The sequence below is a fragment of the Xanthomonas sp. LMG 12460 genome, assembly GCF_009192895.1.
GTDB lineage: Bacteria > Pseudomonadota > Gammaproteobacteria > Xanthomonadales > Xanthomonadaceae > Xanthomonas_A > Xanthomonas_A sontii.
Genome location: NZ_NKUH01000056.1, coordinates 1 through 46,550, shown reverse-complemented (window position 1 = coordinate 46,550; position 46,550 = coordinate 1). Strand labels below are relative to the sequence as shown.

Below are 46,550 nucleotides of genomic sequence, written 5' to 3'. Positions count from 1 at the left end.
ACGCCGTGCCGGCGAGCGCCTAGCGGGATGTGGGATGACTGGAGGTTGGATATGCCGTGCGGGCGGACCCTCACCCCAACCCCTCTCCCGACGGGAGATGGGCTTGCAGCCTTTCCTTCTCCCGCTGGGAGAAGGTGCCCCGAAGGGGCGGATGAGGGTGCGGGCGCAGCCTCGTGCGTCCTGACACTGCGAGACGCTTCGCGCCGGACCCTCACCCCAACCCCTCTCCCGGGGGGAGAGGGGCTTTTCGGGCTCTCGCGATACCTGGCGTGCACTGGATGCTCACCTCGCGGACTTTCCAATGAAGCCTGCGACTTCTACGCTCTTGCCCATGCCTTCCTTGCGTTTCGACAATCGCTTCGTCGCCGAGCTGCCTGGCGACCCGGAAACCGGTCCGCGGCGCCGCGAGGTGCTGGGCGCGCTGTGGTCGCCGGTCGAGCCGACGCCGGTCGCGGCGCCGCGGCTGCTGGCGTATTCGCCGGAGGTGGCCGCCTTGCTCGGGCTGTCCGAGCAGGAGGTGCGGGCGCCGGAGTTCGCCGCAGTGTTCGCCGGCAATGCGCGCTATCCGGGCATGCAGCCCTATGCGGCGAACTATGGGGGGCATCAGTTCGGGCATTGGGCCGGGCAACTCGGCGACGGCCGCGCGATCTCGCTGGGCGAGGCGCTGGGTATGGACGGGCGGCGCTGGGAGCTGCAGCTCAAGGGCGCCGGGCCCACGCCGTATTCGCGCGGTGCCGATGGGCGAGCGGTACTGCGTTCGTCGATCCGCGAGTTCCTGTGCAGCGAGGCCATGCATCACCTGGGCGTGCCGACCACACGTGCGCTGAGCCTGGTCGGCACCGGCGAGACGGTGGTGCGCGACATGTTCTACGACGGCCACCCGCGCGCCGAACCGGGCGCGGTGGTGTGCCGGGTGGCGCCCTCGTTCGTGCGCTTCGGCAGTTTCGAACTGCCGGCCGCGCGCGGCGACACCGCCTTGCTGCGGCGCCTGGCCGATCTGGTGATCGCACGCGATTTCCCGGCGCTGTCCGGCACCGGTGTCGCACGCGATGCGGCCTGGTTCGCCGAGATCTGTGCGCGCACCGCACGCATGGTGGCGCACTGGATGCGGGTCGGCTTCGTGCACGGGGTGATGAATACCGACAACATGTCGATCCTGGGCCTGACCATCGACTACGGCCCGTATGGCTGGGTCGACGACTACGACCCGGACTGGACGCCCAACACCACCGATGCGCAGGGGCGCCGCTACCGGTTCGGCACGCAGCCGCAGGTCGCGTACTGGAACCTGGGTCGGCTGGCGCATGCGCTGGCGCCGGCGTTCGACGACGTGGCGCCGCTGCACGACGGCCTTGAACGGTTCCGCGCCGAGTATGCGCAGGCCGAGCGCGACAACATCGCGGCCAAACTCGGCCTGCAACAGTGCGGTGATGACGATGTGGCGCTGATGCGCGACGTGCTGGATCTGCTGCAGCAGGGCGAGGTCGACATGACCCTGTGGTTCCGCGGCTTGAGCGCATTGCCGCTGCAGCCGTGGACGCCGGCGCAGGCCCTGGCGGCACTGGCCGACGCGTTCTACGACCCTGCCAAGCTGGCGGCGCAGGCGCCGGCGTTCGAGGCCTGGCTGGCCCGCTATGCGCAGCGCCTGCAGCAGGATCCGCTGCCCGCCGCCGTGCGTGCGGAGCGGATGCGCGCGGCCAACCCGCGCTACGTGCTGCGCAACTACCTGGCGCAGCAGGCGATCGACCGCGCCGAGCAGGGCGACACCGGCGGCATCGACGAGCTGCTGGAGGTGATGCGGCGTCCCTACGACGAGCAGTCCGGGCGCGAGGCCTTCGCGGCGAAGCGTCCGGACTGGGCGCGCAGCCGGGCTGGTTGTTCGATGCTGTCGTGCAGTTCCTGAGCGGGGCCGGCGCGTGCGCTCAGGGCGCGGTTGCGCCGCGATAGCGCCAGGCGGCCAGGAAGGTCGCCACCACTTCCTCCGCCAGCGCGTGCTGCGCGGCCGCGTCCGGCGCCTGTCCGTTGAGCATCGCGCCGGGATAGGCATAGCCGAAGGTGGCGCCGATGAACGCGGTGGCGGCGAGGGTGGGGCGTGCGACCTGCACATCGCCGCGCGCGTGCAGGGTCTGCAGCAAGGCGCTCAGGCGCTCGCGCAGGCGGCCGGCGCGGCGCTGGTGCAGCGACTGCAGCAGGTCCGGCATCTGCGCGCTGGCCTGCACCAGCAGGCGATGCAGGCGCAAGGCGTCGGGCGCGTACAGGTGCGCCGGCACGGTCAGCGCGATCTGCCGCAGGGTTGCGGGCAGGTCCTGCGCGGTGGCGCTGCCGATGTTCTCCAGCCGGGTCTGCAGCTCCTCGCCCAGGGCCTCGAACACCTGCATCAGCAGCTCGGCCTTGCTGGAAAAATGATTGTACAGGCTCTGCCGGGTGAGCCCGGCCTGGCTGGCGATCTGTTCCAGCGACACGTCCAGCCCGTGTTCCAGCAGCAGGGTGCGTGCCGCCGCCAGCAGGCGTGGCCGCGCCAGTGCCGGCCGTCCACGCGGGCGCGCGGGCACGACAGTTGTCGCCGGCTCGGCCGTCGCCGTCGCAGTTTGCGCATCCTGGCGGCGAAGGGTTGTGCTTCCCTTCATGATTGTTTTTTTGTCTTTGAGTAAATTAAATGATCCTCCCCGCCGCCCCCAGGATCAAGCGCATGCCCGCGCCTTTAGTCCAGCGCCGCCGCGCGCTGCCGTTGCTGCTGTCCGTCGTCGTGCTCGCGTTCGCCGGCTGCAAGGGGGGAGGCAAGGCCCCGGCGCCGGCAGCGAAGACGGTGGAGGTGGTGACCCTGCAGCCGCAGAGCGTGCCGCTGAGCGTGGAATTGGCCGGGCGTACCGTGGCCTCGGAAGAATCGGAGGTGCGGCCGCAGGTCAGCGGCATCCTGCGCCAGCGGCTGTTCGAGGAGGGCGCCACGGTGCGGGCCGGGCAGCCGCTGTTCCAGATCGAGCCGACGCTGTACCAGGCCGCGGCCAACCAGGCGCAGGCCAACCTGGCCACCGCCGAGGCCACGCTCGCCGCCGCCACGCTGCGCGCCGAGCGTTACCGCACCCTGGGCAAGACCCGGCTGGCCGCGCAGCAGGACGTGGACGATGCGCAGGCCGCCTACAAGCAGGCGCTGGCCAGCCGCGACGCGCAACGCGCGGCGCTGGACACCGCGCGTACGCAGCTGCGCTTCGCCACGGTGCTGGCGCCGATCGGCGGGCGCATCGGCCGCGCGCGGGTGACCCCCGGCGCGCTGGTCACCGCCAATCAGACCGATGCCATCGCCAAGATCCAGCAACTGGATCCGATGAACGTGGACATCACCCAGTCCGGCAATCAGTTCCTGGCGCTGCGCCGGGCGATCGCCGCCGGTGGCGTGCAGCCGGCCAGCACGCAGGTGCGGCTGACCCTGTCCGACGGTACCGCGTATCCGCTGCCGGGAACGCTGGAGTTCGCCGACCTCAATGTGGAGGAGACCACCGGTGCGGTGACCCTGCGCGCGCGCTTCCCCAATCCCGATGCGCAACTGCTGCCGGGCATGTACGTGCGCGCGCTAGTCGGGCAGGGTGTGCGCCAGCAGGCCTTGCTGGTGCCGCAGGCGGCGGTGGACCGAACCCCGCGCGGCGAGGCGGTGGCCTGGGTGGTGGGCGCCGACGACGTGGTGCGCCAGCGCGAGTTCACCACGCTGCGTGCGGTCGGCGACCGCTGGCTGGTCGGCGATGGCCTCAAGCCCGGCGAGCGGGTGGTGGTGGCGGGCCGGCAGGGCCTCAGCGACGGCGCCAAGGTGACGGTGAAGACCGCCGCCGCCACGGCCGCGCCTGCCGCCAGCCAGGGCTGAGCCGGCATGCTGCCGCGTTTCTTCATCCACCGCCCGATCTTCGCCTGGGTCCTGGCGATCTGCATCATGGCCGCCGGCGCCATCGCCGTGTTCACCCTGCCGATCGAGCAGTACCCGGACATCGCGCCGCCCTCGGTCAACGTCACCGCCACCTACAACGGCGCCTCGGCGCAGACCGTGGAGGACAGCGTCACCCAGGTGATCGAACAGCAGATCAAGGGCATCGACCACCTGCTGTACTTCTCCTCGACCAGTTCCTCGTCGGGGCAGGCGCGGATCAGCATCACCTTCGACCAGGCGGCCAACCCGGACATCGCCCAGGTGCAGGTGCAGAACGCGGTCAACCAGGCGCTCAACCGGCTGCCGCAGGAAGTGCAGAAGCAGGGCGTGACCGTGGCCAAGTCGCAGGGCGACAGCCTGATGGCGGTGGCGATCTACGACCGCACCGACCGCATGGACAACGTCGACATCTCCGACTACTTGGTCAGCACCCTGCAGGACCCGATCAGCCGCATCAACGGCGTCGGAGAGATCAACGTGTTCGGCGCGCAGTACGCGATGCGGGTATGGCTGGACCCGCACAAGCTCAACGCCTACCAACTGATGCCCGGCGACGTGCGCAGCGCGATCCTGGCGCAGAACACCCAGGTCACCGCCGGCGAACTCGGCGCGCTGCCCACCGGCGCCGAGCAGGAACTCAACGCCACGGTCACCGCGCAGTCGCGGCTGCAGACGCCCGAGCAGTTCCGGCAGATCATCCTGGCCACGCGCGCGGACGGTTCCAGCGTGCGTCTGGGCGATGTGGCGCGGGTGGAGATCGGCGCGGAGAACTACCAGAACAACGCCACGCTCAACGGCCACCCGGCGTCCGGCTTCTCGGTGACGCTGTCCGCCGGCGCCAATGCGATCGCCACCTCCGATGCGATCCACGCCACCATCGAACGGCTCAAGCCGACCTTCCCGCCGGGCCTGGACGTGGCCTATCCGCGCGACAGCACGCCGTTCGTGCGCATCTCGATCGAGAACGTGGTGCACACCCTGGCCGAGGCCATCGTGCTGGTGGTGGTGGTGATGTTCCTGTTCCTGCAGAACGCGCGCGCCACGCTGATCCCGGCGATCACCGTGCCGGTGGTGCTGCTGGGCACTTTCGGCATCCTCGCCGCTGCCGGCTTCACCATCAACACGCTGACCCTGTTCGCGATGGTGCTGGCGATCGGCCTGCTGGTCGACGACGCCATCGTGGTGGTGGAGAACGTCGAGCGGATCATGCACGAGGAGCATCTGCCGCCGCGCGAGGCCACCGAGCGCTCGATGGGCGAGATCACCGGCGCGCTGATCGGCATCACCGTGGTGCTGGGCGCGGTGTTCCTGCCGATGGCGTTCTTCGGCGGCTCCACCGGCATCATCTACCGGCAGTTCTCCATCACCATCGCCTCGGCGATGGCGCTGTCGGCGCTGGTCGCGCTGACCCTGACCCCGGCGCTGTGCGCGACCCTGCTCAAGCCGGTGGAACAGGAGCGCAAGCTCGGCCGCTTCTTCCAGTGGTTCAACCGCAGCGTCGAGCGTGGCCAGCAGGCCTACCAGCGCCGCCTCGGCACGGTGCTGCAGCGGCCGCGGCGCTGGATGGCGCTGTATGCGCTGGTAGCGCTGACGATGGTGGTGCTGTACATGCGCATGCCGACCGGCTTCCTGCCGGTGGAGGACCAGGGCCAGGTGCAGATCCAGTTCACCACCCCGGAAGGCACGCCGCTGGCCAAGACCCAGGCGCTGGGCAAGCGCATCAGCGATTACTTCATGACCCACGAGAAGGCCAATCTCACCGCGATCTTCATGGTGGTCGGCCGCAACAACGCCGGCACCGGGCAGAACGCCGGCCAGGCCTTCGTGGCGCTCACGCCGTGGGGCGAGCGCAACCGCGACAACACCGCGCAGGCCATCATCGACCGCGCCAACGCGCATTTCCGCGGTGTCGGCGACGCCAAGATCAGCGTGCTGTCGCCGCCGGCGGTGCGCGGCCTGGGCCAGTCCAGCGGCTTCGAACTGTGGATCCGCGACAGCGACGGCGCCGGCCGCGCGGCGCTGCTGAAGGCGCAGCAGCAGGTGCTCAAGGAGGCCGGCGACGATCCGCAGCTGACCGCGGTGCGGCTCAACGGCCTGGGCGACAAGGCGCAACTGCAGGTGGACATCGACCACGCCCAGGCCAGCGCGCTGGGCCTGGCGCAGAGCGACATCAACGCGACCCTGGCCACCGCCTGGGGCGGCAGCTACGTCAACGACTTCATCGACCGCGGCCGGGTCAAGCGCGTGTACGTGCAGGGCGATGCGCCGTACCGCGCGCTGCCGGAGGACATCGCGCAGTGGTACGTGCGCGGCAGCGGCGGGCAGATGGCGCCGTTCGCCAGTTTCGCCAGCACCCACTGGACCCGCGGCCCGCAGTTGCAGCAGCGCTTCAACGGTCTGCCGGCGGCGCAGATCCAGGGCGGCGCCGCGGCCGGCAGCAGTTCCGGCGAGGCGATGCAGCGGATGCAGGCGCTGGTGGCCAAGCAGGAGGGCTTCGATCTGCAATGGAGTGGGCTGTCCTACCAGGAGCAGTTGTCCAGCAACCAGACGCTGTGGCTGTACACCGCCTCGATCCTGTTCATTTTCCTGTGCCTGGCGGCGCTGTACGAAAGCTGGTCGATCCCGGTGGCGGTGCTGCTGGTGATTCCGCTGGGTGTGGTCGGCACCGTGCTGGCGACCACCCTGGCCGGCTTCGTCAACGACATCTACTTCCAGGTCGGCCTGCTGACCACGATCGGCCTGTCGGCGAAGAACGCGATCCTGATCGTCGAATTCGCCGAGGCGCGGCAGCGTGCCGGGCGACCGTTGCTGGAGGCGACACTGGAAGGCGCGCGGCTGCGCCTGCGACCGATCGTGATGACCTCGCTGGCGTTCGTCGCCGGTGTGCTGCCGCTGGCGCTGTCCACCGGCGCCGGCGCCTCCAGCCGCCGCGAGATCGGCGTGTGCGTGATCGGCGGTATGGTCACCGGCACCGTGCTGGCAGTGTTGCTGGTGCCGTTGTTCTTCGTGCTGGTGCGCGGCTTGTTTCGCGGGTCCGCGCGGCAGGACGCGAGCGCAGCGGCGACGTAAATCGTAGACCGACGAGGCGGCTCCGCGACGCGGTGCTGCCTTGCGACTAGACTTTGCGTTCCCCCACGCCATACGACTGTGCGATGAACGATTCCTCCTGCTGCGGCGCGCCCAGCGACGCACCGGCCCACTGGTCCGGCCGCATCCGCGATATCGCCGATTTCCCGAAGCCGGGCATCGTGTTCAAGGACATCACGCCGCTGCTGGCCGACGGCCCGGATTTCGCCTCGGCGCTGGATGAGATGGCGCGTCCGTGGCGCACCACGCCGCTGCAGGCGGTGCTGGGCATCGAGTCGCGCGGCTTCATCCTGGGCGCGGCGCTGGCGCACGAACTGCGTACGGGCTTCGTGCCGGTGCGCAAGCCAGGCAAGCTGCCGGGCAGGACGGTGACCCAGGAGTACGCGCTGGAGTACGGCAGCGACCGCATCGAAATGCACGCCGATGCGCTGCCGGTCGGTTCGCGCGTGCTGCTGGTCGATGACGTGCTCGCCACCGGCGGCACCTTGCGCGCGGCCCTGGCGTTGGCGCAGCAACTGGAACTGGAAGTGGTCGGCGCCGCGGTACTGGTGGAACTGCAGGCGCTGCGTGGACGCGATCGCTGGAGCGAGACCTTGCCGCTGCTGGCGACGCTGACGTACTGAGCACGGCCACTGCTCATGGCAGCGCAGGTGGCGCGGCCGGGGATCGACGCATTGGGCGCGGCCGCGGCGCACATGCATCGTGGCGATCGCGCATGGCGCGGGCGACGCCTGACGCTGCAACCGCAGGCACCGTGTCAGGTCGGGTAGATCACCGTTTCCAGGCTGGGGTCCGCATGCGCGGCGGCATGGCTTAGGTGGCCATCGAACGGACCGACCTTGCAGATCCGGCCGTCGTCGGCGAACACCAGCTGCAGTCCGTGTTCGGCTTCCCAGCCGCAGTTGCATTCCAGGCTGATGCGCAGGCGGCCGTCGCGGTAGCGGCTGACGTAGGCTTCGCTGCCGAACTGCACGTGCGCCCATATTTCGTCGGGACCGGCGATGTCCGGGCACGGCCATCCGTACTTGGCGCACAGCGCCTGCGTGTGCGTGTAGTAGGCGAACACGTGCGGCGCGGCGGCGGCGAAGACCGCGGCGTCGAGTTGCAGGAACGTCGCAATGGCGGACGCGGCGTCGGCCGGGATGTCGCCGGCGGCGCAGTCCTCCAGGATGAAACAGCAGGTATGGTGCATCCACGCCACCGGCACCGCCTCGCTCCACAGGCTGCCGTCCTCGTCCGGGCGCAGCGACGCCAGGACCTGCTGCGCCGCGCTCACAGCTTGGCGACCCGGAACCGGCGGCCCTTGATCTTGCCGGCCTGCAGCTGCGCCAGCGCCTTGCCGGCATGGGCGCGGGCGATGGCGACGTAGGAGCGGGTGGGGTAGATGGCGATCTTGCCGATCGCCGCGCCGGACAGCCCGGCATCGCCGGTCAGCGCGCCGAGGATGTCGCCGGGACGTAGCTTGTCGGTCTTGCCGCCGTCGATGCGCAGGGTGACCATCGCCGCTTGCGGCAGCTGCGCCGGCCGTGCGGTGGCCAGCGGTGCGCGCGACCAGCGCAGCGGTTGGCCCTGCTCGGTTTCCAGCGCCTGCGCGCGCGCGGTCTCGCGCGGCGCCACCAGGCTCAGGGCCAGGCCGTGCTTGCCGGCGCGCGCGGTGCGGCCGATGCGGTGGCGGTAGGTCTCGGTGTCGGTCGGCAGTTCGTAGTTGATCACCGCCGCCAGGTCTTCCACGTCCAGCCCGCGCGCGGCCACGTCGCTGGCGACCAGCACGTTGCAGCTGCGGTTGACGAAGCGCACCAACACCTCGTCGCGGTCGCGCTGTTCCATGTCGCCATGCAGCGCCAGCGCGGAGAAGCCGAACTGCTGTAGCGAGCCGGCGACCTCGTCGACCTCCTTGCGGGTGTTGCAGAACACCACGCTGGATTCGGGAGTGAAGCGCAGCAGCAGGCCGGCCACCGCCTTCTGCCGGTAGGTGGGGTCGACCTCGAAGAACTGCTGGTCGATCTCCGGCGCGCTGTCGGCGCCTTCGACGGTGATTTCCGCCGGTTCCTTCAGCAGGTCCCGCGCCAAGGCGCGGATTTCCTCGGGGAAGGTGGCCGAGAACAGCAGGCTCTGCCGGTGCTTGTCGCAGCGGCTGGCGATCTCGCGGATCGGCTCCTCGAAGCCCATGTCGAGCATGCGGTCGGCCTCGTCCAGCACCAGCGTGCGCACCCCGCCCAGGTGCAGCGCGCGCTTGCGCGCCAGCTCCTGGATCCGGCCGGGCGTGCCGACCACCACCTGCGGGTCGTGCGCCTCCAGCGAGGCCAGTTGCGGCGCCAGCGGCATGCCGCCGGTCAGCACCACCAGTTTCATGTTGGGAATGCCGGTGGCCAGCTTGCGCAACTGCTTGCCGACCTGGTCGGCCAGTTCGCGGGTCGGGCACAGCACCAGCGCCTGCGCGCGGCTCAGCGCCGGATCCAGCTTGTGCAGCAGGCCCAGGCCGAACGCCGCGGTCTTGCCGCTGCCGGTGGGCGCCTGCACGATGACGTCCTGGCCGGCCAGGATCGGCGGCAGGCTCTGCGCCTGCACCGGGGTCATGCGGGTGTAGCCGAGCGCGTCGATGCCGGGCCCGAGCGCCGGGGAAAGGGAGAGGGTGGCGAAATCGTTCATGCGGCATTTTAGCTGGTGGGGCCGGGACTCGGGACCCGGGACCCGGAACGTCAACAGCAAAAGGGCATTTCGACTCGCACGACGCGCCGCTTTTTGCTTTCCGGGTCCCGGGTCCCGGGTCCCGTACAATACGGCATGCCTCTTATCACTCTGCAGAACCTCGACTACAGCGTCGGCGGCCCCTTGCTGCTGGAAAAGACCGACCTGTCGATCGAGCCGGGCGAACGCATCGCCCTGATCGGCCGCAACGGCGCCGGCAAATCCACCCTGATGAAACTGATCGCCGGCGAGCTCAAGCCCGACGACGGCGAGGTCCGCGTGCAGCAGGGCGTGCGCATCGCCCGGCTGGAACAGGAGGTGCCGCATGGCGCCGCCGGCAGCGTGTTCGACGTGGTCGCCGACGGCCTGGGCGAACTCGGCCATTGGCTGGCCGAGTTCCATCGGCTCAGCCATGCCGCCGAATTCGACGGCGATGCGCTGGGCGCGGTGCAGTCCAAGATCGATGGCGCCAATGGCTGGGCCCTGGACCAGCGGGTCAACGAGACCCTGACGCGGCTGGAACTGGACGGCGACGCCGAATTCGCGCGGCTGTCCGGCGGCATGAAGCGCCGCGTATTGCTGGCGCGCGCGCTGGTCTCGGCGCCGGACCTGTTGTTGCTGGACGAGCCCACCAACCACCTCGACATCGAGGCCATCGACTGGCTGGAAGGCTTCCTCAAGGGCTGGAACGGCAGCGTGGTGTTCGTGACCCACGACCGGCGTTTCCTGCGTGCCCTGGCCACGCGCATCGTCGAGATCGACCGCGGCCAGGTCAGCAGCTGGCCGGGCGACTGGGCCAACTACGAGCGCCGCCGCGAGGAGCGGCTCAATGCGCAGGCGCAGGAGAACGCGCGCTTCGACAAGCTGTTGGCACAGGAAGAAGTGTGGATCCGCCAGGGCATCAAGGCCCGGCGCACCCGCGACGAGGGGCGTGTGCGGCGGCTGGAAGCGATGCGCCGCGAGCGCACCCAGCGCCGCGAACTCGGCGGCAACGTGCGCATGGAGGCCGCGCAGGGCGAGTCCTCCGGCAAGAAGGTGATCGAGGCCAAGGACCTGAGCTTCGCCTTCGGCGCGCGCAGCATGGTGCGCGACTTCTCCACCACCATCCTGCGCGGCGACCGTATCGGCCTGATCGGCCCCAACGGCAGCGGCAAGACCACGCTGCTGAAGCTGCTGCTGGGCGAACTGACCCCGGACCAGGGCGAAGTGCGCGCCGGCACCAATCTGCAGGTGGCGTATTTCGACCAGTACCGCGCCACCCTGCGCGAGGACTGGAGCGCGATCGAGAACGTGGCCGAGGGCCGCGACTTCATCGAGGTCAACGGCAAGCGCAAGCACGTGCACGCCTACCTGCAGGACTTCCTGTTCACCCCGGAGCGTGCGCGCGCGCCGATCACCCGCCTGTCCGGCGGCGAGCGCAACCGCCTGCTGCTGGCGCGGCTGTTCGCGCAGCCGTCCAACCTGCTGGTGATGGACGAACCGACCAACGACCTGGACGTGGAAACCCTGGAGCTGCTGGAAGAACTGCTCGGCGACTACAGCGGCACGCTGTTGCTGGTCAGCCACGACCGCGACTTCATCGACAACGTGGTCACCTCGACCATGGTCATGGAAGGCGACGGCCGCATCGGCGAATACGTCGGCGGCTACAGCGACTGGGTACGCCAGCGCCCGGCGACGCCGGCCAGCGCGATGGCGGTGGCCAAGGCCTCGGCCACCGCGGCGGCGACCACGCCGGTGGCGGCCGCTGCAGCGGCGCCGGCGCCCGCGCCGGCCAAGCGCAAGCTCAGCTACAAGGACGCGCGCGAACTGGAGCAGTTGCCGGCGCGGATCGAAGCGCTGGAACAGCAGGTCGCGGCGCTGACCGAGGCGATGGCCGACCCGGCGTTCTATCAGCGCGACGCGGCGGCGGTGACCGCGCACACCCAGGCCTTGAGCCAGGCGCAGGCGGACCTCGATGCGGCGTATGCGCGGTGGAGCGAGCTGGACGGGTGAGAAACCGGGGCCCGGGACCGGGGACCCGGGACCCGGGACCCGGCAAAGCAATGGCAAATCAAGCAAGTGGCATTGGTTCCCGCAGGACGCGCTGGCAACGGCGCTAGGCGGGATCCTGCTCTTCCGGGTCCCGGGTCCCCGGTCCCGGATCCCGGCTGCCGCCCACGAACGCGACGAAGCTGACGCCGTCCTGCGCCCACTCGCGGGCGACGTCGTCGAGGATGTCCAGCAGCACGTCGAAGGCCGGCTGCGCCACCGCCTGCAACTGCCCGGCGTCCTCCAGCAGCAGCGCGTAGCCGCGCGGGGAGGGTAGCCAGGACAGGTCGCGCAGGCCGTCGGTCAGCGCGTCCCAGTTGCGGCCGAAGCCGGGCGGGAAGTCGAGCTGCGCGGCCAGCCGCATCAGCAGCATGGCCTTGCCGGTGCAGCCGTGCAGGTCGATCCGGCACAGCCGCAGGCCGGCGTCGCGGGCCAGGGCGGCGACGCTGTCCAGGTCGCGGTTGGCGACGCGGTAGACGCCGGAGGCGGCCGGCTCGGCCAGGTTCAGCGCGAACGGGAAGCCGCTCATCGCGCCGGCCCCGCGCCACCGACCTGGAAGCTGCGGAAACTGGCGTAGTGGTCGTCGCTGTAATACCAGACTTGCGGCGGCGTGCCGCCGGTGACGATGCGGCGCGTGCCGCGATGAGACAGGCCTGGCGTATCGACGGTGTACTCGCGGTAGTAGCCGCGCGGTTGCGCCGGCAGCCGGTTCTCGCGGTTGCCGAACACGCTGCCGTCCTGGCGATGCGGGAACGGGCCGCCGCGCTGGATCAATGCCACCGTGGCGCGGGCTTCGGGCGGCAGGAATGCGGGCAGCTCCGGCGCCGCGGCATCCGATGCCGCGGCTGCCTTGCCGGGCGCGGTGTACGGCGCCTGTGCGGCCGCGTCGAGCGAGGGCGCGAATTGCTGGTGCGGCGGATGCTGCAGTCCGCGGATGCCCCACAGCCCGCCCACCAGCAACACGATGGCGGCGATCAACAGCACGGGCTTGCGCATGGACTCTCCTGCAGGAACGGCGGCGGCGCGCGGCATGGCGCCATCGCGCACAGTATGGGCCGGCCTGCCTGTTCCCGCTCTAAACGCCACCGGTCACGGTGGTGACTCGTGCGATTCACATCCGACTAACCGGGGCGTGGGGCATGGTAGGCGCCGATTCGCAAGGCCGGCCGGCACCGCCGCCGCGGGATGGGACGATGTTTCCCCAGCCGCGCCCTTGGTAAGGTCGCCGACCGTCCCTACCATTGCTCACGCAACGCTCGTCCTTTCGACGGCGAAAGTCCAGGAGAACCGCATGGCCTACACCCTCCCCAAGTTGCCCTACGCCTACGACGCGCTGGAACCGCACATCGATGCGCAGACGATGGAGATCCATCACACCAAGCATCACCAGACCTACATCAACAACGTCAACGCCGCGTTGGAAGGCACCGAGTACGCCGACCTTCCGATCGAGGCGCTGGTGTCCAAGCTGAAGTCGCTGCCGGAGAACCTGCAGGGCCCGGTGCGCAACAACGGTGGCGGCCATGCCAACCACTCGCTGTTCTGGACGGTGATGGCGCCCAACGCCGGCGGTACCCCCAGTGGCGACGTCGGCAAGGCGATCGACAGCGAGCTGGGCGGCTTCGACAAGTTCAAGGAGGCCTTCACCAAGGCTGCGCTGACCCGCTTCGGCAGCGGCTGGGCCTGGCTGAGCGTCACCCCCGACAAGAAGCTGGTGGTCGAGAGCACCGCCAACCAGGACAGCCCGCTGTTCGAGGGCAACACCCCGATCCTGGGCCTGGACGTGTGGGAACACGCCTACTACCTGAAGTACCAGAACCGCCGTCCGGACTACATCGGCGCGTTCTTCAACGTGGTCGACTGGAAGGAAGTGGAGCGCCGCTACCACGCCGCGATCGGCTGATCGCGCGCCAGCGCTGCACCATGAAGAAGGCCGGGTTCGCCCGGCCTTTTTTTGTGTGGATGCCAGGCACACGCGCTGGAAGTGCGGGTGGGGCGTGGCTGCCAGGTTGCTACGCTTCCCTCGCGCGCGTGACCGGCGTGCTTCAGCAGCGATGGCGGCCTATGCCGCATTGGCCGCCGCTTGCGCCGCTGCGTCGTCAGGGCGCGCTAAACCTTTGGCGTGCAGGCGCAGGAGCGGCTTCAGGGCAGCTCTGCCAACGACGAAAGACAACTGGCAGCAGCGGCTTCAGCCGCGATGGGCGTTACCGGGAATGCTTTGTCGCGGCCGAAGACGCTCCTGCAGATGACGCTGTGCGTGACGAAAGCAGGGAATCGGCGATGCCCGATCGTTCCGGTCCGATGGCATGCCGATGCCGATCCACCCCCATGCGCCGCATCGCAAGGCGGTGATCGCACGGCGCGCGAACGTGCCCAGCCTGCCGTCCGCTATGGCGCCGGTTGCAGCGATGTCGGTATCGGGTCCAGCGGTTGCAGTGCCATCAGCAGGCCGCGCGTGCCGGCCACGGGCAGGCCGGGCGCCGGCGCGAGCAGGCGTGCGCCGTGCAGCGGGCGGAAGTGGCCGCGTTCGAAGAACACGTGGTCGGCGGCCGCCGCCGTGCCGGGCGCACGCACGTCGATCCGGTTACGCGCCGCTTCGCCGCGTACGCTGCCGTCCTCGAAGCGCACCGCCAACGGCGCCAGCTCGGGCGCGCGCGCCGCCGCAAAGAAGCCACCGGCCAGCAGCGAGGGCACGCCCTCGGCGGTGGCATCGATCCAGGCCATCAGGTCCTCGGCCTGTTCGCGGCGGCTGGCGCCGCCGTCGCGCGTCGCGTGCAGGCGGGTGAAGTACAGGTTCACCGGCTGCCCGTGCAGGTCCACCCGTACCAGGCCGGCGACGCTGTAGTCCTCCAGCGGATGCAGCAAGGTCTCGGCCTCTTCCAGCACCGGCAGGCGGGTCAGCAGCGCATTGCCGCGGCGTTGCGGCCGGCTCGGCGGATCGGGGCTGATGAAGTGGCAGTGGTAGCCCAGGCGCGCGGCCAGCCATTGCGCCTGGTTCGGCATCTCCGGCGTCTGCAGCACCTCCTGCAGGGCGATGGCGTCGGGATGCAGGCGCTGCAGGGCCACGGCAATGCGCTCGCGGCGCGCGATCCAGTCGTCGCCGTCCTGCGTGGCGCGCGGATCCGGGGCGAGCGTGAGCGTGACCACGGTGAGGGCGGCGTCCGCCGTGGCCGAGGCCGTCGGCACCGCGTCCGCCGCCACGTGCGCCTGCGCCAATGCCGCCACGGCCAGCAACAGCCAGCCGGTGCGATGCCATTGGAAGACGCGGGGAGTCATGCGGGCGATGCTACGGCGCAGCGTCTCAGGGTTGCGTATACAGCCGATGGTGCTGCGGCGTCCGCCACACAATCGGTGCCGCGCAGGTGGCAATGACGAACATCGCCCCACCTCCGGCGCGCACAGGCGCGGAGGCGGGGCGGGGACCGGTACACACGGCGCGCGTGCGCCGCGCGCCTCGGTCAATGTTGCAGCACGCCGTCCTTCAGGTGCAGCGGCGCGCGCGCCTCCACCTGCGTCGCCGAACGGCCCAGCAGCACCTCGTAGTCGCCGGCGACGATGTGCCAATGGCGCTGCTTCGGATCGTAATCGGCCAGGGTCTTGGGCTCGGCGACGATGCTGACGTGGCGGCTCTCGCCCGGCTTGAGCAGCACCTTGTCCCAGCCGACCAGGCGGATCGGGGTGTGGTGGCCCTGCGGCAGGCGCAGGTACAGCTGCGGCACGTCGGCCCCTTCACGATCGCCGGTGTTGCGCACGTCGAAGCTGGCGACGACATGGCGACCGTCGGCCTGCACCTTGAAGTTGCTGTAGGCGAACGTGGTGTAGGACAGGCCGTAGCCGAACGGATACACCGGCTCCAGACCGCGTGCGGCGAACCAGCGATAGCCGACGTTGGCGCCTTCGATGTTGTAGTCGACGTTGCTGCCGGCCGGTTGCGCCGGCTTGAAGCCCAGGCCGGGAATCGACGGCCGCGGCAGTTGCGACACGTCGCGCAGCCAGGTGACCGGCAGGCGGCCGGACGGGTTGACCTCGCCCAGCAGCAGCCGCGCCAAGCCTTCGCCACCGCGGATGCCCGGGTACCAGGCTTCCAGCACCGCCGGCACCTGCTGCAGCCACGGCAGGGCGACCGGGCCGTTGGTCTCCAGGACCACCACGGTCTTCGGGTTGGCCTTGGCCACGCCGGCGATCAGCGCGTCCTGCTTGTCGGGCAGGGCGATGTCCGGCAGGTCCACCGACTCGGCCGACCATTGCGTGGCGAACACGATGGCCACCTCGGCTTCGCGCGCGAGCTTGGCCGCCGCCGCCGGGTCGTCGCCGCTGGCGTAGTCGATCTGCGCGTCGGGCAGGGCCTTGCGTAGCGCCTGCAGCGGCGAGGACGGATGGAACATCACCGGGCCCGGCCAGGTGGTCGGGGCGATCCCCGGCACCGCGTTGCCGCCGTTGACGGTGATGCCGACCATCGAGGAGCCGCCGCCGCCGATCACGCCCTTGTCGGCATGGCCGCCAATCACCGCGATGCGGCGCAGGTTGCGCGACAGCGGCAGCAGCTTGCCCTCGTTGCGCAACAGCACCGTGCCTTCCTCGACCACGCGCTGCACGGCCAGGCCGCCGGCGGCGTCGTCGATCGGCTGGTGCTGCGGCGGGTTGTCGAAGCTGCCGGTGGCGATGAAGGCGCGCAGGATGCGCTTCACCATGTCGTCCAGGCGCGCCTGCGGCACGGTGCCGGCGGCCACCGCCATGCGCAGCGGCTGGTCGAAATACACCGCCTTGTCGAACACTTCGCCGGCCGACTGCTGGTCCAGGCCGGCCAGCGCCGCCTTGGAGCCGCTGTGCACGCCGCCCCAGTCGGACATCACGTAGCCGGGGAACTTCCATTCCTGCTTCAGCACCTGGTTGAGCAGGTAGTCGTGCTCGCAGCCGTACACGCCGTTGATGCGGTTGTAGGAGCACATCACCGAGCCGGGCTGGCCGATCTTCAGCGCCAGCTCGAAGGCCAGCAGGTCCGACTCGTGCATGGCCTGTTCGCCGATGTCGGCGCTGTGGGTGTTGCGCCCGGTCTCCAGGTCGTTCATCGCGAAGTGCTTCATGGTCGAGACCACGTGCTGGCTCTGCACGCCGCGGATTGATTCGCCGACCATCGTGCCGGCCAGCAGCGGATCCTCGCCGGCGTACTCGAAGTTGCGGCCGTTGCGCGGGTCGCGCTGCAGGTTGACGCTGCCGGCCAGCAGCACGTTGAAACCCTGCTGCCAGGCCTCGCGGCCCATGGTGGCGCCGCCGGCGAAGGCCAGTGCGCGGTTCCAGGTGGCGGCGGTGGCCGGGCCGGAGGGCAGCGCGGTGGCGTGGTCGCCGGGGCGGATGTTGCCGGGATTGGTCACGCCGAGGCCGGCATCGGCCAGTTGCTGCGACGGGATGCCCAGCCGTTCGATCGCCGGCACGTAGCCGGCCGAGCCGAGCGCACCGGCCGGCTTCGGGCCGCCGTCCTTGCCCAGGCCGAAGTAGCTGTGCAGCATCTGGAACTTCTCGTCCGGGGTCATCGCCTGCACCAGCAGCGCGGCGCGCCGGTCCGGCGACAGGTTGCGGTCGTTCCACGGGCGCTGCGCAGCGGCGGCGTTCGGCGTGGACGCCGTGCCCGCGGCCGCCGCCGGCGGCGCGGCGACGGCAGGCGAGGCCAGCGCGAGGGTCAGGCAAAGGGATCCTGTAAACGTTTTCATATCGGGACGAACAGCCTCTTCAGCAGATGACGGGAAGGCGCATCGGGGGGAGTCGGGGGGAGGGTGGAACCGCGCGTCAGGACGGTGCTTCGTCGCTGCGCATGACCGGGTACAGGCGGTAGCGCTCGTCCCAGGAACTGTGGCGGCGGTAGAAGAACTCCAGCCGCGCCTGCGGATCCTTGGCGAAGGCCGCGTCGTGTTCGAGCTTGTCCTCGAACTCGGCCTTGAGCGCCGGATCGCTGGCCAGCATCTGCCGCGCCACGTCCTCGGCGACGTAGTCTTCCATGTACTCGGCGCGCTCGAACGCGCTGTTGAACTCGCCCCATTGCAGCAGCGAGTCCGGCGCCTGCGGTTCCAGCAGCGCCATCAACAGCCGCGCCTTGGGCTGGGCGATCGGCACGAACAGCGCGCCGGCGCCGACGGCGCGGGTCTCCGGCTTCCAGGCGCCGGCGACGCTGAGCCGCTGGTGGCCTTCGGACGAGCGGGCGGCGAAGCTGGCGGTGTCGGCGCGGAAGGTCTGCACCGGCAGGGTGGCGTCGTGCTCCAGCGTGCGGAAGGCGATGCCGTGCTGGCGCAGCTTGGTGCCGACCAGGGCGGCCTGCGCCGCCGGCACCAGGTAGCCAGCGCGCGGCGCCGCGACTTCCACGCTGGGCACGATCTGGTCGCGCAGCGGCACGCGCCAGAGTTGCGGGGTGCGCTCGTCGTAGCGGGTCATCAGCGCGCCGGACACCGGCGAGGGCGTGCGCGTGTAGGCATAGCCGCGGAAATCCACCAGATGCGAGGCGTCGGTGGTGCGGTAGTCCAGCGCCACGGTCTTGCCACCCAGGGCCTGCGCACGGGTGTCGGCCGCCAGCGCGTCGGCGCGCCACTGCGCACCATGCCGCGCCACCTGCTGCAGCACCGAGACGATGGTGTTGCGGGTGATGCGCACGCGCTCGGGGTAGCGCTTCCACGAATGCGTTTCCACCAGCATGCCGAAGCGGTTGCGCAGCTGGAAATAGCCGTGCGAGAAGCGCGGCGTCGGCACCCCGTCCTCGAAGCCGGAGGCAGGGTCGTCGTTGACCACGAAGGAGGGGTAGTAGGGCAGCGGCAGCGAGCCCTGCCGCTTCAGATCGGCCAGCACGCTGTCGCGCAGGCGCAGGCCGTCGCCGCGCAGCGCGGTATCGCCGGCGTGCAGCGGTTCCACCTGGATCGACACGTCGTGCTCGAACTGCGCGCCGTCGGTGACGTGCAGATCCACATACACGAGCGGGTCCCACTGCTCGACCAGGCGCAGCATCGCCTGCATCTCCGGCGCGTCGGCCTTGACGTAGTCGCGGTTGAGGTTGAGGTTCTGCGCGGTGGTGCGCCAGCCCATCTGTTCCGGACCACGCTGGTTGGGCCGGTTCCAGGCGCCGAAGCGCTCGTGCCCGTCGACGTTGAACACCGGCACGAACAGCCACACCTGCTTGTCCAGCGCGCCGCGCGCGGCCTGGCCGTCGAGCAGTTGGCGCAGCGCCAGGAAGCCGGCGTCCTTGCCGTCGATCTCGCCGGCGTGGATGCCGCCCTGGATCAGCACTACCGGCAGCTTGCGCGCCTGCGCGGCCGCCGGATCCAGTGCACCTGAGGTCGACACCGCCAGCGCCTTCATCGGCCGGCCTTCCGGGGTGGTGCCGAAGTCGAAGCAGCGCACCGCTTGCGGATAGTGCTGCGCGAAGGCATCGCACAGCGCGATGGTTTCGGCGTAGCGGCCGGTGCGCGCGAATCCGCTGCGCTCGGCTTCGGTGGACAGGCCCGCCTCGCTGGCCAGCGACGGCATGCTGCACAGCAGCATCGGCAGCAACAGGGTGGCCAGCCAGGGTCGGATCATCTCGGCACCGTCTCGGGACAGGCCCCCATGATGCGGGCAGCGCGCCGATTGCGAAAGCACCTAGGGCGTGTCCTAGCGGTTCGATTCGCCGGAACGATCGGGTAACCTTCTGAAAATTTTGCCTGGACGAGGGCCCGTGAGCAGCCAAGCCACCACGAGACACGCCGCATGAGCGCGGCGCAGGAGCGCACCGCCGCGCGCATGCCGCGGCAGATTCCGTACATCATCGGCAACGAGGCCTGCGAGCGCTTCAGCTTCTACGGGATGCGCAACATCCTGGTGCAGTTCCTGATCACCTCGCTGCTGCTGCAGGAAATGACGGCGCCCGGCCGCGAGGCCGAAGCCAAGCACATCATGCACAGCTTCATGATCGGCGTGTACTTCTTCCCGCTGCTCGGCGGCTGGCTGGCCGACCGCTTCTTCGGCAAGTACAGCACCATCCTCTGGTTCAGCCTGATCTACTGCGTGGGCCACCTGTGCCTGGCGCTGTTCGAGGGCCATCGCAACGGCTTCTTCCTCGGCCTGGGCCTGATCGCGCTGGGCGCGGGCGGGATCAAGCCGCTGGTGGCCTCGTTCATGGGCGACCAGTTCGACCAGGGCAACAAGCACCTGGCCAAGGTGGTGTTCGACGCCTTCTACTGGATCATCAACTTCGGCTCGCTGTTCGCTTCGCTGCTGATCCCGCTGGCGCTGAAGAACCTGGGGCCGGCGTGGGCGTTCGGCATCCCCGGCATCCTGATGCTGGTGGCGACCCTGGTGTTCTGGGCCGGGCGTCACCGCTACGTGCGCGTGCCGCTGCCGCCCAAGGATCCGCACGGTTTCGCCCAGGTGGTGCGCACCGCGCTGCTGCGGCAGGCGCCGGGGCAGGGGCGTCCCGGCCTGGCCCTGGCCGGCGTGGCGGTGCTGCTGGCGCTGGCGACGTTCGCCCTCGTGCCGACCCTGGGCCTGGTGATCTGCCTGTGCCTGGCGCTGGTGTTGCTGCTGGCCGGCATCGGCGGCGGCACCTGGTGGCAACTGGAGCGCGCCCGCGCGCTGCATCCGGATGCGGCGGTGGACGGCGTGCGCGCGGTGCTGCGGGTGCTGGTGGTGTTCGCGCTGGTCACCCCGTTCTTCTCGCTGTTCGACCAGAAGGCCTCGACCTGGGTGCTGCAGGGCCAGCAGATGCAGATGCCGGCGTGGTTCAGCGCCTCGCAGATGCAGGCGCTGAACCCGGCGCTGGTGATGCTGCTGATCCCGTTCAACAACCTGGTGCTGTATCCGCTGCTGCGCCGCCGCGGCTACGAGCCGACCGCGCTGCGGCGGATGACCGCCGGCATCGCCTTCAGCGGCCTGGCCTGGATCGTGGTCGGCACGCTGCAGGTGATGATGGATGGCGGCGACGCCCTCTCCATCGCCTGGCAGATCCTGCCGTACGCGCTGCTGACCTTCGGCGAAGTGCTGGTCTCGGCGACCGGCCTGGAATTCGCCTACAGCCAGGCGCCGCAGTCGATGAAGGGCGTGGTGATGAGTTTCTGGAACCTCACCACCACCGTCGGCAACCTGTGGGTGCTGCTGTCCAACGCGGCGGTGCGCAACGACCGCGTCACCGCGCACATCGGCAGCACCGGGCTCAGCGAGACCGCGTTCCTGATGTTCTTCTTCGCCGCCTTCGCGTTCGTCGCCGCACTGCTGTTCGGGCTGTACGCGCGCCGCTACCGCATGGTCGACCACTACCGCCCCGCCTGAGACCCCGCATGCCCTCCGTCACCCCCGTCAACCTGATCCTGATCGTCCTCACCGTGCTGGTGTCGTGGGCGGCGTTCAACAACCGCCGGCTGCTCGACCGGCTGATCCTGTGGCCGCCGGCGATCGACCGCCACAAGCAGTACGATCGGCTGGTGACCTACGGCTTCATCCACGCCGATTTCCCGCACCTGCTGTTCAACATGGTCACGCTGTACTTCTTCGGCGGCCCGATCGAGGTGCTGATGGAGCGGCTGACCGGCAACATGCTGGTGTACCCGCTGTTCTACCTGTCGGCGTTGGTGGTCTCGATCCTGCCCAGCTACCTGAAGAACCAGAAGAACCCCAACTACATGAGCCTGGGCGCCTCCGGCGCGGTGTCGGCGGTGCTGTTCGCCTTCATCCTGATGGCACCGTGGACCGGGATCTTCTTCTTCTTCATCCCGATTCCGATTCCCGCCATCCTGTATGCCGTGTTCTATGTCGGCTACAGCATCTGGATGGACCGCCGCGGCGGCGACAACGTCAACCACAGCGCGCACCTGGCCGGCGCGGCGTTCGGCGTGATGTTCCTGCTGATCATGGAGCCGTCGGTGCTGCAGCACTTCCTGGGCGAGCTGGCGAACCCGCGCTTCGGGCGCGGCTGATCCGCGACGCGGTGGCGTCCGCACGGGCGTGCGGCGCCGCGCGATCGGCACATCTCTCATTCGCTGCGCTGGGTATGCGCCGTGGCGCCGATGCGGTCGTGGGCACGCATCGCGCATGGGGCAGGTGGCGGTCCGTCAGGCCGCCCTCTGTGTTCAGCGGGTCTGCTGCCCGCGCAACTGCACCTTGGCGCTGCCGATGGCGGCGTTCTCGTAGGTGCGCTTGAGGCGCTGGTAGACCTCGTCGTCGAGCTGCTGGAACTCGCCGCCCTGGTGGTCGCCGCTGACCGACAGTTGGAATAGCCCTTCCAGCAAGGAGGCGTTGTGGTCGCCCTGGTCGTATTTGCTCTCGGTCTCGCTCATGCGCGTGGTTCCCTGTTGGATCGCTGCGTGATGGGAGGTGCAACTCCCATGCCAGGTTTTCGGCCTGTCCTGGCGGTATCGGCCGCGCGCGGCACGACTTGAGCGGCGTACGGCTGACGCGCCGCGTCGGCGGCGTGACGCCCTGGGGCAGGTGTTTCACATCGCCGCGGCAAGCCGCAGCGGACACTGCCTGCTCCGCGACACATTCCACTTCCCATGTCCGTACCGAACGTCCCGATCGCGCACGATCCGCAGCAGCACCGCTTCAGCCTGCAGGTCGACGGCCACCGCGCCGAACTCGACTACGTGCTGGAGCAGGGGCGCATGGTCATCACCCACACCGGGGTGCCTGGCCCGATCGGCGGGCGCGGGCTGGCGGCGCAACTGGTCGCCGCCGCGCTGGACCATGCGCAGGCACAAGGCTGGAAGGTGGTGCCGGCGTGTTCGTACGCGGCCGTGTTCATCCAGCGGCATCCGCAATACGCGGCGCTGCTCGATTGAGCATCGGGCACCGCAACGGCGCGATAATGCGCGCCACTTTTACAGGCATTGCAGGAACAGGGGCAGTCGACGTGAGCAGGGCAGAGGCGATGGGCAACGGGCGGATGGCATGGACGGCACTGGCGGTCGCCGCGGCGCTGGCACTGGCCGGCTGCAAACGCGAGGAACCGGCCGCCGTACCGGCGCCCGCCGCGGCACCGGCACAAAGCGAGGCTTCCGCGGCGCCGGAGCCGGCGCAGACCACACCGCCGGAACTGAAGGACATCGTCGAACACAGCCCCAGCTATGTGGTCGGCATCACTTTTCCGCCGTCGATCAACCGCTACCCCGGACTGGCCGAGGCGGCCAACCGCTACGCGCAGAGCGCGCGCAGCGAGCTGATGGAAGCGGTCGACGGGCTGGGCAACGATCGCCCGCGCGCGCCCTACGAACTCTCGCTGCAGTTCGAGATGCTGCTGGAGCGTCCGGACCTGGTCGCGCTGAGCGCCGACGGCAGCCGCTACACCGGCGGTGCGCACGGCGAACCGCTGGTGGCGCGTTGGGTGTGGCTGCCGCAGCAGCAGCGCATGCTCACCGCCGAGACACTGATCCCGGATGCGTCGCACTGGAAGCAGGTGGCCGGCTACGTTGCCGCGCAGCTGCGCCAGGCGGTGCAGACGCGGGTGGATGCCGAACAGGTGCCGCCGGAGGACCAGGACGAGCAGGTGCGCAGCGCCAGCAAGATGATCGCCGAAGGCACCGAGCCGCAGCCCGGCAACTTCAGCCAGTTCCAGCCGTTGGTCGACGCGGCGGGCAAGATCACCGCCTTGCGTTTCGTGTTTCCGCCGTACCAGGTGGGGCCGTACGCCGATGGCACGCAGACGGTGGACGTGCCGGCCAGCGTGCTGCGCGAGCTGGTGGCACCGGAATACGCGCCGCTGTTCGCCGCCTGAGCGGTGGCCGGCGCGCCAGCGCGCGTCGGCGTCGGCGTGCGGTGCACCGCGTCGACAGCATGCGGGAACGCAACGCGTGCCCTCGTCGGAACGATGCGCAATGGGTAGCATTGGCGGCTACCCCACTTGCAATCGATTTCTTATGGGCAGTTTCGATCAGACCGAGCGGCGCGTGGCGCACACCTGCGCGCGCTATCCGGCCTTCCCGCGCGAGCCCGCCGTCCTGGTCCGGCTGGTCAAGCACCTGTACAAGCGCGTGCATGCCAACGCCAGCGGCGTGCTAAAGGAGTACGGCATCAGCCCGCCGGAGTACGAGATCCTGATGATGCTGTACGGCACGCCCGAGCAGTGCATCACCCCCACCGAGGTGGCCGAGGCCGCCAGCGAGAAGCCGGCCAACATCACCCGTCTCACCGACAGCCTGTGCAGCAAGGGGCTGCTGTCGCGCACGGCCAGTCCGGAAGACCGGCGCAAGGTTGCGCTGACCCTGCAGCCGGCCGGCATCGCCCTGATCGAACGCTTGCTGCCGGACGTGTGTGCGTTCCTGGAGACGGAAACCGCGGCACTGGATGCCGGCGAGCAGCAGCAACTGGAGAGACTGCTGAAGAAGATGCTGGCCGGCATCGACGGCCTCGACGCTGCCACCGAGTCGAAGACGCAGGCGGCGCTGCCCTGAGGGCAACCTCGAAGAAGGTGCGTCCGCGGCATCGAGCGTGAATCGATGCGCTGCAGGAGCGGCTTCAGCAGCGACCGGCGTTTCGGAAACGCGCGTCGCGGCTGAAGCGGCTCCTGCCGGACGCGTTCCGGTGTGCTTCGGAGGCGTTCTAGGCGCGTTGCCCATCCCAAAGCAGGCAGGACATCGGCCTGTTCCTAGCGCCAGCCGCGTGCGCGCGCGCGCTGTTCGCCGTCGGCATCCAGCGCCTCGCCGGCGATGCGCGCATCCACCGCCTGAAGCACCGCGGCCGGCATCGGGCTGGCCGCCATGCGCATGCCGCCGCCGTCTTCGCGTTCGCCGGCGGGCGCCAGCAGTTCCACCCGCCATGCACCGTCGCGCTGGCAGGCCAGGCCGGCGTTGGCGTTGGACAGCGCGAAGGTGCGGCAGTAATGGCCGTCGCGATCGCGGAAGCTCAGGCCGATGCGCACGCTGCCCTGGGACTGGCCGGACAGCTGCTGCGTCAGCGCCTGCGCCAGCGCGCCCTCGGCGACGCTCCCCTGGGCCGCCGCGACCGTCGGGCCGTGCGCATCGCCCTGCGGCAATTGCCGCTGCGCGATCCACAGTCCCAGCAACAGCGCCGCCGCCAAGGCCGCCGGCAGCGCCCAGCGGCGCCGCGCACGCGGCCGCAGCGGCGTCGGCCGGCTTGCCTGCGCCGTCGCATGGATGGGTGAGGGCGGCCGCGCCGCGACAGCGGTGTCCTGGCCGGGCGCGTCGGCCGGCCGTGCACGCGCGGCGGCGAGCAGGCGCGCGGGCACCGCTTCGTCCAGCACCGGGGCGAAGCCGGCGCGCAGCCGCGCCTGCAGGCTGCGCAGCCGCTCCAGGGCCTGTGTCAGCTGCGGGTCGCTGCGCAACGCCGCTTCCACCTGGGCGGCCTGCGCCGCATCCAGTTCGCCGTCGGCGTAGGCCTGCAGCGTGAGTGCGTCGATCGTGGTGTTCATGCGGTCGCCTCCAGTGATGCCTGCAGGGCTTCGCGCCCACGCGCGAGCCGGCTGGTGAGTGTGCCGAGCGGAATCTCCAGCACCGCCGCGGCATCCTTGTAGGACAGGCCTTCGATCAGCACCAGCGCGATCGCCAGGCGTTGTTCCTCGGGCAGGCCGGCCATCGCGGCCTGCACCGCCATCCAGTCCTGCTGCCGCTCCAGCGGCGTGTCGCCGACGTGTTCGCCCTCGGCGGCATCGACGAACACCTGCCGCCGTCGCCGCTGCGCCCGCACCTCGTCGATCCAGGCGTGGCGGATGATGCCGTACAGCCAGTACTGCAGCGGCGTCTCCGGCCGCCATTGCCCGGCGCGGCGCAGCGCGCGCTCGATCGCGATCTGCAGCAGGTCGTCGGCGTCCTCGCGATGGCCGGCGACGGCACGCGCGAAGCGCCGCAACTGCGGCAGCAGGGTACAGATGCCGTCGCCGACGGCGGCCGTGGGATCGGCGTGCATGTCGGTGATACGTTCGGCGGAGGGGTTTTCTTCCATGGGCGCGGCGCGGCGTTCACCGCGTGTCGGGATGGCAGGATTAGTGTGGCACGCCAACAGGGGCGGACAACGGAGCGGGGCATGGCGACGGGCAGACGAATGCGCTGGATGGCCGTGGCATGGCTGGCGGTGGCGACACCAGCGTTGGCGCAGCTGGCGCTGCCGTCGGCCGGCGGGTTGGTGCAGGACATCACCCAGGGCATGCAGGGCGGCATGAATCGGGTGGGGGAGTCGCTGCAGGATGCGCGCGGCGAGGTCGAACGGCTGCGGCTGAAACGCCTGCAGGCGCTGCTGCGCAGCGATCCGCGCGGGCTGGAGCGCGACGAGGGCGGCGCGGTGGTGATGCGCGGGCAGGTGGTGGCGCTGGAGCCGGATCCGGCGGCGCTGCAAGCGGCGCAGGCGGCCGGCTTCGCCGTGCTGGAGCAGCGCAGCTTCGGCGAATTCGGCCTGCGCCTGGTGGTGCTGCAGGTGCCATCGGGCCTGTCCACGCGCCGCGCGCTGCAGCAGCTGCGCGAGCGCGATCCGCAGGGCGATTACGACTACAACCACGTTTACAGCGGATCGGCAGCGACGCCGCCGGCACCCGCCAGCGCCTCCGCCGCTCCGGCCGCCGCAGGGGCCGCGGCGGGCGGCTTCGTGGTGGGGCTGATCGACAGCGGCGTGGACGCCGCGCATCCGGCGCTGGCCGGCGTGCAGGTGCAATCCTGGGGCTGCGACGGGCAGGTGCGCGCGCAGCCGCACGGCACGGCGGTCGCCTCGCTGCTGGCCGGACGCGCGGTGGCGCACGGGCCGTTGGCGCGCACCCTGTATGCGGCCGACATCTACTGCGGGCAGGCCGATGGCGGCACCGTGGTCGAGCTGGTCGGGGCACTGGCATGGATGGCGCAGCAGCAGGTGCCGGTGATCAACATCAGCCTGATCGGCGGCCCCAACCGTGCGCTGCAACTCGCCGTGCAGCGCATGCTCGCGCGCGGCCACGTGCTGGTCGCCGCGGTGGGCAACGACGGCCCGGCGGCACCGCCGCTGTATCCCGCGGCCTATCCTGGGGTGATCGGCGTCACCGCGGTGGATGCGCGTGCGCGGGTCTTGCCGGAGGCGGGGCGAGGGCCGCAGGTGGCCTTCGCCGCGGTCGGCGAACTGATCGCCGCGGCACCGCAAGGCCGCTGGCAGACGCAGCGCGGCACCTCCTTCGCCGCGCCGCTGGTGGCGCGGCTGGCGGCGCAGGCACTGTCGCAGCCGAATCCGCAGGCGGCCGCGCAGGTGCGCACGCAGTTGCAGGCGCAGGCGCGCGATCTCGGTGCGCCCGGCACCGATCCGGTGTACGGCGCCGGGCTGCTCGGCGCGGACCTGCCGCTGCAGCGCGCGCCGGGCGGCTGAACGCATTCTGTCTGCGTCCCGCCTGCACGGGATGTTCTGCGTCGCTCGATTCGTAGGGAGACATGAGAGCCGCAGATGGCCTGCGGCGACACGAGGAGAATGCGATGAACGGCAAGACTCTGTTGGCGAGCGCGGTGCTGGTGGCGTCGGTGGCGCTGACCCCGGGCGTGGCCGGCGCGCAGTTGCTGGGCGGTGCGGGCAGCGTGGGCGGTGCGGTCAACGGCACCCTGGGCGGCCTGGGCGGGGGCAGCCTCGGCGGCAACGGCATGGGCGCAGGCCGCCTGGACGCCGGTGTTCCGCTGGATCGCGCCCGCAGCGGCATCGAGCAGTCGTCACATCGTGCGCGGATGGCGGCGCAGCGGGCGGCGGCGCGTGGCGCGGCCACCGCGGACGGCGCGGCGCAGACCGCCGGCGCTGCGGTGAACCAGGGCCGCACGCTGACCGGCAATGCCGCCGCCAGCGGCAGTGCGGCGGCACGCAGCGCGGCCGGTAGCGCGATGGGCCAGGCCGACGGCGCGCTCGGCGCGGCGACCAGCGCGGCCAATCCCACGGCGGCGCTGGCGACGGCCGGCAATGCCGCCGGTGCAGTCAATGGCGTGACCGGTAACGGTGCTGCGTCGACTGCGGCCGGTAACGGCAGCGGCAACGGCGCCGCCAGCGGCGGCAGCCTGCCGACGGTGCCGGCGCTGTCCGGCAGCGGCAGTGCCAATGGTGCGGCCAGCGGCAGCGCCTCGCACAGCGCGGGCACGCATGGCGGGTCGGTGTCGGGCCAGGCGGGTGCGGGCGGCCAGGGCGGTGCGCAGGCCGGTAGCGGTCAGGCGCAGGGGCAGGCCGGCGGCAATGCTTCGCTGGGTGCCAGCATCAACGCCTCCAGCGACGGCCAGTAAGCCGCTGACGGCCACGCGCGGCGTACCGCGCGTCGCCATCGCGACGGCAGGCTGAAAAACACGACGCCCGGCTGAGCCGGGCGTCGTGCGTGTTGCGTTCTGCGGTCGGTCGCGGGTGTGTTCCGCTGTGACGTCGTCGCGACGTGGCGGCACGGCCGCACGGGCCGTGCCGCGCTGCGCCTCAGCGTGCGCTCGGCGTCGCCGCCGGCGTGGCGTTGAGGCCGCGCTTCTCCAGCAAGGGTTCGATCTGCGGCGCGTGCCCGGCGAAGTCCTGGAACAACTGCATCGCATCCACGCTGCCGCCGCGCGAGAGCAGGGTCTTGCGGAAGCGGTCGCCGTTGGCGCGGCTCAGCCCGCCGTGCTGCTTGAACCACTGCTGGGTGTTGGCGTCCAGCACCTCGGCCCAGATGTAGGCGTAGTAGCCGGCCGCGTAGCCGCCCATGATGTGGCTGAAGTACGGCGTGCGGTAGCGCGGCGGCACCGGCGCATAGGCGATGCCGTCGGCGGCCAGCGCCTTGGCCTCGAAGTCCATCACGCCCGATGCCGGCGGCACCTGGCCGGCGCCCAGCTGGTGCCAGCGCTGGTCGAGCATCGCCGCGCCCAGGTACTCGGTGGTGGCGAAGCCCTGGTTGAACTTGGCGGTGGCCACCACCTTGTCCAGCAGTGCCTGCGGCATCGGCGCGCCGCTCTGGTAGTGCTTGGCGTAGTGCTTGAGGATGGCCGGATCATCGGCCCACATCTCGTTGACCTGCGAGGGGAACTCGACGAAGTCGCGCGGCACGCTGGTGCCGGAGAAGTACGGGTACTTCACGTTCGAGAACATGCCGTGCAGCGCATGGCCGAACTCGTGGAAGGCGGTGGTGACCTCGTCCCAGGTCAGCAGGGTCGGTTGCCCGGCCGGCGGCTTGGGGATGTTGAGGTGGTTGGCGACCACCGGCTTGTCGCCGGTCAGCGCCGACTGCGACACGTAGGAGCTCATCCAGGCGCCGCCGCGCTTGGATTCGCGCGCGTACATGTCGGCGATGAAGATCGCCAACTGGCTGCCGTCGGCGTCGAACACGTCGTAGACCAGCACGTCGTCGCGGTAGGTCGGCAGGTCGGTGCGCTGCTTGAAGGTCAGCCCGTACTCCTGGTTGGCGGCGTAGAACACGCCGTTCTCCAGCACGTTCTTCAGTTCGAAGTAGGGCTTGAGCTGGGACTCGTCGAAGTCGTACTTGGCCTGGCGCACCTTCTCGCTGTAGTAGGCCCAGTCCCAGGCCTCGAGCTTGAAGCTGGGCTTGCCGGCTGCTTTCTGCTCCTGGTCGATCATCGCCTGCAGGTCGGCTGCCTCGCGCTTGGCGTTGGCCACCGCGGCCGGGGCCAGCTTGCCGAGCATCGCGTTGACCGCTTCGGGGGTCTTGGCGGTCTGGGTTTCCAGCGAGTAGGCAGCGTGGTTCGGATAGCCGAGCAGCTTGGCGCGGTCGGCGCGCAGGGTCATGATCCGCGACACCAGCGCGGTGTTGTCGTACGGGCCGCCGTGGCTGCCGCGCGACACCGAGGCTTCGTAGATCTTCTGCCGCAGGGCGCGATCCTTGAGCTGGGCCAGCGGCGGCTGGCCGGTGGTGTTGAGCAGGGCGATCACGTACTTGCCGTCGAGCTTGCGCGCCTTGGCCGCTTCGGCGGCCGCGGCGATCTGCGCGTCGGACAGGCCGTCGAGCTGCTTGACATCGTCCACCACCACCGCGGCGGCGTTCACTTCGGCCAGCACGTTCTGGCTGAACTTGGTGCCCAGTTCGGCCAGTTCGGCGTTCATCGCCTTGAGCTTGGCCTTGTCGGCGTCGTTGAGCTTGGCGCCGTCGCGGACGAAGTCGCTGTGGTACTTCTCGATCAGGCGCACGCCCTCCGCGTCCAGACCGAGCTGGTTGCGGGTGTCGTACAGGGTCTGGATGCGTGCGAACAGCTTGGGATTGAGCGCGATCGCGTCGCGGTGCGCGGCCAGCTTGGTCGAATAGTCGGCCTGCAGTTTCTTGCGGGTGTCGTTGGTGTCGGCGCCGACCAGGTTGAAGAACACGGTGGTGGCGCGGTCCAGGATCTGCCCACTCTTCTCCATCGCCACGATGGTGTTGTCGAAGGTCGGTTTGGCGGTCTGATCGGCGATGGCCTGCATTTCCTTCAGCTGCTGCGCCATGCCGGCGTCGAACGCGGGCGCGAAATCGCTGTCCTTGATCTTGTCGAACTGCGGGTAATGCAGCGGCAGCGGACTTTCGGCGAAGAACGGGTTGGCCTGCGTGGCCGCCGTGGCGGCGGTGGGCGTGGTGGCCGGAGCGGCGTAGGCGGGCATGGCGAGTCCGAGCGTGGCGGCGAGGGCAAGGGCGAGGCGAGAGGTCATCAAGCGGTATCCGCAATCATGGTGATCGGGCAGGCTACCCCAGGGCGGCAGGCGTGACCCGTGACGAAAGCCATGGGAGCGCTGCAGCATCGGCGCTTGTTTCCCAGGGCTTTGCGGCATCTGGCGTGAACCTTGATGCAGTGCGCTCTTCGGCGTGGCTGTGCCGGTGCAGTCACGCCTCGGTGGTGCGCTGGCGGTGTATTGCTGGTTCGCGCGGACGTCTGCGACGCGGCCTCGCGCATCGGCTGCGGCCCGCTGGCGACGCCTGCGGCCACCGCGTAGCATCGCCTCGACCCAGCGCCGCTGCGGCGCGCCGCACCACGAGGATCCATGGATACGCCGACCACCGCCTACGCCTTCACCGCGACCACGCTCGACGGGCAGGCGCAGCCGCTCGCCGAGTACGCCGGCAAGGTGCTGTTGATCGTCAACGTCGCCTCCAAGTGCGGTTTCACCCCGCAGTACGCGGGGCTGCAGGCGCTGTGGCAGCGCTACCGCGAGCGCGGGCTGGTGGTACTGGGCTTTCCCTGCGACCAGTTCGGCCACCAGGAACCGGGCGATGCCGCCGAGATCCGCCAGTTCTGTTCGCTGAGCTACGACGTGGATTTCCCGATGTTCGCCAAGGTGCAGGTCAACGGCGACGGCGCGCATCCGCTGTGGCGCTGGCTCAAGCAGCAGAAATCCGGGCTGCTTGGCATCGCCGCGATCAAGTGGAATTTCAGCAAGTTCCTGGTCGGCCGCGACGGCCAGGTGCTGGCGCGTTATGCGCCGACCGACAAGCCGGAAGCGCTGGCCGACGAGATCGAGCGGGCGCTGGGGTAACGATTCGGCCGAGGACGCTCGGCGTGGTCTTGAATGCTGGATGCTTGCTCTTGTGGGAGGGACTTCAGTCCCGACGCGTTCGAGTTAAAGGCGTCGGGACTGAAGTCCCTCCCACAAAATACTCCCCACTATTTCGCTTTGACCTGCCGCCGTATCGCTTATCCGGCAGGAGCGGCTTCAGCCGCGATGCTTTACCGGAAACGCCCATCGCGGCTGAAGCCGCTCCTATGATCGGAGACGCGCAGCGCCATCACTTCTCGACGAAGGCGCGCTCGAACACGTAATGCCCCGGCGAGCCGATGCGCGGCGAGGCGACGAAGCCGCGGGCGTCCAGGGTATGGCGCAGGTCGGCCAGCATCTGCGGGCTGCCGCAGATCATCGCGCGGTCGTGTTCCGGGTTCAGCGGCGGCAGGCCGAGGGTGCGCTGCATTTCGCCGCTCTCGAGCAACTCGGTGAGGCGGCCGCGGTTGCGGAAGTCCTCGCGGGTCACCGCCGGGTAGTACAGCAGCTTCTCGCGGATGGTCTCGCCCAGGAACTCGTGCTGCGGCAGTTCCTTCTCGAAATAGTCGCGGTAGGCCAGGTCCTTCTCGAAGCGCACGCCGTGGGTGAGGATCACCTTGTCGAAGCGCTCGTAGGTTTCCGGATCCTTGATCACCGACAGCCACGGCGCCAGCCCGGTGCCGGTGCCCAGCAGGTACAGGTGACGGCCCGGATGCAGGTCGCTGATCAGCAGGGTGCCGGTGGGCTTCTTGCCGACCAGCACCGCATCGCCGGGCTTGATGTGCTGCAGGCGCGAGGTCAGCGGGCCGTCCGGCACCTTGATGCTGAAGAACTCCAGCTGCTCTTCCCAGTTGGCGCTGGCGATGGAATAGGCACGCAGCAGCGGCCGCGTCTCCGTCTCCAGGCCGATCATCACGAACTGGCCGTTGTCGAAACGGAAGCTGTCGTTGCGGGTGGTGGTGAAGCTGAAGTAGTCCTCGGTCCAGTGGCGGACATCGAGCACCGTTTCGGGGCCAAAAGCGGAAGACATGCCGTTGATCGTGATGGGGAAGGAACGGCGATCATTCTACCCCATGCCGGTTCAAATGAGATCAAATCTCATTTGAGGGCGGGGCGGGTCGCAGCGCTGCGGCTCACTTCTCGAACGAGACCTCGTAGGACAGGTACAGCGGCGCCTGCGGCGGCGTCAGCAGCGGGCGCTGGCGCAGGAAGCGCTCCAGGCACAGGGCCAGCGGCGTGGTGCCGTTGCGCCAGCTGGCGCCGACGCTGCCGTCGGCCTGCACCTGCACCACCACGGTGAACGGCGAGGTGTCCGGACGCGGCGTGGCGCAGCTGGCCACGCCCTCGTCCAGCGCCGCGCGCTGCAGGGTCTGCAGGCGTTCCTGCATGGCCGCCGGCAGGCCGGCCTCGTCGCGGTCGGCCAGGGCCTTGGCCGCGGCGTAGTCGGACGGCGCCGGCGTGTCCGCGGCGGGAGCGGCGAGTGCCGGGACGGCGAGGGCGGCGGCGAACAGGCAGGGCAGGGTGCGGAGCATGGCGGTGTCGGAAGGGGCGGACGGGCTAACGATACCCAGCGGCCTGCAGTTCGAACAGTTCCGCGTAGCGGCCGCCCTGCGCCATCAGTTCATCATGGGTGCCGCTGGCCTCGATCCGGCCGTCGGCCAGGACCAGGATGCGGTCGGCCATGCGCACGCTGGAGAAGCGGTGCGAGATCAGCACCGCGGTGCGGTTGTCGGATAGCTCCTTGAAGCGCTGGAACACCTCGAACTCGCTGCGCGCGTCCAGCGCGGCGGTCGGTTCGTCGAGGATCATCACCTGTGCGTCGCGCATGTAGGCGCGGGCGATGGCGATCTTCTGCCATTGCCCGCCGGACAGGTCCACGCCGGTCTTGAAGCGGCGCCCGATCACCTGCGCGTAGCCCTGCGGCAGGCCGTCGATCAACTCGGCGGCCATCGCCCGCTGCGCGGCGGCGCGGATCCGCGGCGCGTCGTCCAGCGCGTCGACCTGGCCGACGCCGATGTTCTCGCCGGCGCTGAAGTGGTAGCGCACGAAGTCCTGGAAGATCACCCCGAGGTTGGCGCGCAGGTCGTCCAGGTCGTAGTCGCGCAGGTCGCGCCCGTCGAGCAGGATGCGGCCCTCGTCCGGGTCGTACAGCCGCGCCAGCAGCTTGACCAGGGTGGTCTTGCCGGCGCCGTTCTCGCCGACCAGGGCCAGCACCTCGCCGGCGCGCAGTGCGAAGTCCAGGTGCCGCACCGCCCACTGTTCGGCGTCCGGGTAGCGGAAGCCGACGTTCTCGAACACGAAGCCCTGCACGATCGGCCGCGGCACCGGTACCGCGCCCGGGCGGGTGCGGATCTCCGGGACGATGCGGAAGAACGAGTACAGATCGTCCAGGTACAGCGCCTGCCCGGCCACCTGCGAGAATCCGATCAGCAGGCCTTCCAGCAACTGCCGCAGGCGCAGGAAGCTGCCGGCCAGGAAGGTCAGGTCGCCGATGCTGAAGTCGCCGCGCACGGTGCGCCAGGCGATGTAGCCGTAGGCGCCGTAGTAGCCCAGCGTGCCCAGCGCCGCCAGCAGCGTGCCCCACAGCATGCGCTTGCGCGCCAGCGCGCGGTTGGCCTGGAAGTAGCGGTCGGCCAGGGCGCGGTAGCGCGCGATCAGGAAGTTGTGCAGGTTGAAGATCTTCACTTCCTTGGCGGTCTCGACGCTGGCGCCGAGCTGGCGCAGGTAGTCGAGCTGGCGGCGTTCGGCCGTCCACTGGAAGTTGAGCGAGTAGCCCAGCGCATTGAAGTGCGCCTCGCCGATGAAGGCCGGCACCAGCGCCACCGCCAGCAGGGCGATGAGCCACGGCGCGTAGACCAGCAGGCCGACCGCGAAGCTGACCACGGTGATCGCGTCCTGCACCTGGCCGAACAACTGGCTCATCAGGTTCATGCGGCCCATGGTCTGGCGCCGCGCGCGGTCCAGCCGGTCCTGCTGCTCCGGATCCTCGAAATCCTCCAGGTCCAACTGCGCGGCGTGCTCCATCAACTGCATGCTGGTGGTGTTGTTGAACAGCTCCGACAGCAGCGTGTCGGCGTAGCTGACCAGCCGCCCGAGCAGGTCCGAGGCGATCGCCAGCGCCAGCTCCAGGCCCAGCAGTTCCAGCAGCCGGTTCAGGCGGCCGCTGGCCAGGGCCTGGCCCAGCGTGTCGAACCCGGGCGATTGCCCAACCAGGTGGATGGCCTCGTCGATGATCAGCTTGCCGACGTACAGCGAGGCCACCGGCAGCAACGCCCGGATCACGCGCAGGCCGATGCTGCTGAGGGTCAGCCAGCGGCTGGTCTGCCAGATCTGGCGCAGGAACGGCGGCAGGTTGCGCATCGCGTCGAAGCGCTCGCGCAGGCTCGGACCGGTGCGGGGCGCGGCGCGGGCGCCGCCATGAGAAGGGGAGGAAGATGCCATCGGCGCATTGTGCCGGGGGCGGGTGTGCGCGGGGAGTGTGGGGATTAAGCCCCTCTCCCACCGGGAGAGGGGTTGGGGTGAGGGTCCGGCGCGAAGCGTCTCGCGGAGTTGGATGTGCGAAGCTGCGCCCGTACCCTCATCCGCCCCTTCGGGGCACCTTCCCCCAAGAAGGGGGCCATGGTCCCGAGGGGAGAAGGAACAACCTAGCCTCTTTCCCACCCGGAGACGGGTGTGGGTGCGGCGCGAAGCGTCTCGCGGAGTTGGGTGCACGAGGCGTCGCCTGTACTCTCATTCGCCCATTCCGCGCACCGTGCTATTGCGCCAACCCTTGCCGACGTTCGACGTGGTACTGCTGCAGAGAATCTGTGCCCGCCGGACGTGTCGGCAAAGCCCATCGCGGCTGAAGCCACTCCTACAGGGATTTGCTGGCTTTCTACAGGAGCGGCTTCAGCCGCGACCGCCTGTACTCACAGGAACCCATGAGCGTAAGTCCACTGCGCAGTGCAACGGCCAATCAAATGACGCCGCGCTCGACCTACTCGTCCAAACGCAAGGTCAGGCACTTGGCGGCGCCGCCGGCCTTGAGGAATTCATCCAGCGGGGTCTGCACCACGCGGTAGCCGATCGCGGCCAAAGCGGCGCACAGCGCGGGCGAGGCGCGGTTGAGCAGCAGGGTGTCGTCCAGGTCCACCGCGTTGCAGGCGAAGGCGAGGGCATCGGCCTCGCCCACGGCGATGCGCCGCGACGCCGGGATGTGCTGGGCGATCGCCTGTTGCGCGTCGGCGTCGAAGGCGGCCGGGTAGTACAGCAGGTAGCCGTCGCGCAGCGGGCAGAAGCAGGTGTCCAGGTGATAGAAGCGCGCGTCGACCAGGCGCAGCGGCACCACCTCGATGTCCAGCAGGTCGGTCAGCTCGTGCGCGGCGGCCAGGTCGCTGCGGTGGCCGTGGCCCATCCACAGCCGGCGAGCGCCGCGGTCCAGCAGCGCGTCGCCGGCGCCTTCGAAATACACCTGCTCGGGCAGTTCGCAGATGCGCAGGCCGGCCTGGCGGCACCAGGCGGCGAACAAGGCTTCCTCGCCACGGCGTTCGGCGTGGCGGAAGCGGCTGGGCACGAAACGGTCGCCTAGCACCAGGCCGGCGTTGGCGCTGAACACCATGTCCGGCAGGCCCGGCGCGGCAGCGATGCAGTCGACGCGGGCGCCTGCCGCCTCGGCAGCTGCCACCAGCGCGTTCCACTGCGCCTGCGCGCGCTCGCGGCTGGCGGCGTGGACGTTGCCTTCCATCCACGGATTGATCACGTAGTCCACCGCGAAGTGCTGCGGCGCGCACATCAGCAGGCGATGGCGGTAGCTGGCGCTGGCGCGGGACTGCGGTTCGGGGGAGGCGAGGGCCAGGTCGGTCTCGTCGGCCAGGCCGACAGCAAGGGCGTTCTCGATCATGCGCGCGCTCCACGTCTGGGATGCGCGCCACGCTAGCGGCGGCGTGTTGCGGGGACATGTCGGTCTTGGTGGCGGGAGTGGGGATTCGGGATTGGGGATTCGTGCAAGCAGAACCGCGCGCGCTGGGGGGCTGCCTGGCGTTGGCGTGTAGGCCGTACGTCCAGCTGCCAGCACTCGGGATTCGGAAGCGCTATGCATCCCGCCGGTTGCGCGATCCTGCCTCCGAATCCCCAATCCCGACGCGCAGCACCCTTACGGCAGCGCCGGCTGCAGCCCCACGCCCAGCCGGTTCCAGGCATTGATCAGGGCCACGGCCATGGTCAGCGCGCTGATTCCGGCCGGGTCGAACTGCGCCGTCAGTGCGTCGTACACGGCCTGCGGCGGCGCGCCGGCAGGCAGCGTGGTCAGCGCTTCGGCCCAGTCCAGCGCGGCGCGCTCGCGGGCGTCGAAGAAGCGGCTGTCGCGCCAGGCGGCGAGGGTGTCGAGCTTGCGCGGTTCGGTGCCCGCCTTGCGCAGGGCGGTGGCATGCATGTCGATGCAGTAGGCGCAGCCGTTGAGCTGGGAGACGCGCAAGAACACCAGTTCGGTGAGGGCACTGCCGAGCGTGCCGTCGTGGACCTGCTGGCTGGCGGTGAGCAGGGCGCGGAATGCGTCGGGTTCGTGGCGGGTGTAGTCGATGCGATGGAAGTGCATGGTGGGTCGCGCATGGCGGCCACCATGGCCGCCTTCCCCTCCAGGACGCGGCTGTGCGTCGCGGCGTGACAGCGCCGGCGCAGGTCAGTCACGGCTGGCTGCAGGTCGCGCCGTCGGCGCCGGCAATTTGTCCGGGTTCATCAGCGTCAGCACTTCGGCGATGCGCTCGCCGTCGATCACCAGCAGCGTCGCCGACTGCAGCCGCGGCCCCAGGAAGCGCAGGATCGCCGGTTCGCCGTTGACCGTGCCGATCCGCGCCGCAGGCCCAGGCCGCGCCGCGCCACGGCCCAGTACAGCCGGCCGATGCGCTCGGCGCCGTGCAGGGGGCGCAGGCTGGCGGTGACCTTGCCACCGCCGTCGGAGCGCAACTGCGCGTCGGCGTGCAGCAAGGCGACGATGGCGGCGCGATCGCCGCGCTGCGAGGCGTGCAGGAAGCGCTCCAGCAGCTGGCGGTGGCGTTCGGGCGTGACCGCGAAGCGGGCCTGGCCCTGGCCGAGCCGTTCGCGCGCCCGGTGCACCAGTTGCCGGCAGCCGGCCTCGCTGCGCTCCAGGGTGCGGCCGATCTGCGCGTAGTCGTGGTCGAAGGCCTCCTTCAGCAGGAACGCCGCGCGCTCGTGCGGGTTCAGCCGCTCCAGCAATGCCAGGAACGCCAGCGACACCTGCTCGGCGCGGTCATGGCGCTCGGCCGGGTCGGCGTCGTCGGCGATCTCCAGCGGCTCGGGCAGCCACGGGCCGACGTAGTGGACGCGGGCGCTGCGCGCCGCGCGCAGGCGGTCCAGGCCGAGCCGGGTGGTGGCGGTCACCAGCCAGGCCTCGGGGTCGCGGATCGTGCTGCGGTCGCTGGCCTGCCAGCGCAGCCAGGCGTCCTGCACGGTGTCCTCGGCGTCGGCGCGGCTGCCGAGCAGGCGGTAGGCCAGGCCGAACAGCCGGGGGCGGTGGGATTCGAAGGTCGGATCGTGGGTCATGACGACCAGGACGGAACAGGGCGTGCTGGCGTGACAGCGGGCGGGGCCGCCACTTTGCCCTAAAATGGGCGGGTTTCCCCCCGCCAGCCGCAGAGCCAGCCGTGACCTCGATCAAGCAGGAAGACCTCATCCAGTCCGTCGCCGACGCGCTGCAGTACATCAGCTACTACCACCCGGTCGACTACATCAAGAACCTGTCCGCGGCCTACGAGCGCGAGCAGTCGCCGGCGGCCAAGGACGCCATCGCACAGATCCTGATCAATTCGCGCATGTGCGCCGAAGGCCACCGGCCGATCTGCCAGGACACCGGCATCGTCACCGTGTTCCTCGAGATCGGCATGAACGTGCGCTGGGACGACGCCACCATGGGCGTGGAAGACATGGTCAACGAGGGCGTGCGCCGCGCCTACAACCATCCGGACAACAAGCTGCGCGCCTCGGTGCTGGCCGACCCGGCCGGCAAACGCCAGAACACCAAGGACAACACCCCGGCGGTGGTCAACGTGAAGGTCGTCCCCGGCGACACCGTCGACGTCATCGTCGCGGCCAAGGGCGGCGGCTCGGAGGCCAAGAGCAAGTTTGCCATGCTCAATCCCTCCGACTCCATCGTCGACTGGGTGCTCAAGACCGTGCCGACCATGGGCGCCGGCTGGTGCCCGCCGGGCATGCTCGGCATCGGCATCGGCGGCACCGCCGAGAAGGCGATGCTGCTGGCCAAGGAAGCGCTGATGGAGCCGATCGACATCGTCGACCTGCAGGCCCGCGGCGCGTCCAACCGTGCCGAGGAGCTGCGCCTGGAACTGTACGAGAAGGTCAACGCGCTGGGCATCGGCGCGCAGGGCCTGGGCGGCCTGACCACGGTGCTGGACATCAAGGTCAAGGACTATCCGACCCACGCCGCCAACCTGCCGGTGGCGCTGATCCCCAATTGCGCGGCGACCCGCCATGCGCACTTCACCCTGGACGGCAGCGGCGCGGTGATGCTGGATCCGCCATCGCTGGAAGACTGGCCCAAGCTGACCTACAACCCGACCAATGCGCGCCGGGTGAACCTGGACACCATCACCCGCGAGGAAGTGGCCAGCTTCAAGCCGGGCGAGACGATCCTGCTCAACGGCAAGCTGCTCACCGGCCGCGACGCCGCGCACAAGCGCATGATCGACATGCTCAACCGCGGCGAGACGCTGCCGGTGGACTTCACCAACCGCTTCATCTACTACGTCGGCCCGGTCGATCCGGTGCGCGACGAAGTGGTCGGCCCGGCCGGCCCCACCACCGCCACACGCATGGACAAGTTCACCCGGCAGATGCTGGAGCAGACCGGCCTGCTGGGCATGGTCGGCAAGTCCGAGCGCGGCGATGCGGCGATCGCCGCGATCCGCGACAACAAGGCGGTGTACCTGATGGCGGTCGGCGGCTCGGCCTACCTGGTGTCCAAGGCGATCAAGGCCAGCAAGGTGCTGGCGTTCGAAGACCTGGGCATGGAGGCGATCTACGAGTTCGAGGTCAAGGACATGCCGGTGACCGTGGCGGTCGATGCCAGCGGCGAGTCGGTGCACAAGACCGGCCCGCGCGAGTGGCAGGCGCGCATCGGCAAGATCCCGGTGGTGGTCGAGGCCTGATCGGCCGCAGCGCGGACGCCGACGAAGTCGTCGGCGTTGCGCGCGGCGCTGGCGGTGTGCCGGCGCCGCGGCAATAATCGGCGCTGGTTCCGTCTCCGGGGAAAGCGTCGTGTCCATCGTGCTTTACGGTTCGCCCAGTACCGCCTCGTTCGTCGTGCACTGGTTGCTGATCGAACTGCAGGTCGATTTCGAACTGCGCATGCTCGATTTCGAGCGCCAGGAGCAGAAGAGCCCCGAGTACCTGGCGCTCAACCCGCAGGGGCGGGTACCGACCCTGGTGCTGGACGGGCAGGTGCTGACCGAATCGGTCGCCATCGCCATGCACCTGGCCGACCTCTATCCGCACGCCGGCCTGGCGCCGCCGCCCGGCACCCATGAACGCGCGGCCTATTACCGCTGGATGCTGTTCGGCGCCTACACCCTGATGCCGGCCTACCGCGACTGGTTCTATCCCGACGAACCGGCCGGCGCCGACAATGCCGAGCGCGTGCGCGCCAGTGCCCGCGCGTTCCTGGAAAAGGCCTGGGACGAGGTGGCGGCCCACCTGGAGCAGGGCGGCCCGTATCTGCTGGGAGAGCACTGCAGCGCCGCCGACTTCGTGCTGGTCATGCTGATGCGCTGGTCGCGCAACATGCCGCGGCCCACCGACAGCTGGCCGGCGCTCAAGGCGCTGGCCGAGCGGATGAAGGCGCGCCCGGCGTTCCACGAGACCTATCGGCGGGAAGGCATTACCGACTGGGCGTGAGGTATGGCGCGGAAGCGTGGTTTCGGAAGCAACGGTGGCTATGTCGTGGGGCGTCGGCTGTCGGGGTTCCGGCAGCTTCCCCGGGCAACGGAAGTGGGTTCGCGGAAACTGTGCTCGTCCCTTTTTTCTGCTCTTCGACATGAGAGCCGAATCAGCAAAGCGCTGATTCACAAGCACGTGCGCTGACCGCTCACGTGATTCACCGCGCGCAAGAGGCGTCGCGCGTCGCCGCGCAGCATGCGGCGCCCCCTCCTGCGTCACGTTGTCGCACCCGCGACTGCGGCCGACCCGCTGCCGACGCGGCCGCCTAGAATGATGCGGTGTCCGCCCTCCGTGCCCCCGCCCGACTGCGCCGCCTGATGCGCTGGCCCGCCTTGCTGGCCGCGCTGTTGCTGGTGGTCGCGCCGGTGGCCAGCCGGCTGCTGGAGACCGCAAGCCTGTCGGTGCCGATGTGCACGACGGCCGGGTTGCAGGCGATGCCGGAACTGCCACCGGAACACGGTGCCGCGCACGCGATCCACGCCGATCACCACAAGGTGTCGGGCGCACAGCGCGACCATGGCCCGGCGCATGCCGCCTGCGATTACTGCCTGCTCGCCGCACGGCTGCTGCCATGGCTGGCGATCGTCCTGCTGCTGGCCGCGGCCTTGCCGGCGCCGAGGGCCGCGACGCCGCTGCGTCATCGCGTCCATGCCGCTGTGCGCTGGCGGGCGCACGCCGCACGCGGGCCGCCACCGAATCTCCAGAACGCTCTCCTGTTTCCGGTGCGCTAAGCGCGCCGGCGCCGTTCTTTTCTGGAGTCCACCTCATGCCTCAGTTCCTGCCGTCGCCCACGCGGGCGGCGTTGTCGTGCTGCATTCTTGTCAGTCTGTTTCCCGCTTCCGGCCATGCCGAAGCGCCCGATGCCACCACCCTCGACCGGATGCAGGTGACTGCCACCGCGCCGGTCGCGCCGCTGACCTGGACGGTCGATCCGAAGCTGCCGCGGCAGCCGGTGCCGGCCAGCGACGGCGCCGACTATCTGAAGACCGTGCCGGGCTTCGCCGCGATCCGCAACGGCGGCACCAACGGCGATCCGGTGCTGCGCGGCATGTTCGGCTCGCGGCTCAACGTGCTCAGCAACGACGGTACCCTGGTCGGCGCGTGCCCGGCGCGGATGGACAACGCCTTGTCCTACATCGCGCTGGAGACCTTCGACCGGCTCACCATCGTCAAGGGCCCGCAGACCGTGCGCTGGGGCCCCGGCGCCTCCGCCGGCACCGTGCGCTTCGAGCGCGACACACCGCATTACGCTGCGCCGACGCTGGAAGGCGAGGCCAGCGCGCTGGTCGGGTCCTGGAGCCGCAACGACCAGAACCTGGACCTGCGTGGCGGCAACCGCAGCGGCTACGCCCGCGTGGACGCCAACCGCTCCGAGTCCGGCGACTACCGCGATGGCGACGGCGCAGTGGTGCCGTCGCGCTGGCGCAAGTGGAATGCCGACGCCGCGGTCGGCTGGACCCCGGACCCGGACACCGTGCTGGAACTCTCCGCCGGCAGCGGCGACGGCCTGGCCCGCTACGCCGGGCGCAGCATGGACGGCACCCAGTTCCGTCGCACCAGCTACGCCGCGCGCTTCGAGCGCACCGACCTGCCTGGCGCCTGGGAAGCGCTGCGCGCCAACGCCTACGTCAACGACGCCGACCACGTCATGGACAACTACACGTTGCGCCGGCCCAACCCGCAGTCGGCGATGCCGATGCCGATGGCCGCCAACGTGGACCGGCGCACCCGCGGCGGGCGCGTGGAATCGGAGTGGCGCTGGGAGCAGGTCGTGGTCCAGGCCGGCGTCGACACCCAGCAAAGCCGCCACCGCGACCGCAGCGCCAGCGGCGAGGGCGCATACCGGACCGTGCCGTGGCGCACCGACGCGCGGTTCGACAATCTCGGCGCCTTCGCCGAGGCGACCTTCGGCGCCGGCACGGCGCAGCGCTGGATCGCCGGCCTGCGCCTGGATCGCGCGCAGGTCGAGGACACCCGGCGCAGCATCGGCATGATGGGCATGCCCAATCCCACCGCCGGGCAGACGCGCAGCGAAGACCTGGGCAGCGGCTTCCTGCGCGTGGAGCGCAACCTCTCGGCCGACACCGTCTGGTATGCCGGCCTGGGCCGCAGCGCACGCATGCCGGACTACTGGGAGCTGTTCTCTGCGGACATGGGCCCGATGGGCGCGGCCAACGCCTTCGCCGGGCTGCGCCCGGAACGCACCACCCAGCTCGATCTCGGCCTGCAGTACCGCGGCGCGACCGTGCAGGGTTGGGTCTCCGCCTACGCCGGGCGGGTGCAGGACTTCATCCTCTTTACCTATGCTGACGGCGGCATGATGGGCACCACCACCCGCGTCGACAATGTCGATGCGCGCATCGCCGGCGCCGAGGCGGGACTGGATTGGCAGCCGTTGCACGGCCTGACTCTCGGCGGCACGCTGGCCTACGCCTGGGGCGAGAACCGCAGCGACGGCACGCCCTTGCCGCAGATGCCGCCGCTGGAATCGCGGCTGCGACTGGAGTGGGAAGGGCAGCGCTGGTCGGCCGGGGCGTTGCTGCGCGCGGTGGCGCGGCAGGGGCGGGTGGCGTTGGACCAAGGCAACGTGGTTGGCCGCGACCTCGGCCGCAGCGCCGGTTTCGCCACGCTGGGGGTGAGCGGCGGCTACCGGGTCAGTGAGGCGCTGCGGCTGAGCGCCGGCATCGACAACGTGTTCGACCGCCGCTACAGCGAACATCTCAACCTGGCCGGCAGCGCCGATTTCGGCTTCCCGGCCGACCCGGTGCGTATCGCCGAACCGGGCCGCAACCTGTGGCTGAAGGGCAACTACCGGTTCTGAGCGATCGGCGATTGGTGGGCGCGGTCGCGTCGCGACCGCGGCTAGCGCACGCGACGCCCAGGCGGGCGTCGCGTGCGCCGCTCAGCCGTGGCCGATCAGAACCATTCCAGCAGCGAGATGCCGACGCCGACGTAGGTGGCGCGGTGGTTGTAGTCGATCATGCTCTCGCCATAGCCGTCGAACACCTGCACATGGCCGCGCAGCAGGTTGCTGATCGGGAAGCCCCAGTCCAGCTGCACCGCGCCGTGCGAGCGGTCGCCGCCGCGCAGCGAATGCCGTGCCATCAGCGCCACCTCGTGGCCGTTGCGGTTGTAGATCAGGGTCGCGTCGCCGCGGCCCATGTAGTCCTCGATGTCCGGATTGTTGTCCTGCTTGCGGCTCTCCGGGATGCGGTACCAGGGGCGCAGCACCAGCGCCCAGTTGTCGCGGTCCAGGCCGATGTTGAGCATCGCCCGGTTCCAGCTGCGCGACAGCGGATCGCTGCGGCCGTTGGACTGGTGGGTCAGCTGGATGCCGGTCATCCGTCCCTTCCAGCCGAACAGGCTGTAGTTGTTGCGGAACACCAGCATCAGTTCCGGCTCGTAGTTGGTCTCGCGGAACGGCCGCGACTGCTCCGCGTTGTAGACCTGCCAGCGCGAGCTCTGGGTATACGCGCCCCACAGGTCGCCGTTGTCGCCGAAGATGTTCTCCACGATCTTGGTCTTGAAGCTCAGCTGGAACTTCGCCTCCACGCTGTCCAGCGGCTCGGCGGTGGTCACCGTGTTGACCGGGTTCGGCGAGGACGGCAGCTCGTTCTTCTTGCTGGTCCAGAACGCCGGCAGCAGGTACACCGGCTTGTAGGCGCGCAGCTGGAAGGTGCCCAGCTTGGAGTCCTTGGCCAGTTCCCAGCGGCTGTCCAGCAGCGAGCCCTTGCCGGCATTGGCGATGGTGCTGTCGTAGCGGTCCTGCTTGAAGATCGCGGCGGCGCGCTGGCGGGTGCGCTCGGCGACGCCGGCGTCTTCCGGCACGCTGGCGTCCAGCTGTTGCTTCTGGCGTTCGCTGGCAGCCTTTGCCGCGGCATCGGCGGCCTGCGGATCGGCGGTGCGGCGCGACAACGCCTGGTCATAGCAGGCCAGGCGGGCGGCGTCGCTGGAAATCGCCACGCAGGCTTCCGGCGAGGCGGGGGTGGGCAGGACTTCCTGCGCGTGCGCAAGCGGCACGGCCGCGATCGACAGCAGCAACAGGGGACGGACCTGACGATGGGACATGCGGTTCTCGCTGCAACGGGCGGCGCGGGCGGGTGGTGCGCTGCCGGGGTGAATGGCCGGCAGGGAAAATACAGGAAGTGACGACAACAGGGTCATCACACGTTCATGCTGCCGCCGCGACGCCGTCTTCAGGCGTGCTGCGTCAGAGCAGCCAGGCCACCGCGAACACCGCGAGCATCGCCAGGGCCAGGCCGAGCTTGGCGGCGGTGCCCAGGACGATGCCCAGCCAGGTGCCGACGCCGACGCGGGTCGCCTGGCGCAGTTCGCGGCCGTGCCAGTACTCCCCGGCCAGAGCACCGACGAAGGGGCCGACGAACAGCCCGATCGGCATGAAGAACATGCCGGCGATCCCGCCCAGCACCGATCCCCACAGCGCCTTGCGGCTGGCGCCGACGCGCTGCGCACCGAACGCGGTGGCCAGCAGGTCGACCAGCAGCGATAGCGCGGTGAGCACGCCCAGCACGGTCAGCGTCGGCCAGCCCAGCCGCTGGAAGCCGTCGGCCCAGGCCGCCAGCAGCATCCCGGCGAACATCAGCGGGGTGCCGGGCAGGGCCGGCAGCAGCACCCCTGCCAGCCCGACCAGAACCAGGAGGCCGGCACAGACGTAATAGATGAACGCAGGGTCCACGTGGCTCACCGCGGGGGAGATTTGGGGGTTGACAGATGGGGTCTTTTTGCTGATTGCATTTTCATTTTGACCGGGGTAAGTTGCAGCCGCTGCGTTTGCAAAGGTCACCGTGAATCGTGGCCTGATGCGGTAGATCCACCGATCCGCTACATCGTTATACCTCGCTTCCTCCTTGCAACCAGCCGCCGCACCCCACGGCGTACCCACCCCTGAGACGTGTTCCAAGGAGTAAGTCGATCATGAACGGCACTGGCAATCGCGAAAACGGCACCGTGAAGTGGTTCAACGATGCCAAGGGTTTCGGTTTCATCAGCCGCGAAAACGGCGAGGACGTGTTCGTGCACTTCCGGGCGATCCAGACCCAAGGCTTCAAGAGCCTGAAGGAAGGCCAGAAGGTCAGCTTCACCGTGGTGCAGGGCCAGAAGGGCCTGCAGGCCGACGCGGTGCAGCCGCTCTGAGGCGCTGTCGCGCGCGGCGCCGCGCGCAGCAAAAAGGCCCGCGCTGCGGGCCTTTTTGCGTTTCGGGGCAGCTCGCCGAGGCCGATCAGCGCGGCACGACGCGCCCGTTGACCACGCGCACGTAGGTGTTCTCGCGCACCCCGGCCAGGTCGCGCTGGTTGACCACGATCACCCGGCCGTCGTCCATCTGCACATGCACGTCGTAGGTATCGCTGGTGACGTTCTTCTGGATCTGGTTGCCGGCCAGCGCGCCAGCCGCCGCGCCGGCCACCGCCGACACGTTCTGGTTGCCCTTGCTGCCGCCGGTATGGTCGGAAATCTCGTGGCCGGCGACCGCGCCGACGATGCCGCCCAGGATCGCGCCCGTGGCCGACGGCGCGGTGCGGCCGGACGGTACGGTGTCGATGCGGGTAACGATGCCGCAGTCGGCGCAGCGGGTCTGGGTGTAACCGCCACGCGCCGGCTGGCTGTAGCCGCCGCCGTAACCGCCGCCATAGCCCGGGGACGTGGCGCAGCCTGCCAGCGCCAGGGTCGCCACGGCAGCGGTGGCCATCAGTTGAATCTTCATGGGTGCTCTCCTCGACAGTGATGGAGCGCGGCGGCAGCGCCGCGTTCGCACGCATCCTGTCCACCCCTGCGTGAATGCAACGCCAACCCTGGCAGGTGCCGTTCAGCCTCGCGCCGGCTCGCGTCAGCGGCAATTCATCGATACGCGCACTGGCACATGTGCGCTGAAGCCACGCCGACAGCGCAGCGAGGCCTGCGTCGGTCCGTCAGCGAAACCCCTGCAGCAAGCTCGGCGCCGCTCTCAGCGAACGCTCAGCGGAAATCGCGGTGGCAGGCGTCGCAGCGTTCGTCGATCTGCTGGCGCGCCTGCGCCAGCGCGGCGCAGTCGGCCGGCGGCTGTGCCAGCGCCGCGTCCACACCGGCGCGCAGCGCATCGGCGTGCTCGCGGAAGCGGCTGTCGTCGGCCAGGTCGGGAAACGCCGTGCTCAGTTCGTCGCCGAGCAGGCGCAGCGTGCGCAGCCGCGCCTGCGGACCCGCGCCGCTGCATTGCCGCTGCGCGGTGTCGCGTTCGAGCAGCGCCAGTTGCTTGCCCATCACCTGCATCAGGCTGCGCGGGAACGGATCCTGCCGCGCCTGCACCGCGCGCAGCGAAGTGGCCGATGCCACCGCGGCGCTGGATGAAGCGCAGGCGTTCCGCGACGCGGCGCTCGCGCGCCTGGCGGCGATTGCCCTGCAGGAGACGCCGGTGCAGTCCCTCGATGGCAGCCTGCTCGACCGCACGCCTCAGTCGCCGCGCGCGCCCCAGGTCGCATCGCTGTCTGCGCCCACCCCCGCGGCGGCATCGGCGGCCGCTTATGGCATAGTAGAA

At 70.0% G+C, this 46,550-nt stretch carries 40 protein-coding genes and 2 pseudogenes; 20 read left to right on the top strand and 22 right to left on the bottom strand.

Annotation, left to right across the window (positions count from 1 at the left end; translation table 11 throughout):
• Positions 1 to 331: 331 nt before the first annotated feature.
• Positions 332 to 1,903 carry a YdiU family protein gene (locus CEK66_RS12560; RefSeq protein ID WP_152237139.1) on the top strand — a complete coding sequence of 524 codons (1,572 nt, stop codon included), beginning with the start codon at positions 332 to 334 and terminating at the stop codon, positions 1,901 to 1,903.
• 19 nt (positions 1,904 to 1,922) lie between these two features.
• Here the strand turns inward: CEK66_RS12560 and CEK66_RS12555 are convergent, their stop codons facing one another.
• Positions 1,923 to 2,552 (bottom strand): TetR/AcrR family transcriptional regulator, encoded by a 630-nt coding sequence (locus CEK66_RS12555; protein WP_226978593.1) that lies wholly within the window; start codon positions 2,550 to 2,552, stop codon positions 1,923 to 1,925.
• A gap of 137 nt (positions 2,553 to 2,689) precedes the next feature.
• Here CEK66_RS12555 and CEK66_RS12550 point away from each other — a divergent pair, with 137 nt between their 5' ends.
• From CEK66_RS12550 to CEK66_RS12540, 3 genes are all read left to right on the top strand, one after another.
• The gene (locus CEK66_RS12550; protein WP_152237138.1) at positions 2,690 to 3,853 is read left to right on the top strand and encodes an efflux RND transporter periplasmic adaptor subunit; all 1,164 of its coding nucleotides are present in this window, start codon (positions 2,690 to 2,692) and stop codon (positions 3,851 to 3,853) included.
• Between the two features lie 6 nt (positions 3,854 to 3,859).
• The gene (locus CEK66_RS12545; RefSeq protein WP_152237137.1) at positions 3,860 to 6,982 is read left to right on the top strand and encodes an efflux RND transporter permease subunit; all 3,123 of its coding nucleotides are present in this window, start codon (positions 3,860 to 3,862) and stop codon (positions 6,980 to 6,982) included.
• Between the two features lie 83 nt (positions 6,983 to 7,065).
• The gene (locus CEK66_RS12540) at positions 7,066 to 7,623 is read left to right on the top strand and encodes an adenine phosphoribosyltransferase (protein ID WP_152237136.1); all 558 of its coding nucleotides are present in this window, start codon (positions 7,066 to 7,068) and stop codon (positions 7,621 to 7,623) included.
• Between the two features lie 134 nt (positions 7,624 to 7,757).
• On the opposite strand, the gene CEK66_RS12535 is transcribed toward CEK66_RS12540, so the two are convergent.
• Positions 7,758 to 8,276, bottom strand: coding sequence for a hypothetical protein (locus CEK66_RS12535; RefSeq protein WP_152237135.1), 519 nt, complete (start codon positions 8,274 to 8,276; stop codon positions 7,758 to 7,760).
• On the bottom strand, positions 8,273 to 9,649 hold the full coding sequence (gene dbpA / locus CEK66_RS12530; RefSeq protein WP_152237134.1) for an ATP-dependent RNA helicase DbpA: 1,377 nt from the start codon (positions 9,647 to 9,649) through the stop codon (positions 8,273 to 8,275). Before dbpA ends, CEK66_RS12535 begins: the two co-directional genes overlap by 4 nt.
• Before the next feature lie 135 nt (positions 9,650 to 9,784).
• On the opposite strand from dbpA, the gene CEK66_RS12525 reads away from it, so the two are divergent.
• On the top strand, positions 9,785 to 11,683 hold the full coding sequence (locus CEK66_RS12525) for an ATP-binding cassette domain-containing protein (protein WP_152181709.1): 1,899 nt from the start codon (positions 9,785 to 9,787) through the stop codon (positions 11,681 to 11,683).
• A 103-nt stretch (positions 11,684 to 11,786) separates the two neighbouring features.
• On the opposite strand, the gene CEK66_RS12520 is transcribed toward CEK66_RS12525, so the two are convergent.
• Together CEK66_RS12520 and CEK66_RS12515 are read right to left on the bottom strand one after the other, a co-directional pair.
• Positions 11,787 to 12,248 (bottom strand): barstar family protein, encoded by a 462-nt coding sequence (locus CEK66_RS12520; RefSeq protein WP_017914074.1) that lies wholly within the window; start codon positions 12,246 to 12,248, stop codon positions 11,787 to 11,789.
• A complete protein-coding gene (locus CEK66_RS12515) occupies positions 12,245 to 12,715 on the bottom strand; it encodes a ribonuclease (RefSeq protein ID WP_152237133.1) in 471 nt (156 codons plus the stop codon). Before CEK66_RS12515 ends, CEK66_RS12520 begins: the two co-directional genes overlap by 4 nt.
• A gap of 295 nt (positions 12,716 to 13,010) precedes the next feature.
• Between CEK66_RS12515 and CEK66_RS12510 the strand changes: the two genes are divergently transcribed.
• Positions 13,011 to 13,622, top strand: a complete 612-nt coding sequence (locus tag CEK66_RS12510) for a superoxide dismutase (protein ID WP_048492197.1) — start codon at positions 13,011 to 13,013, stop codon at positions 13,620 to 13,622.
• A gap of 485 nt (positions 13,623 to 14,107) precedes the next feature.
• Here CEK66_RS12510 and CEK66_RS12505 read toward each other — a convergent pair whose 3' ends face one another.
• The 3 genes from CEK66_RS12505 to CEK66_RS12495 form a co-directional block, all read right to left on the bottom strand.
• On the bottom strand, positions 14,108 to 14,995 hold the full coding sequence (locus tag CEK66_RS12505; RefSeq protein ID WP_152237132.1) for an endonuclease/exonuclease/phosphatase family protein: 888 nt from the start codon (positions 14,993 to 14,995) through the stop codon (positions 14,108 to 14,110).
• A gap of 182 nt (positions 14,996 to 15,177) precedes the next feature.
• The gene (locus tag CEK66_RS12500; RefSeq protein WP_152237131.1) at positions 15,178 to 17,427 is read right to left on the bottom strand and encodes a glycoside hydrolase family 3 C-terminal domain-containing protein; all 2,250 of its coding nucleotides are present in this window, start codon (positions 17,425 to 17,427) and stop codon (positions 15,178 to 15,180) included.
• A gap of 76 nt (positions 17,428 to 17,503) precedes the next feature.
• On the bottom strand, positions 17,504 to 19,276 hold the full coding sequence (locus CEK66_RS12495) for a M14 family metallopeptidase (protein WP_152237130.1): 1,773 nt from the start codon (positions 19,274 to 19,276) through the stop codon (positions 17,504 to 17,506).
• A 168-nt stretch (positions 19,277 to 19,444) separates the two neighbouring features.
• Here CEK66_RS12495 and CEK66_RS12490 point away from each other — a divergent pair, with 168 nt between their 5' ends.
• Together CEK66_RS12490 and CEK66_RS12485 are read left to right on the top strand one after the other, a co-directional pair.
• On the top strand, positions 19,445 to 21,001 hold the full coding sequence (locus CEK66_RS12490; protein WP_043092250.1) for an oligopeptide:H+ symporter: 1,557 nt from the start codon (positions 19,445 to 19,447) through the stop codon (positions 20,999 to 21,001).
• Between the two features lie 8 nt (positions 21,002 to 21,009).
• Positions 21,010 to 21,645 (top strand): rhomboid family intramembrane serine protease, encoded by a 636-nt coding sequence (locus CEK66_RS12485; RefSeq protein ID WP_017912452.1) that lies wholly within the window; start codon positions 21,010 to 21,012, stop codon positions 21,643 to 21,645.
• Between the two features lie 153 nt (positions 21,646 to 21,798).
• On the opposite strand, the gene CEK66_RS12480 is transcribed toward CEK66_RS12485, so the two are convergent.
• Positions 21,799 to 22,005, bottom strand: a complete 207-nt coding sequence (locus CEK66_RS12480) for a hypothetical protein (protein ID WP_017909505.1) — start codon at positions 22,003 to 22,005, stop codon at positions 21,799 to 21,801.
• A 216-nt stretch (positions 22,006 to 22,221) separates the two neighbouring features.
• Here CEK66_RS12480 and CEK66_RS12475 point away from each other — a divergent pair, with 216 nt between their 5' ends.
• The 3 genes from CEK66_RS12475 (at position 22,222) to CEK66_RS12465 (ending at position 24,114) form a co-directional block, all read left to right on the top strand.
• A complete protein-coding gene (locus tag CEK66_RS12475) occupies positions 22,222 to 22,506 on the top strand; it encodes a GNAT family N-acetyltransferase (protein ID WP_017915076.1) in 285 nt (94 codons plus the stop codon).
• Between the two features lie 104 nt (positions 22,507 to 22,610).
• On the top strand, positions 22,611 to 23,438 hold the full coding sequence (locus CEK66_RS12470; protein WP_150410210.1) for a DUF3298 and DUF4163 domain-containing protein: 828 nt from the start codon (positions 22,611 to 22,613) through the stop codon (positions 23,436 to 23,438).
• A 142-nt stretch (positions 23,439 to 23,580) separates the two neighbouring features.
• The gene (locus CEK66_RS12465; protein ID WP_043092243.1) at positions 23,581 to 24,114 is read left to right on the top strand and encodes a MarR family transcriptional regulator; all 534 of its coding nucleotides are present in this window, start codon (positions 23,581 to 23,583) and stop codon (positions 24,112 to 24,114) included.
• Positions 24,115 to 24,308: 194 nt separating this feature from the next.
• On the opposite strand, the gene CEK66_RS12460 is transcribed toward CEK66_RS12465, so the two are convergent.
• Both CEK66_RS12460 and CEK66_RS12455 read right to left on the bottom strand, forming a co-directional pair.
• On the bottom strand, positions 24,309 to 25,091 hold the full coding sequence (locus CEK66_RS12460) for a hypothetical protein (RefSeq protein ID WP_226978592.1): 783 nt from the start codon (positions 25,089 to 25,091) through the stop codon (positions 24,309 to 24,311).
• Positions 25,088 to 25,621 carry an RNA polymerase sigma factor gene (locus CEK66_RS12455; protein WP_017907990.1) on the bottom strand — a complete coding sequence of 178 codons (534 nt, stop codon included), beginning with the start codon at positions 25,619 to 25,621 and terminating at the stop codon, positions 25,088 to 25,090. Before CEK66_RS12455 ends, CEK66_RS12460 begins: the two co-directional genes overlap by 4 nt.
• Positions 25,622 to 25,729: 108 nt before the next feature.
• Here CEK66_RS12455 and CEK66_RS12450 point away from each other — a divergent pair, with 108 nt between their 5' ends.
• Entirely contained in the window at positions 25,730 to 26,998 is a 1,269-nt protein-coding gene (locus CEK66_RS12450; protein WP_226978591.1) for a S8 family serine peptidase, read from the top strand.
• A gap of 104 nt (positions 26,999 to 27,102) precedes the next feature.
• Positions 27,103 to 27,885, top strand: coding sequence for a hypothetical protein (locus CEK66_RS12445; protein ID WP_152237129.1), 783 nt, complete (start codon positions 27,103 to 27,105; stop codon positions 27,883 to 27,885).
• Positions 27,886 to 28,066: 181 nt separating this feature from the next.
• Here the strand turns inward: CEK66_RS12445 and CEK66_RS12440 are convergent, their stop codons facing one another.
• On the bottom strand, positions 28,067 to 30,253 hold the full coding sequence (locus CEK66_RS12440) for a M3 family metallopeptidase (protein WP_193312646.1): 2,187 nt from the start codon (positions 30,251 to 30,253) through the stop codon (positions 28,067 to 28,069).
• Positions 30,254 to 30,583: 330 nt separating this feature from the next.
• Between CEK66_RS12440 and CEK66_RS12435 the strand changes: the two genes are divergently transcribed.
• On the top strand, positions 30,584 to 31,075 hold the full coding sequence (locus CEK66_RS12435; protein ID WP_152237128.1) for a glutathione peroxidase: 492 nt from the start codon (positions 30,584 to 30,586) through the stop codon (positions 31,073 to 31,075).
• Between the two features lie 250 nt (positions 31,076 to 31,325).
• Here CEK66_RS12435 and CEK66_RS12430 read toward each other — a convergent pair whose 3' ends face one another.
• The 6 genes and pseudogenes from CEK66_RS12430 to CEK66_RS12405 all read right to left on the bottom strand — a co-directional run bounded on the left by CEK66_RS12430 (position 31,326) and on the right by CEK66_RS12405 (position 37,612).
• Positions 31,326 to 32,105 carry a ferredoxin--NADP reductase gene (locus CEK66_RS12430; protein ID WP_152237127.1) on the bottom strand — a complete coding sequence of 260 codons (780 nt, stop codon included), beginning with the start codon at positions 32,103 to 32,105 and terminating at the stop codon, positions 31,326 to 31,328.
• A 103-nt stretch (positions 32,106 to 32,208) separates the two neighbouring features.
• Complete coding sequence (locus CEK66_RS12425; RefSeq protein ID WP_152237126.1) at positions 32,209 to 32,607, bottom strand: hypothetical protein; 399 nt, start codon at positions 32,605 to 32,607, stop codon at positions 32,209 to 32,211.
• Between the two features lie 25 nt (positions 32,608 to 32,632).
• On the bottom strand, positions 32,633 to 34,516 hold the full coding sequence (locus CEK66_RS12420; RefSeq protein WP_152237125.1) for an ABC transporter ATP-binding protein: 1,884 nt from the start codon (positions 34,514 to 34,516) through the stop codon (positions 32,633 to 32,635).
• A 535-nt stretch (positions 34,517 to 35,051) separates the two neighbouring features.
• Positions 35,052 to 35,954, bottom strand: a complete 903-nt coding sequence (locus tag CEK66_RS12415; protein ID WP_152237124.1) for an arginine deiminase-related protein — start codon at positions 35,952 to 35,954, stop codon at positions 35,052 to 35,054.
• Between the two features lie 252 nt (positions 35,955 to 36,206).
• Complete coding sequence (locus tag CEK66_RS12410; RefSeq protein ID WP_152237123.1) at positions 36,207 to 36,647, bottom strand: carboxymuconolactone decarboxylase family protein; 441 nt, start codon at positions 36,645 to 36,647, stop codon at positions 36,207 to 36,209.
• Between the two features lie 84 nt (positions 36,648 to 36,731).
• A pseudogene (locus CEK66_RS12405) lies at positions 36,732 to 37,612 on the bottom strand (RNA polymerase sigma-70 factor).
• A 101-nt stretch (positions 37,613 to 37,713) separates the two neighbouring features.
• Here CEK66_RS12405 and CEK66_RS12400 point away from each other — a divergent pair.
• The 4 genes from CEK66_RS12400 (at position 37,714) to CEK66_RS12385 (ending at position 42,842) form a co-directional block, all read left to right on the top strand.
• Positions 37,714 to 39,234, top strand: a complete 1,521-nt coding sequence (locus CEK66_RS12400; protein WP_017912810.1) for a fumarate hydratase — start codon at positions 37,714 to 37,716, stop codon at positions 39,232 to 39,234.
• A 109-nt stretch (positions 39,235 to 39,343) separates the two neighbouring features.
• Positions 39,344 to 39,979, top strand: coding sequence for a glutathione S-transferase family protein (locus CEK66_RS12395; protein ID WP_152237122.1), 636 nt, complete (start codon positions 39,344 to 39,346; stop codon positions 39,977 to 39,979).
• A 359-nt stretch (positions 39,980 to 40,338) separates the two neighbouring features.
• Positions 40,339 to 40,752: a DUF2946 family protein gene (locus CEK66_RS12390; protein WP_152237140.1), complete on the top strand. Its 414-nt coding sequence runs from the start codon at positions 40,339 to 40,341 to the stop codon at positions 40,750 to 40,752.
• Positions 40,753 to 40,787: 35 nt separating this feature from the next.
• The gene (locus CEK66_RS12385; RefSeq protein ID WP_152237121.1) at positions 40,788 to 42,842 is read left to right on the top strand and encodes a TonB-dependent copper receptor; all 2,055 of its coding nucleotides are present in this window, start codon (positions 40,788 to 40,790) and stop codon (positions 42,840 to 42,842) included.
• Between the two features lie 95 nt (positions 42,843 to 42,937).
• Here the strand turns inward: CEK66_RS12385 and CEK66_RS12380 are convergent, their stop codons facing one another.
• Both CEK66_RS12380 and CEK66_RS12375 read right to left on the bottom strand, forming a co-directional pair.
• Positions 42,938 to 44,089 (bottom strand): phospholipase A, encoded by a 1,152-nt coding sequence (locus tag CEK66_RS12380; RefSeq protein ID WP_026143478.1) that lies wholly within the window; start codon positions 44,087 to 44,089, stop codon positions 42,938 to 42,940.
• Between the two features lie 142 nt (positions 44,090 to 44,231).
• Positions 44,232 to 44,717 (bottom strand): DUF456 domain-containing protein, encoded by a 486-nt coding sequence (locus CEK66_RS12375; RefSeq protein WP_010344408.1) that lies wholly within the window; start codon positions 44,715 to 44,717, stop codon positions 44,232 to 44,234.
• Positions 44,718 to 44,956: 239 nt separating this feature from the next.
• Here CEK66_RS12375 and CEK66_RS12370 point away from each other — a divergent pair, with 239 nt between their 5' ends.
• Entirely contained in the window at positions 44,957 to 45,175 is a 219-nt protein-coding gene (locus CEK66_RS12370) for a cold-shock protein (RefSeq protein WP_017909030.1), read from the top strand.
• Positions 45,176 to 45,260: 85 nt separating this feature from the next.
• Here the strand turns inward: CEK66_RS12370 and CEK66_RS12365 are convergent, their stop codons facing one another.
• Positions 45,261 to 45,743, bottom strand: a complete 483-nt coding sequence (locus CEK66_RS12365; protein WP_017912805.1) for a glycine zipper 2TM domain-containing protein — start codon at positions 45,741 to 45,743, stop codon at positions 45,261 to 45,263.
• Positions 45,744 to 45,994: 251 nt separating this feature from the next.
• Entirely contained in the window at positions 45,995 to 46,348 is a 354-nt protein-coding gene (locus CEK66_RS12360; protein ID WP_152237120.1) for a hypothetical protein, read from the bottom strand.
• Here CEK66_RS12360 and CEK66_RS12355 point away from each other — a divergent pair.
• Positions 46,335 to 46,550: pseudogene (locus CEK66_RS12355) on the top strand (TolC family protein); the annotation flags it as partial. The gene CEK66_RS12360 and the pseudogene CEK66_RS12355 sit on opposite strands and share 14 nt — an antisense overlap.

Coding starts and splice junctions, on each gene's coding strand:
- CEK66_RS12505 (WP_152237132.1), bottom strand. CDS start 14,995: ATGACTCCCCGCGTCTTCCAATGGCATCGCACCGGCTGGCTGTTGCTG.
- CEK66_RS12540 (WP_152237136.1), top strand. CDS start 7,066: ATGAACGATTCCTCCTGCTGCGGCGCGCCCAGCGACGCACCGGCCCAC.
- CEK66_RS12510 (WP_048492197.1), top strand. CDS start 13,011: ATGGCCTACACCCTCCCCAAGTTGCCCTACGCCTACGACGCGCTGGAA.
- dbpA (WP_152237134.1), bottom strand. CDS start 9,649: ATGAACGATTTCGCCACCCTCTCCCTTTCCCCGGCGCTCGGGCCCGGC.
- CEK66_RS12525 (WP_152181709.1), top strand. CDS start 9,785: ATGCCTCTTATCACTCTGCAGAACCTCGACTACAGCGTCGGCGGCCCC.
- CEK66_RS12480 (WP_017909505.1), bottom strand. CDS start 22,005: ATGAGCGAGACCGAGAGCAAATACGACCAGGGCGACCACAACGCCTCC.
- CEK66_RS12435 (WP_152237128.1), top strand. CDS start 30,584: ATGGATACGCCGACCACCGCCTACGCCTTCACCGCGACCACGCTCGAC.
- CEK66_RS12440 (WP_193312646.1), bottom strand. CDS start 30,253: ATGACCTCTCGCCTCGCCCTTGCCCTCGCCGCCACGCTCGGACTCGCC.
- CEK66_RS12465 (WP_043092243.1), top strand. CDS start 23,581: ATGGGCAGTTTCGATCAGACCGAGCGGCGCGTGGCGCACACCTGCGCG.
- CEK66_RS12455 (WP_017907990.1), bottom strand. CDS start 25,621: ATGGAAGAAAACCCCTCCGCCGAACGTATCACCGACATGCACGCCGAT.
- CEK66_RS12445 (WP_152237129.1), top strand. CDS start 27,103: ATGAACGGCAAGACTCTGTTGGCGAGCGCGGTGCTGGTGGCGTCGGTG.
- CEK66_RS12430 (WP_152237127.1), bottom strand. CDS start 32,105: ATGTCTTCCGCTTTTGGCCCCGAAACGGTGCTCGATGTCCGCCACTGG.
- CEK66_RS12415 (WP_152237124.1), bottom strand. CDS start 35,954: ATGATCGAGAACGCCCTTGCTGTCGGCCTGGCCGACGAGACCGACCTG.
- CEK66_RS12460 (WP_226978592.1), bottom strand. CDS start 25,091: ATGAACACCACGATCGACGCACTCACGCTGCAGGCCTACGCCGACGGC.
- CEK66_RS12365 (WP_017912805.1), bottom strand. CDS start 45,743: ATGAAGATTCAACTGATGGCCACCGCTGCCGTGGCGACCCTGGCGCTG.
- CEK66_RS12390 (WP_152237140.1), top strand. CDS start 40,339: ATGCGCTGGCCCGCCTTGCTGGCCGCGCTGTTGCTGGTGGTCGCGCCG.
- CEK66_RS12450 (WP_226978591.1), top strand. CDS start 25,730: ATGGCCGTGGCATGGCTGGCGGTGGCGACACCAGCGTTGGCGCAGCTG.
- CEK66_RS12495 (WP_152237130.1), bottom strand. CDS start 19,276: ATGATCCGACCCTGGCTGGCCACCCTGTTGCTGCCGATGCTGCTGTGC.
- CEK66_RS12380 (WP_026143478.1), bottom strand. CDS start 44,089: ATGTCCCATCGTCAGGTCCGTCCCCTGTTGCTGCTGTCGATCGCGGCC.
- CEK66_RS12425 (WP_152237126.1), bottom strand. CDS start 32,607: ATGCTCCGCACCCTGCCCTGCCTGTTCGCCGCCGCCCTCGCCGTCCCG.
- CEK66_RS12385 (WP_152237121.1), top strand. CDS start 40,788: ATGCCTCAGTTCCTGCCGTCGCCCACGCGGGCGGCGTTGTCGTGCTGC.
- CEK66_RS12470 (WP_150410210.1), top strand. CDS start 22,611: ATGGCATGGACGGCACTGGCGGTCGCCGCGGCGCTGGCACTGGCCGGC.
- CEK66_RS12490 (WP_043092250.1), top strand. CDS start 19,445: ATGAGCGCGGCGCAGGAGCGCACCGCCGCGCGCATGCCGCGGCAGATT.
- CEK66_RS12550 (WP_152237138.1), top strand. CDS start 2,690: ATGCCCGCGCCTTTAGTCCAGCGCCGCCGCGCGCTGCCGTTGCTGCTG.
- CEK66_RS12545 (WP_152237137.1), top strand. CDS start 3,860: ATGCTGCCGCGTTTCTTCATCCACCGCCCGATCTTCGCCTGGGTCCTG.
- CEK66_RS12500 (WP_152237131.1), bottom strand. CDS start 17,427: ATGAAAACGTTTACAGGATCCCTTTGCCTGACCCTCGCGCTGGCCTCG.
- CEK66_RS12560 (WP_152237139.1), top strand. CDS start 332: ATGCCTTCCTTGCGTTTCGACAATCGCTTCGTCGCCGAGCTGCCTGGC.
- CEK66_RS12485 (WP_017912452.1), top strand. CDS start 21,010: ATGCCCTCCGTCACCCCCGTCAACCTGATCCTGATCGTCCTCACCGTG.
- CEK66_RS12370 (WP_017909030.1), top strand. CDS start 44,957: ATGAACGGCACTGGCAATCGCGAAAACGGCACCGTGAAGTGGTTCAAC.
- CEK66_RS12420 (WP_152237125.1), bottom strand. CDS start 34,516: ATGGCATCTTCCTCCCCTTCTCATGGCGGCGCCCGCGCCGCGCCCCGC.
- CEK66_RS12475 (WP_017915076.1), top strand. CDS start 22,222: ATGTCCGTACCGAACGTCCCGATCGCGCACGATCCGCAGCAGCACCGC.
- CEK66_RS12520 (WP_017914074.1), bottom strand. CDS start 12,248: ATGAGCGGCTTCCCGTTCGCGCTGAACCTGGCCGAGCCGGCCGCCTCC.
- CEK66_RS12515 (WP_152237133.1), bottom strand. CDS start 12,715: ATGCGCAAGCCCGTGCTGTTGATCGCCGCCATCGTGTTGCTGGTGGGC.
- CEK66_RS12410 (WP_152237123.1), bottom strand. CDS start 36,647: ATGCACTTCCATCGCATCGACTACACCCGCCACGAACCCGACGCATTC.